This window comes from Cutibacterium equinum (genome assembly GCF_028021195.1).
In the GTDB taxonomy this organism is placed as follows: Bacteria; Actinomycetota; Actinomycetes; order Propionibacteriales; family Propionibacteriaceae; genus Cutibacterium; species Cutibacterium equinum.
On sequence record NZ_CP115668.1, the window covers coordinates 401,042 to 457,197 of the forward strand.

The window sequence follows — 56,156 nt, forward strand, 5'->3', positions numbered from 1 at the left end:
AGACCCTGCACCAGAAACTGGAGCAGGCCATCACCGAGTTCCTGCACCCCGATGACCCCGAGAACTGGGACACCATCTTGTACTCGTCCTGCTTCGACGCCAACGGTGGCCTCTTCGAGGTGCTGCTCGGACCTGACGACGCCATCATTTCCGACGAGCTCAACCATGCCTCGATCATCGACGGCGTTCGGCTGTGCAAGGCCCAGCGATTCCGCTACTACAACCAGGACATGGCCGACCTGGAAGCCCAGCTCAAGGACGCCCAGGCCAAGGGCTGCAAACACATCATGGTCGCCACCGACGGCGTCTTCTCCATGGACGGATTCGTCGCCCCGTTGCCGCAGATCTGTGATCTTGCCGAGAAGTATGGTGCGATGGTCATGGTCGATGACTCCCACGCCGTCGGATTCGTGGGCAAGACCGGAGCGGGAACTCCCGAGCACTGGGGAGTGCGCGACCGCATCGACGTCGTGACCGGCACCCTTGGTAAGGCACTGGGCGGAGCCTCGGGTGGCTACACCTGCTCCCATCGTGAAGTCGTCGAGATGTTGCGTCAGAACTCGCGTCCGTACCTGTTCTCCAACTCGCTGGCCCCCTCGATTGCCGGCGCAGCCCTGGCGACCCTCGAACTGCTCAAGTCGAGCTCGGACCTGCTGGATCGCCTCCGTGACAACACCGCCTACTTCCGCGCAGAGATGACCAAACGGGGATTCGACATCCCGGAGTCGGAGCACCCGATCTGCCCGGTCATGATCGGTGACGCCGTCAAGGCCGCCAAGATGGCCGATGCGATGCTCGCCAAGGGTATCTACGTGCGCGCCTTCAGCTACCCCGTGGTGCCGCGCGGCAAGGCTCGCATCCGTACCCAGATGTCCGCCGGGCTGAGCCGGGAACAGCTCGACGAGGCCATCAAGGCTTTCGAGGAGGCTCGCGAGGAGATCGGGTGAGGACACTCCGGGGGAGGGGCTGGTGGTCAGGCCAGCCCCTTCGCGCCCAGCCAGTCCTTGGCAATGGTTGAGGCCGAGGCCTTCTCGCCGCCTTGAGCTCGCCGGTTCATGGCGATGAGATCGTCGGTGGTCAGGGCATGTGACACCTTGGCCAGCTGATCGCGATGCTTGTCGGCAACCTTCGTGGTCATGAGAGGGACGACATTCTGGGCCACGATGAGGTGCTTGGGGTCCTCCAGAACGACGAGGTTCTGCTCCTTGATCGCGGGAGTCGTCGTGTAGAGATCCACGAGGTCGACCGCCCCTGACGTCAACGCCTTGACGGTGAGCGGACCGGAGGAGTCCGACAGGGCGGTGAACGCGATCTTGGATGCCGGAACCCCGTACACCTTCGTCAACCCTTTGGGCCCGTAGGGACGTTCCTTGAGTTCAGGATTTCCGCCCACCTTGAGAGAGTCCAGCTTGGCCAGATCAGCCAGGGACGTGACGTCGTGGGCCTTGGAGAACTCGGAGGTGACGCACCACGAATCGGCGTCCTGGGCGGCTGACGGTTCACCCACCGACATGCCGGACGGCACGACCTTGCGCAAAGCGTCCATGACCGACGTCTCGTCAGTAGCCGTCGAGGACCCCCGGAAGAACTGCAGCAGGTTCCCGGAGTATTCCGGGACGAGGTCGACCGAGCCGTCCTTGAGCGCCTTGACGTAGACGTCGCGGGCACCGATCTGCATCTGGCGCTTAACGGTGACGCCGGCCTTCTCGAGGATCTGGGCGTAGAGCTCAGCGATGATCTCGGACTCGGTGAAATTCGCCGAACCGACCGTCACGCTCGACCCACCAGAGCCCGAGCCATTCGAGTCAAGAGGGTCATGGGAAGAACAGGCCGCCAGGCCTGTCAACATGGCGGCTCCGAGCAGCGTTCGGCGAGTCATCGTGGTCATGGGTACTCCCTTCGATGGGTGATCACTGTGGGGTGAGGGCCAGGGCATGTCGCAGACCCGGACCGGTGAGTAGGCGTGTTGTCAGAGCGAGTAGACCGTCGACGACGAGGGCCACCACGATGATGACGATGGACCCGGCGAGCATTTGCGGGTAATCGGAGACAGCCAGACCGTCAAGGATGAAACGCCCCAGGCCGCCCATGCCCAGGTATGAGCAGATGGTTGTCGTTGCGATCACCTGCAGGGTGGCTGACCTCAATCCGCCCAGCAGGAGGGGAGCAGCCAGCGGCAACTCGACGCGGAGCAACACCTGCATCTCCGTCATGCCGCAGGCTCGGGCTCCGTCGGTCACCTCCTCGTCGACGGCTTCAATCCCGGAGTAGGTGCCGGCCAACAGTGGCGGAATAGCCAGAATGGCCAGCACGATGGTGGCCGGGACGACCGGATGCGTGATGCCCATCGTCGTCGAGACGGCCAGCAGGGTGAGCAGCCCGAGGGAGGGCAGTGCGCGCAGAGCCCCCGAGCAGGCCACAGCGATGGTCCTTCCGCGGCCTGTGTGGCCAATCGCCAGACCAGAGGGGATCGCGATGACCGCGGCGAGGAGGATGGCCAGCAGGGTGTACCAGAGATGCTCGCCGATACGGACCCCGACGGCTCCGGGGCCGCTCCAGTGCGACGAGGTCGCCAACCACGTGAATGCAGCTGTGATCTGGTTCATGACATCTCATCCCCGCGACGCTGCCAGGGCGTCAGCAGGCCGCCGACGGCGACGATGACGAGATCGAAGATCAGCGCCAGGGCGAGGGTCCCGACGATCCCGACCCAGATCTCAGTCGGGAAGGAACGCTGGTAACCGTCGGTGAAGAAATAGCCCAGCGACGGGACGCCGATGAGGGCACCGACGCTGACCAGCGACAACGTGGATGCCGAGACCACCCGCAACCCTGCGGTGAGGGTGGGCGCCGCCAGCGGCAGGGCCACCCGCCAGAACACCTGGGCATTGGAGTGTCCCATGGCAACGGCATCACGACGGACCGCCCGGCCCACCGAGTCGAAGGCGTCGGTGGCTGTTCGTACCAGCAAAGCGATGCCATAGAGGCTGAGGGCGACGACGACATTGACCGGGTCGAGGATCTTCGTGCCGAGGATGAGCGGTAATAAGACCAACAGCGGCAGGGATGGCAGGGCATACAGAATCGAGGCGCCGGGTATCAAAATCCGCCGTGCAGTCGACGAGCGATGCGCCCACCATCCCAGCGGAACTGACAGCACGAGGCTCACCACCACGGGAATGATGCCCAGCACGGCATGGTGGCCCATCAAATACCAGATGTGGTCCCAGTTCTGGCTGACCCACCGGGTGTTCACGACATTTCCTCGGGCACCTTGATGCCGGTTTCGATGAGGCGACCCACGAGTCGACCTCCGGCGTCAACGACAGTGGGATACTCATCGTGCTGTTCGACATGGAGACTGCGACGATCACCGCCGATGAAGGAGGAGACGAAATCGTCGACGGGGTGAAGCAGGATCTCGTCGGGGCGGCCGCGCTGGGCGACCTGAGCGCCGTGTCTCAACACGAGGACCTCGTCGCCGAGCAGGAAGGCCTCATCGACGTCGTGGGTGACGAAGACGATCGTCTTGGCGAGATCGTGCTGAATCTGCAGAAGGCCCTGCTGCAACTCAGCACGCACCACCGGATCGACGGCGCCGAAAGGCTCGTCCATGAGGAGGATGTTGGGATTGGCGGCCAGGGCTCGGGCCACACCGACTCGTTGGCGCTGCCCACCCGACAACTGGGCGGGGTAGCGGCGTGCCAGCGAGGAATCCAGGCCGACCCTTTCCAGCAGGTCCAAGGCCTGAGACCGGGCGACACTCCGCGACGTTCCAGACAACAGCGGCACTGTGGCGATGTTGTCGACCACGGTGTGGTGGGGGAGCAATCCGCCCGATTGCATGACGTAGCCGATCTGACGACGTAGCTTGACCGGATCGAGGGTCGCGACGTCGGTGTCGTCGATGAGTATGCGTCCTTCGGACGGATCGACCATCCGGTTGACCATCCGCAACAAAGTGGTCTTGCCGCATCCCGACGACCCGAGCAGCACGACCAGGTGGTGAGACTGCACTTCCAGGTCGAAATCCTTGACGGCGACTGTGCCGTCGTCGAAACGCTTGCTGACGTGGTCGAAACGGATCATGCGGTCCTTCCCCGCCCGGCCGGTCGCGTGTGCTGTGGTGACGCCGGTAGGAAAACGACGTTACCGCCCGGACGAGGCCGGGGCTAGGGTGTTCTCCTCTCGGCAGACATCGCAGGTGCCGGGTTGTCACCGGCTCTGGGTATTGTCGACGGCGTGCCAGACGAGATGAGTACTGCCGCTGCGGGGGAGAAGGATTCCTTCGCCGTCGCCGCCACCGCCCTTGCGGTGGCCGAGGCCGACCTGGAAAAGGCCGTCGGCGACGACTCCGCCGAAGAGGAGGAGTGGTGGAAGGCCGACGGGATGCCGTGGAACCACAAGCCAGGCCGCTCCGACTACTGGTGCATGGGCTGGATCGGCTTCCTCGGCATCTTCTCGTTGGCCATGCTCCCGCTGCGCGGTTGGCTACTCGGACTTGACCCGCCGATCCTCATGGGGATCACCGGGTCCCGAACCGGTGCGGCCGCGACCGGGGCTCTGGCATCGGTCAATGAGGCCCCGCACTGGTTGTGGTGGCTGTTGCTGGGTTCGATCATGTCGATCAAACTCGACTGGGTGTATTGGTGGGCCGGCAAGTTGTGGGGCCGCGGGATGATCGGGGTCTGGGCCGGACGATCAGAGCGCTCTCGACGTCGTTACGAGCAGGCTGAGGAGTGGGCTCGCAAACTCGGCTGGCTGGGAGTTCTCGTTGCCTACGTCCCCATCCCGTTGCCCATCATGCCGGTGGTCTTCGTCCTGACGGGTGCCTCTGCGATGAAGGTGAAGTGGTTCGTCGCGCTGGACTTCGTCGCCGCGACCGTCTGGAACCTCGGTTACCTAGCCCTGGGCTGGGGAGTGGGTGACCCCATCGTCGACGCACTGAAGTATTACGCGAAGATTGCGAACTGGGTGGCCATTGCCCTGCTCGTCGTCATCCTCGCCCCGATCTTCCTCAAGACCAAGAAGAAGGCCCAGTGACCGAGGGGTCAGCTGAGGCTTCGAGAGCTGATCTTCACGGAGCCGACGCGCTGGACCGGGAGCAAACAGCACCGTCAGTTCAGGAAGAGCGCCCGCAGTCTTGAGGCCGTCAACCAGGTGCCCAGTACCGTCATTGCGACGAAGTAGATCGCGTGCGCACCCGTGACGGTCGTGACATGGCCCACTGACAACTGTCTCATCATTTCAACGCCATGCCACAAGGGCATGACCTCGATGATCCATTGCACGGCCTTTGGATACACGGTGATCGGATAGAAGGTGGCTGACAGCAGGAACATCGGCAGCATGATGAAGTTGATCAGGTCCATCTGTTGGAAGGTCTTGAGGAAGCTCGTCACCCCCATCCCGAAGGATGCGAACCCGAGGGCGATGAGGAGCGCCGATGGCACCATCAAGACGGCCCACCAGCTCGTCGCCAGGCCCATCGCGACCAGGAACACCATGAAGGAGAGCGCGTAGAGCATTCCACGCAGCAAAGCCATGAAGATCTCGCCCAGAGCCACGTCCAACGGCCCCAGGGAGGTCTGCAGCATCGTTTGGTAGAGCTTGGAGTAATTGACCTTGAAGAAGACTCCCCACGTGGAGTCGTAAACCGCCCCGTTCATCGCTGCAGTGGCCAGTAGGGCGGGAGCTATGTAGGCGGCGTAGGAGATGGGTTGCCCACCCGGGCCGGTGACCGAGCCCATCAGCTCGCCCATGCCGACCCCCATCGCCAGTAGGTAGAAGATCGGTTCCACGATCCCGGAGAAGACGATTCCGAAGCTCTGTTTACGGGTCATGATCAGGCCGCGAGCCACGACGGCTCGGATGTTGCCTGAGTAGAGTCCGGAGACCTTCATCAGCCCACCAACCTTCGGGTGTAGATCCGCCGTGACGCCATGAGGCCGCCGACTGACAGGATTGCCAAGAAGACGACGTGGACACACACCAGCCAGATCGGTTCGCCATGGGTGTAGCTGACGTCTCGGGCCAGTTCTGTCCCGTGCCAGATGGGGGATATCCATCCGATCCAGCGCAAGGACATCGGTAGGACGTCAAGAGGGAAGTAGGTGCCGGCGAACAGGGTCATCGGGAGGACGACGAACCTTTCGACTAACGAGAAACTGGCACCTTCGTCGTCACGGGTGGCAGAGAAGGCCTGGAGAGGCGCTCCCAGAGCGGATGCCGTCAGCACGGTGATGGGTACGCCGACCAGCGACCTCGCTGTGTGGGGGAAAGCGCCGAATGCAAGGCCGGCAGCCCAGAAGAACAGTGACTGCAACAGCATCCGGATCATCACTCCGATGTGCTGGCCGAGGGCAACCTGACCAGGGGTGACGGGGGTCGCCACCGGGCCGTGGTATAGCCGCTGCCAGGTGAACCCGTCCATGATGGGGTAGGTGAGTTCGCTCAGCACTCCGATGGCGACGGTCGTGACCATCAATGCCGGTGTCACGAAGTGCAGGTACGGCACCCCGCCGACAGTCTTGTGATTGGCGTCAACGAGGGAACCTAGTCCCAACCCCATCGCGAACAAGTAGAGCAGCGGAGTACCGATGGCCGACACGATGATCGACCAGACGTAGGACTTTGCTTGTGCGAAATACCAGCGGCACACGGGCCAGAATCCCCACCGTTGAGTGCGACGAGCCATCTCGTTGGGAGTGATGGGGGTGCCTCGGTTGACGAGAAGTGGTTCCTGGTGGGTGGTCGTCATTCGATGAGAGACCGTCCCGTGAGGGTGAGGAAGACATCTTCCAGACTGGTGCGTCGTACCAGGGATGTGCGTGGGTTGAGCCCCTCGTCGACGATCTGGGTCAGCGCCGCGTCACCGTCCTCGGCATAGACGAGGATCCGGTCGGGAAGGACCTCTTGCCTAACACCGATGTGGCTCAGCTGCTCGAGAATCTCGGTATTGCGCCCGGACCCGAACCTCACCTCGAGGACCTCGCGGGAGCAGTATTGGTTGATGAGGTCAGCAGGGGTCCCGTGGGCCATGATGCGCCCGTGATCGACGACAATGAGACGGTCGCACAGCTGCTCGGCCTCATCCATGAAGTGGGTCGTGACGACGAGAGTGACTCCCTCTTCCTTGAGCCGGAACAGGCGATCCCAGAGGATGTGTCGGGCCTGCGGATCCAACCCGGTGGTTGGTTCGTCGAGAAGAAGAACCGATGGTTCGTTGATCAATCCCCGCGCGATCGTCAGACGCCGTTTCATACCGCCTGACAAGGTCTTGACCTTGTTGTTCGCCTTTTCGGTCAATTCGACGAACTCCAGCAGGTCGACTGCCTTGCGCTTGAGCCAGGAGGTCTTCAACCCGAAGTAGCGTCCGTAGACGATGAGATTGTCAGTGACGGTGAGATCCTCGTCGAGGTTGTCCTGCTGGGCGACAACCCCGAGATGGGCTCGAACGTGGGGCCCTTCGGCCTGGGGATCGAGTCCCATGACCGTCAGCTTTCCGCTGGTGCGTCCGAGAGTTCCCCCGATCATCCGCATCGTGGTGGACTTTCCGGCGCCATTGGGGCCGAGCAGGCCGAAGGACTCCCCGCTGGCGACCTCGAAGTCGATGCCGTCGACGGCTGTGAAATCACCGTAAGTCTTGCGCAAGCCTTCGGCGACGATGACGGGTTGGGTCACAGGCTGCTCCTTATCGCTGGTTCTCGAGGGCGGCCCGGTAGCCAGCCTCAGCCTCATCATTGAAGGCCACGAGGTAGATCGTGTCCACCTTGGTGTCGGCTTGCCGACAGGTTTCCACGGCAATCCGGGTGGCCTCGTCCATGGGGTAGCCGTAGACCCCGGCAGAGATGGTCGGGAATGCGACGCTTCTGGCACCGATCTCGTCAGCCACCTGCAGGCTGGTGCGGTAGCAGGAGGCGAGCTGATCGGACTTGTCGATGGTCTTGGCCCAGACCGGTCCCACGGTGTGGATGACCCACCGTGCGGGCATGTTCCCGGCTGTGGTGGCCACCGAGTCTCCCGTGGGCAGGCCGTCCGGAAGGGTCGTCTCACGCAGCTTGCGGCAGGCCGTCGATAGTTCTGGGCCGGCGGCTCGATGAATGGCCCCGTCCACACCTCCGCCGCCAGCCAGTTGCCGATTCGCGGCATTGACGACGGCGTCGACGTCGAGGGTGGTGATATCAGAACGCACTATCCGGATCGTGGCCATGCCGCCAATTCTGCCGGACACTCGACGGTCCTGACCAGGGTCAGTGTCGGGGCAGGGAGGCGACGAGGCTTGTGAGATCCACATCGCGAGTGATGACGATTCCGTTGGTCAGGGAGAGGGAGTAGTCGCAGTCGCGGTGGGTGCCGCCAGACAGTGCCGACAGCATGACGCGCAGGGTGTCCCCGTGGCTGACCATGACGAGCGCCTCGGGGGGATTCCGGGCGAGCTCGTCCAGCAGATCGCGACAGCGCCGCCAGACATCGAGGAGGGACTCCCCGCCACCCCAGCCGATCTCTGCGATGTCGGCACCTTCAGGAACGGGCATCTCGTGCAGCTCGCTGGACAGTTTTCCTTCCATGTCACCCAGGTACTGTTCCCGCAACCGGGCGTCAGGCTTCGGGGTCGAGGCAATCTCCCGACCCACACGCTGAGCGGTTTGCATGGCCCGCGTCTGGTCCGAACTCAGCAAGAGGGTGTGACGAGGAACCAGCTCGGCGACCCTGCGTCCGGCCTCACTGGCCTGACGATGACCTCGCCTGGTCAGGGGGACGTCCATCGTCTGCCCCTGAATGCGGTGCTCCAGGTTCCAGGTGGACTGACCGTGGCGCACCAGGACGATTCGAGTCATTACGGCAGCCTAACGCCTATGACACATGTCATGGTGAAGTCATGACGCCGGACCATGGGCGCAGGCCCGCCTGATGGGATGTTATGAAGGTATGAACGAGACAGCGGTGGTCGTTGAGGACCTCGTCAAGACCTTCCCCACCGGGGGAGAGCCTCTGAGGGCAGTCGACCACATCAATTTCACGATTCAGCAAGGTGAGGTTGTCGCCTTCCTCGGTCCCAACGGTGCTGGAAAGACGACGACCATCGACATGCTGCTGGGAATCACCGCCCCGACCTCCGGTCGCGTCGAGTTGATGGGACTAGACGCCGAGAAGGGGGCCCGCTCCGGCCGGGTCTCGGCGGTACAACAGACCCGTGGTTTGCTCGACGACTTCACTGTGCACGAGACGATGCGGGTCGTCGGTTCGACCTTCAAGCTCCCGCGCTCCCGAATCGACGAGCAGATGCGAGTCTGGGGGCTGGAGGATTACGCCTCCCGGAAAGTGAGGAAGTGTTCCGGCGGTCAGCAACAGCGATTGCGCTTCGCCCTGGCGATGCTGCCCGATCCGGATCTTCTGTTGCTCGATGAGCCCACAATGGGTCTCGACGTGGACGGAAGGCGTCACTTCTGGTCACAGATGCACCAGGCCGCCGACGAGGGGCGCACCATCATCTTCGCCACCCACTACCTCGGTGAGGCCGAGGAGTTTGCTGACCGGGTCATCCTCATCAATCACGGCAAGATCATCGCTGACGGGCCGATCGCCGAGGTCCGTGCCTCGGTTTCGGGGTCTACGGTCACTGCTGTGTGGCCCGGCGTCGACGCTGCCATCCTCGACCGTCTGCCTCACGTCAATCACTACGACGTCAAGTCCGACACCATCGCCTTCACCACCGACGAATCCGACGACCTGGTGCGCCATTTGCTCAACCACACCGAGGCCCACGACGTGCTGGTTGCTCGCACCACCTTGGAGGACGCATTTCTCTCGCTTACCAGTGAGAGCAACGACCAGACAGAGGATGCATCATGAATGCCACCTACGCCCTTCTCGACATTCGCCGAATGGTTCGCACCCCGGCGATCGTCATCTTTGCTTTTGTCATGCCGGTTGCGATGTATGTGCTCTTCGGTGCGATCCAGAACTATGGGAACCTCCCGGTGCCCCACGGAAACGTCAAGGCCACGGTGATGGCATCGTTGGCCCTCTATGGCGCAGCCACCGCTGCCTCAGGTCTGGGGGCCTCGTCGGCTCTGGAACAAGACGCCGGGTGGGGACGTCAGTTGGCGACCACGCCGATGACCCAAGGGAAGTATCTCCTGACTAAGGTCGTCGCGATCCAGATCGTCGCTGCCGTTCCGGTAGCCCTTGTGCTGCTCGTCGGTGCCCTGTCGGGGGCGCGTATCGACGGTATCGGCTGGCTGTGGACCTTCCTGCTGGCATGGGTGTGCTGCATTCCCTACACCGTCTTCGGTCTGGCAATTGCCATGTTCATCCGCAACGAGAACGCCGCAACTCTGGTGTCCTTCTTCGTGCTGGCGTTCGCCTTTCTCGGCAACGTCTTTATGCCCCTGGGCGGGTTCATGCTTAAGCTTTCCCGCTTCACTCCGCTGTGGGGGGTCAATCTGCTGCCACGTTGGCCGATCATGGGAGGATACGAGATGACGATCCATGAGCCGGTCGAGGTCAACCTCTCCTATGCCATCATGAGCGCAGTGGTGTGGGCTGGTGTCTTCGCCGTGCTGGCATGGCTGGCCTCCCGGCGTCACCAGGACCGCTGAGAGACCTCAGGTAAGAGGAGAAACAGTCCGAATGCGCAAACGGTCCAGACGCTCGCTGTCGAAACGGGGCGCGCGCAGGACTCAGACCCTGTACGCCGGGATCTGGACGGTCTTCCTCGTCTATCCGATCGAGCACATCGCTGGCAACCCCGAGCTCGTGACCTCCCAGCGGGTTCTCGGGTTGGTGTCCATCGGGCTGTTCGTGCTCATCTACCTGGTCGGATTCTGGTTGGGCATCGACACCTTGGACACTTGGTTCTCGCGGCGCTGGATGCCGCGGTGGCCCTGGGCGTTTCTTGCCGTGTTGTGCGTGCTCAATGCGGGGGTGGCAGTCGTCGATCCGACAGCGGCCATGGAAATGTTCGCCTATCCGCTGGCCTTCACCCTCTTCCTGATGCCGGCATCGGCAGTCCTGACGGTTCTCGTGCTCGAGGTCGCCGCAATCCTGGTCGCCCGGATCGTCAACGACCAGCAACAGGGGTGGCTCATGGCAGTGCCGTCGATGGCCATGATTCTGGCGGCTGGATTCATCAGTCGGGTGTGGGACAACAACCGGCTCGAGCAGGACAAGCAGCACAAGATCGAGGCCACCTATGCCGAGCGGGAGAGGATCGCCTCGGACGTCCACGACCTGCTCGGCCAGAGCCTCACGGTGATGTCGATGAAGGCTGAACTCATCGGCAGGCTCATCGACATCGACCCTGAGGCTGCCAAGGACCAGGCCGAGGACTTGCACACGCTGAGTCGGGAGGCCTTGGGGCAGGTTCGAGGCTTGGTCAGTGACCTCAACGAGGCAGATCTGGACTCTCAGCTCGCCACCGCCGCGACGGCCCTGGCGACAGCCGATATCTCTCTGAGGATCCGTGACGAGCGGACTGGCGAGTCTGAGCACGATGCTGTGCGAGGATGGGTGCTGCGGGAGGCCGTCACCAATGTCGTCCGCCATTCGCAGGCCAAGCACTGTTGGATCGAGCTGTCCGACGATGTGATGTGTATCACCGATGATGGCATCGGGGTCGGTGACGCCAAGGAAGGTTCCGGTCGGGCCGGAATGAGACGTCGGGTTGAGAGTATCGGTGGACGGCTGGACATCGGGCCGGGGGACAATGGCCGGGGTACCAAGGTGGTGGTGTCATGACAACCTGTGATGAGCCGATCAAGCTCGTTCTCGCCGACGATCAGACCTTGGTGCTCGGTGCCCTCGTCGCCCTGCTCTCCCTGGAACCCGACATCGAGGTGGTCGGGCAGTGCAGTCGCGGAGATGAGGTCGTATCGACGGTCGAGGAGCTTTGTCCCGACGTGCTGCTCCTCGACATCGAGATGCCCGGTATGGATGGCATCGAGGTGGCCGGCCGTTTGGCTGAGGCTGACGTCAAGATTCTCATCGTCACCACGTTCCGACGCCCGGGATATCTGCGACGGGCCATGGATGCCGGGGTGGCCGGATTCCTCGTCAAGGACACCCCCGCTTCTGAATTGGCCCAGGCGGTGCGCAAGGTGCATCAAGGCGGTCGCGTCATCGATCCCGCCTTGGCTGCGGAATCTCTGCTCGACGGATACAACCCGTTGACGCAAAGGGAGCAGATGGTACTGCGGGAGGCGGAGTCGGGAGAGCCGATCGCCGTCATCGCCAAGAGGCTTTCCCTGTCCGCCGGGACGGTGCGCAACCACGTCTCCTCAGCGATCGCCAAGACCAACAGCGTCAACCGAGCCCAGGCAGTTGCCGAAGCCAGAAGACGCGGCTGGTTGTGAAGGGCCGTGTCCTCGCTAGGGTGTGGGCATGCTGAGTCATCGTGACCGTCGTCGTGGCCTCGGGCTGGCTGCCCGCGCAGTAGGACTGGCAGTCGGCGTCGCTGCCGATCGACTGTTCGGGGATCCGCAGGATCACCACCCGGTGGCTGTCTTCGGCAATGCCGCTGCTGGCCTGGAGAAGCGCGACTGGGCCGATTCGGTGGCCCGCGGTGGGGTGCACGTTGCTGCCTGCCTCGTACCGCTGGCCGTGCTGGGAGCTGGCGTCGAGAAGGCCACCGCGAAGCACCCAGTGATGCGCATGATCGCCACGGCTGCGACGACCTGGGCGGTGGTGGGATCGACATCTCTGGCTCGTGAAGGCCACACCATGGCCGATCGCTTGCGCAATGGCGACCTGTCTGGGGCCAGGCGGCAGCTGTCCCACCTGTGTTCCCGGGACGCCGATCAGCTCGACGAGCCAGAGTTGGCCCGGGCGACCGTGGAATCCATGGCGGAGAACACCGCAGACGCCGCCGTCGCCTCGCTGTGGTGGGGAGCGGTGGCAGGAGTGCCAGGAATGCTTGTCCATCGGGGCGCGAACACCCTCGACGCCATGATCGGCCACCACAACGAGCGTTACGAGAACTTCGGGAAGGTGGCTGCTCACCTCGACGACCTTCTTGATCTGCCCGCGTCCCGGCTGACCGGTCTGTTCTGCTGCCTGCTGGCTCCCACAGTCGGAGGGGATCGGCGTTGCGCCTTTGAGGTCATGATGCGTGATCATGCCCATCACCCCAGCCCCAACGGGGGATGGTGCGAGTCGGCCTGGGCCGGTGCCCTCGGGGTGCAGTTGGGCGGACGCAATGTCTACTACGGAAACCGTCACGAGGATCGCCCCCTGCTGGGAGACGGCCCTCGGCCTGACGGTGCCAAGGTTGCTGACGCCGCCAACCTCGTCACCAAGGTCACCGATGTGGCGACAGCAGTCGCCTGCCTTGGCGTCGCGACCCTGGCTCACCTCAAGTTCTACGGGGGCATCCTGCCGCGCCGTTGTGACTCGTCGAGGAAGGAGAAGTGATGGGTGGAATCCTTGTTGCCGGAACCTCTTCTGACGCAGGCAAGTCCCTGGTCGTCACGGCTTTGTGTCGGGCAGCGCGGCGTCGCGGGATCGACGTCGTGCCCTACAAGGCCCAGAACATGAGCAACAACTCGATGGTGTGCTCCGACGGATCTGAGATTGGGCGCGCCCAGTTCCTGCAGGCCACTGCAGCCAAGGTGATTCCCGAGTCGGCGATGAATCCGGTGCTGCTCAAACCCGGTACCGACCGCCGTTCCTTCATCGTCTTGCGCGGCAAGCCGGCAGGGGTGCTTGAAGCAGGCCAGTACGCCACCGGGCGGCGTCACCTGGCCGAGGCTGCCTGGGCCGCCTACGACGAGCTCGCGGCCGCCCACGACATGGTCCTGTGCGAGGGGGCCGGGTCTCCCGCTGAGATCAACCTGCGTGCTGGTGATTACACGAACATGGGTCTGGCAAGGCAGAAGAACCTGCCGGTGGTGCTGGTCGGCGACATCGACCGAGGCGGGGTGCTTGCCAGCCTCTTCGGCACCTGGGCTCTCCTCGACGACGAGGACCGGGGCCTACTGGCCGGATACATCATCAACAAGTTCCGGGGTGACGAGTCGGTACTGGCTCCCGGCCTTGCCGAGATCACCCGGCGCACCGGGATGCCAAGCTTCGGGGTACTGCCCTGGGTTCCGGGGGTGTGGCTCGACGGTGAGGATGCCCTCGAGGTGGGGCGTTGGCGTCATGACGGCGATTCGGACTGCCCGGAGGACCTGCGGGTTGCCGTCGTCCGGTTGCCGAGGATTTCCAACGCCACCGACGTTGACGCGATGGCCGCAGAGGCCGGGGTCGACGTCCAGGTGACGACGAACCCGAACACCTGTGAGCGTGCTGATGTCCTCGTCCTGCCTGGGTCCCGTTCCACGGTACGTGACCTTGAGTGGCTGAGATCGACCGGAATCGCGGATGTTGTCGTCCGCCGCGCTAGCCAGGGGCGTACCGTGCTGGGGATCTGTGGCGGTTACCAGATGTTGACCCGTCTCATCATCGACCCGGACGGCCAGGAATCGCAGACCGAGCGTACCGAGGGTTTGGGGCTGTTGCCGGTCGAGGTGACCTTCGGGGCGCGGAAGACCTTAGCCACCCCGAGCGGGTCGTGGCGGGGAATCGACGTCGGCGGTTACGAGATTCATCACGGCCGCATGGACGTCGACCTGTCGGCGGGGGAGCCCTTCCTCGACGGAGTCCGGGTCGGAAGTGTCTGGGGGACGATGTGGCATGGCGCTTTCGAGTGTGACGAGTTCCGACGCGCCTGGCTTGCTGAGGCCGCCGATCGTGCCGGATCGGCATGGCGACCCGTTGAAGGCGCCATCGGCTACGGGCAGCGCCGTGAGCAAATGATCGACGTCCTGGCTGATGCTGTCGAGGAGCATCTGGATCTCGACCGTCTGTTCCGCCTGGCCGATGGGTGCTGACCCTGATCCTGTCGTGGTGGGATGCCACGATGTGGGAGGATCGATGCAACGACCGATCTCGAGGAAGCCGGTGTGAGTCCGGCGCGGTCCCGCCACTGTGACCATCGCCGCGGCGATGGCAGCCAGACACTCGAACGGGTCGTTGCGCACGTCGTCGGGCGAGGACACCTGAGGAGGCCGTCATGACCCATGCCCCTGTACACCCTGACCACAAGTCGGGACGAACCCTCATCGGGGTGGGAGTGGGGCCGGGTGACCCAGAATTGGTCACCCTGAAAACTGTGCGCATCTTGCGCGAGGCCGACGCCATCCTCGTGCCCTACACCGAGGCCACCACCGACGGCCCAGGTCGTGCCGAGACCATCATCACCGCCGTCGTCCCCGAGATCGCCGAGCGCATCAAGCGGATCCCGTTCTCCATGAGAGAGCGCTCCGGTGTCGGCGAGCAGCGCAAGGCGTCCTGGCAGGTCTCCGCGGACGCTGCGATCGCTGCCTTCGACGAAGGAGCCCGTACTGTCGCCTTGGCCACCGTCGGCGATCCGACGGTGTTCTCCACCTTCACCTACCTGCGTGCCAACGTTGAACAGCGTCTTCCCGACGTCACCGTCGAGCTGAGCCCCGGCATCACCGCCATGCAGGCCTTGTCGGCGGCGTCGGGGCGTCCGCTGGTGGAGGGCAAGGAGATTCTGGCCCTCGTCCCGGCCACCGTCGGTATGGAGAAACTCGGTCAGGTTCTCGATCTGGTCGACTCGGTCGCGGTTTACAAGGGAGGACGCAAACTTCCCGAGGTCGTCGAGCAGTTGCGCAAGCGGGATCGTCAGGCTGTCATCGGTACCGACGTCACCCTGGAGTCCGAGCAGATCATGACCCTCGACGAGGTTACTGACGCCCAGACTTTGCCCTATTTCTCCACCGTCCTCACCACCCCAGAGCGCACCACCACGGGAGGAAAACTGTGAGCCAACCTCAGGCTGCTCGCCCCACCCAGCACGTTTCCGAGAAGGCCCTGGAGGATCTGGACCACAACGCCATCGAGCCGCCCCCGGTGCCCCGGCGTGACATCCCCGAGGGCGCAGGAAAAGTCGTGTTCGTCGGTGCCGGTCCGGGAGCCCCCGATCTGGTGAGCGTGCGCGGAGCTCGCGTCATCGAGACCGCGGACATCATCATCTGGGCTTCCAGCCTCGTTCACCCCGACATGGTCGCCCGTCACAAGGAGGGAGCCGAACTCATCGACTCCGCCTCCATCCCACTGGAGGATCTGGAACCTCTTTACACCCGTGCCCGTGACGAGGGTCTGGTGGTGGCGAGGGTCCACACCGGCGACCCGTCCATCTACGGGGCCACTGCCGAGCAGCGCGACCTGTGTCGTCGGATCGGCATCGAGTTCGAGACCATTCCCGGCATTTCTGCCTTCTCGGCGGCCGCCGCCAGAATGGACGTCGAGATCACCGTCCCGGAGGTGTCCCAGTCCCTCATCCTCACCAGGCTGGAGGGAGGTCGTACGCCCATGCCCGACGGGGAAACCGTCGCCTCCTTCGCTCGCCACGGCGCGACGATGGCGATCTATCTGTCGGCCGCCCGTCACAAGGCTCTGCAGGAGGCCCTGCTGGAGGGTGGCTATCTGCCTGAGACTCCCTGCATTATTGGTTACGCGGTGAGCTGGCCCGAGGAGATGATGTTCCGCTGCGACCTGGCCCACCTGTCGGAGACGATGCGCAACCACAAGCTGTGGAAGCACGCCGTCGTCCTCGTCGGGCCGGCTCTGGCGGAGGGGCCGATCAAGACTCGCAGCCATCTCTACCACCCCGGTTTCCGGCACGAATACCGCGCAGCTGAGGCTCAGGCCCACGCTGATCTCAAGGCCCATGGCACTCGCGGTGTCTATGACCAGAACCCCACGAACTCCGACACGAAGGGCAATTCATGATTCGCGTCCACGGATATCTCGGCACCATCTCCGACACCTTGCGTGCCGACGTCGCCGATGCTGACCTCGTCGTTGGGGGTCAGCGTCACCTCGATGCCCTCGACGTTGCCGAGGACAAGCGTCAGAAGCTCGGTCTCATTGGCCCGGCTGTCGAGAGGATTCAGTCCTTACCCGAGGAAGCCAAGGTCGTCGTCATCGCTTCTGGCGACCCGCTGTTTTTCGGCGTGGTGCGTCGCATCCGCCAGGCCGGTCTGGCGGTCGAGGTCGTCACGGCCCCGACCTCCTTGCAGGCTGCCTTCGCCGCCGTCGCCCTGCCCTGGGACGACGCCCAACTCGTCTCGGCCCACTCCAAGGACATCGAGACCGCCATTCGACTTGCCAAGATCCACCCCAAGGTGGGCGTGCTGACGGCCCCGAACCGCGGTCTGGCAGAACTGGTCGACGGGCTCGCCGGTCGCGGTAAGACCTTCGTTCTTGCCGAGAAGATCGGGGAGGAGGACCAGCGGGTGCGCATCCTCGACGAGGACGCCTCGCGGGCCGTCATTGCCGACGAGGACATCCTCAGCCCCAACGTCGTGCTGGTCCTTGAGCACCACCCCGACTCCCCGGAGGCTTTGGGGGTCAACCCGGAACTGGCCGGTGACGTCAACGTCAATGGTCCCGATGATCCCCAGCCCGGCTCCCGCACCAACCCGGACGGCTCGGACCGCGACCCGATCATCGGACAGGTCATCAATTCCGACGCCGCTGCTGCCCATGCCGAGGCCATCGATCAGGCCCTCAAACGTGAGACCAAGAAGTACGTCGGACCCTCGCGCACCGGGCTGGCTGCGGCGTGGGGCGAGTGCGACCTCATCATCTCCCACCTGGCCTTGGGCGCCACGACACGGATCATTGCCCCGCTGCTGGAGTCCAAGAAGACCGACCCAGGGGTGGTTGTCGTCGACGAGGCTGGGCGTTTCGCCATTCCGTTGGTCGGTGGCCACGTCGGTGGGGCCAATGAACTGTCGCGCACCATCGCTGAGGCTCTCGGTGGTACCGCTGTCGTCTCCACGGCCACCGACTCCCTTGGTGTTCCGGCCCTTGACCAGCTCGGCTGGGCCTACGAGGGGGACGTTGCTGGTGTGACCGGCTCGATCATTGCGGGGCGCCCGGTGTTGGTCATCCGCGAGCAGCCCTGGCCGCTGCCCCCGCTTCCCGAGAATGTCACCGGGGACGCGCAGTCCCCGGCCGCTCGGATCATCGTCTCCGAGCGGGTCGTCGAACGTGTCCTCGCCGATCACGGCGACGACGTGCCCACCGTTGTCCTGCATCCGAACTGCCTGGTCGTCGGGATGGGATGCAACAAGGGCACCGAGGTCGAGCCGCTGCGAGAGCTTCTTGAGAAGACCCTTGCTGACAACGGCCTGACTCTCGGATCGGTCACCCGTCTGGTCTCCCACGAGGTCAAGGCCGGTGAACTTGGCCTGGTGAAGCTGGCCAACCAACTCGGTGTCGAGTACCGCACCGAGTCGGCCGAGGCGCTGGCTGCCCAGGAAGTCCCGACTCCCTCCGATGTCGTGGCTCGCGAGGTCGGCACCCCGAGCGTGTCCGAGGCCGCGGTGCTGTGTCAGGGAGCCGAACTGCTGGTCCACAAGACCAAGACCTCGGAGGCCACCTGTGCTGTGGGTCGTATCCCTGCCCGTGGTCATCTCTCGGTCGTCGGCCTTGGGCCGGGCTCGCGAGATCTTCTGGCCCCGCGTGCCGTCGAGGCCATCCGCAATGCCACCTTCGTCGCCGGATACGCCCCCTACGTTCGTCAGATCCGCGATCTGGTGCGTCCGGGGGCCACGATCCTGGCCACCAAGATGGGCACTGAGGAGGAGCGCACCCAGGCTGCCATCGACGCCGCCCGTGATGGCCGTAACGTGGCTTTCGTGTGCGGAGGCGACCCGGCTATCTATGCGATGGCCTCTCCGACCCTGGAGATGGGAACCGACGGCATCGACGTCGAGATCGTTCCCGGCATCACTGCCGAGCTCGCCATCTCGGCGATCCTGGGCGCCCCGCTGGGCCATGATCACGCCACGATCAGCCTGTCGGACCTGCACACCGACTGGGATCTCATCCTCAAGAGGGTGAGGGCGGCCGCCGAGGGAGACCTCGTCACCACCTTCTACAACCCGCGTTCGCGCACCCGTACCCACCAGCTCCCCGACGCTCTGGCGATCATGGCCGAGCACCGTCCGCCATCCACCCCGGTGGCGATCGTCTCTCACGCCGAACGCCGGCAACAGGAGGTGATCATGTCCACCCTCGAGGAGTTCAAGCCTGAGTGGGTCGGCATGACGACCCTTGTCGTCGTGGGTTCGACGACGACCAAGTATGTGAGCTCCGGGGACGGGCGACGACTCATGGTCACCCCGCGTGACTACCACTGGATGGACGGTCGCGTCTCCGGGGAGGTTCGCAAGAACTACACGCACAAGGACCTGCCCAAGGCCGACGAGGAAACCTACCTCTCCAAACCCCCGGTCCATTCGACCCGCATGCCGGGGTCCGGCAAGAACATCGAGACGAAGGAGTCATCATGACCGATCCACTCGCCAGCGGGACCCCGCTGGTCATCGCCGCCCATGGCACCCGTGACGAATCCGGCGTGGCCGAATGTCGCGCCCTGGCCGAGCGTATCGCCGGCAAGCTACCCGGTATCCCGGTCGAGCTGGGGTTCGTCGAGCTTGCCGAGCCCGGCATCCCGGAGGCCGTCCGTGCCGCCGTCGCCCAAGCTCCACAGGTACCTGAGGGTGCTGACGGTGACGATGAGCCAGCTGCCGTCGTCGTCCCGTTGATGTTCAACACGGGTGGTCACGTCCGTGACGACATTCCAGAGGCCATCGACGAGGGCCGTGGGGACGCCCGAGTCATGTACTCCGCCCCGCTGCTGCCCGACGTGCGGATGCGCTCAGCCCTCAACCGGCGTCTCGCTGAGACCCTTGCGGGCGGTGAGGGACGCGAGGAATGGCGATCCCGCGACACCGCAGTGGTGCTGGTGGGACGCGGAGCCCTCGTCCCCGACGCCAACGCATCCCACTACACCCTGACGAGGATGTTCTGGGAGGAGAACGACCTCGATCGAGTCGAGCCTGCCTTCATCCAGGTGACCCGTCCGTCGGTCCCCGAGGCCCTCTCCGCCTTGGCTGCCCAGGGCGCCGACCAGATCGTCGTCCAGGGCAACTTCCTCTTCCCCGGTCTGCTGCACGTGTGGATGACCGAGCAGGTTGAGGCCTGGCAGGACAGCCACCCCGGAGTCGAGATCCGCATCGCCCCGGTCATCGGTGACTGTGACGAGGTCGCCGATGTCGTCGTCGATCGCTATCGTGAACCCCTCGACGAGGTTGGGCTGGGAGAGGGAGCCCCGGTCTACATGACGGGTCTGCGTCTACAGGGCCGCAAGGTGCTGGTTGTCGGTGCCGGGCATGTCGCCGAGCGTCGCGTCGTGAGGCTGCTCGAGGCCGGGGCCGAGGTCCACGTCGTCGCTCCGAACTCCGGCATCCAGCTCACCCGGATGTCGCGCAAGGGTTTGGTGCACCTGGAGCGTCGTGCCTTCAAGGTCGACGACCTCGACGGCGCATGGTTCGTCCAGGCTCTCACCAATGATCCCGAGGTCAACGCTGTGGTGGCCGAGGAGGCTGACAAGCGCGGCATCTTCTGTGTGCGCGGTGACAAAGGACGGAAGGGTTCGGCCTTCACCCCGGCCACACAGAGGGCTGGCGGCATGACGGTCAGCGTCGTCGGCGACCGCACCCCGCGTCGCTCGGCCAAGCTGCGAGACGAGGTACTGCGGGCCCTGCAGGGCTGACTCATGACGAGGACGATTTCCCGACGATGACGATTTGGGGCTTTCCCGCCTATCATCGTCGGGTGATCTCCCACGACCTGCATGCCCTGGGCTTCGATGCCCCCGACCTCGATGTCCTCGTCAATTCCGCGGCCGAGGCTGGAGCCGTCGGAGTGGAGGACGTCGGTGGGTTTGACCTGCTGGCCGCTTACACCGATCCGTCCGGAGCGCGGCTGGCCCTCATGAAGCAGAAGGGTCACGACGAGATCGAGACGATGGCCTCCCTCGTCGCCCCGACGACTCACCCTGCCGATCTGGTGCGGTTCAGCCCGACGGTGGCACTGGTTGACGTCTATTCCCCCGCCAGCCTGGCGTCCATGCTCACCGGGGAGTCGGTGCTCAAGTTGCCGGCCACGAACCGCAAACACCTGGCGCGTTTCCTGGCCAATGTGGACGACCCGGTTGAGGTGCCGTTGTGCCCCGAACCTGGTGACGACACCCCGCGTTTCGTCGAGCACCTGCGGGTGGGAGCTGTCGCCAACCAGATGCTGCGGGTCTTCGAGTCCGAGGAGGAGTACGGTCGCTCCCACGAGGGGTCCCTGGGTGGTTCCGGGGATTTGCAATTCGCGGCCGGAACCCTGCTCAGCCCGTGGCTCATGGAGATCAACGCCGGCCGTGCCACTCGGGGGCAGGCCAGTGCCGTCGCCGAGATGACGATGGTGTGCAAGCGGGTCGAGAAACGCACCAATGCGCTCACCGGTGTCGACTGGTATCGGATCGTCGGTGACACCTCGATTCCGATGACCCTGGCCGCCCCGACGAACCTGCCGCGGGTTCCCCATGAGGGATCGGTCATCTCCGGTCAGGTCGTCCCGGTGGTGTCCTTGGGCACATGGGAGGGTGACGCCCTCTGGGGGTGAGGTCCTGCCGGGGCCGATGACCTGCTGTGCCCGGCGGCTGTCAGGGGACGGTGGCCGTCAGCGTCCGACGACCGTCAGCGGTGAGTGTTCGTCAGCTCGTCGGTGGAGGCAATGGCGTTGACGGCTGCCACTGCGATTGCCGAGCCGCCGCGTCGTCCCAGCAAGGTGAGGTACTCCAGGCCCAGCGTGGAATCGACGAGGGCCTGTTTGGACTCGGCTGCGCCGACGAATCCAACGGGGATGCCGACGACAGCAGCCGGACGAGCCCCGGTCTCCTCGCACACCTCGAGCACGCGGAACAAGGCAGTGGGGGCGTTGCCGATGGCGACGATGGCCCCGTCGAGTTTGCCTTCCTCAGCCCACAGATCCACTGCCGCGCAGGTCTTCGTCATGTTCTTGGCCTTGGCGATGTTGGCCAGGCGGGGATCCTTGATGTAACAGATCGTCTCGTTGTCGCGGGGGAGACGGGATCGGATGATTCCGGTGGCCGTCATGGAGGAATCACACAGAATCGGTGCCCCCGCGTGCAGGGCCTGACGAGCCGCCGTCACCACGCCGGGGGTGAAGGCGATGTCGTCAGCGATCGCAGGGTCGGCGGCAGCGTGGATCATCCGAACGACGACTCCCTCGACGTCGGCTGGGAAGCGATCCAGATTCGCCTCGGAGCGAATGATGCGGAAGGACTCGCGGTAAATGTCGGATCCGTTATTGACATACTCGTGGGCCACAGCTGTGCTCCTGACGATGACTTGGGGTAATGACGACTCATCGGGATGCTAACACTACGCACGCCGCTGACAGAGCCCGTGACGATGGTTAGCCAAACCTTCGATGCAACCCCGAAACGGCTGTGTTTCACTGGCTGCTGGAAAACTCAACAACGCCCTGATGGCGTGGTTGAAGCCGGGAAATGCCGGCACGGACGCGCCACTGTGAACGACCCTTTGCGGATCGAAAGTCAGATCTACTACGCACATCAGGCCTTTCCAGGACGGGACGCGATTCCCGAGAAAGGAGATGACGCCTCATGCATATCGCTGAGGGGATTCTCTCGCCAGCCCAGTGCGCAGTGTGGTACGCAGCTGCTGCGCCATTCGTGATTCACGGCGGCTACCGAGTCGTCAAGGAGGTCAAGGAGCACCCGGAGAACAAGCTCCTGCTCGCCACTGCCGGCGCCTTCACCTTCGTTCTCTCCGCCATCAAGCTGCCCAGCGTTACCGGCTCGTCCTCCCACCCGACGGGAACTGGCGTCGGTGCAGCTCTGTTCAAACCACCAGTCATGGCCTTCCTGGGGATGATCGTGTTGATCTTCCAGGCCCTGCTGCTGGCTCACGGCGGCATGTCGACTCTGGGTGCCAACACGTTCTCGATGGCCATCGTCGGACCCTGGGCCGGCTACGGCTGTTACAAACTCACCAAGAAATGTCATGGCCCGGATGCTTTGGCCATTTTCCTGTGCATGGTCTTCTCCGATTTCGTCACCTATGTCGTGACCAGCTTCCAGCTCGCCTTTGCTTTCCCGGATCCGACCGGTGGTTTCTGGGGAGCCGTCGGCAAGTTCCTGACCATTTTCGCCTGGACCCAGATCCCGCTGGCTCTCGCTGAGGGGCTGCTCGGAATCCTGCTGTTCCGATTCCTTGCCAAGGTCGCCGCCCCGCAGCTCCAGCAGCTCGGTGTCCTCGCTGGCAGCCCGGAGGTGGCCCATGCCTGAGAACACCGTTACCAAGACCCGCCAGGACACTTCGCTGACCGGCAAGAGCCCATGGGTGACCCCGGTCATCATCGTCCTTCTGATTGCCCTGTTCGTCACCAGCATGATCCTCGGTGCCAAGAAGACCACCGATGACGGCGAGGGATTCGGGGGAACCGATGACGCTGCCGCCACCGCAGCCGAGGAGGCCGGCGCCGAGGAGTGGATCAAGCCAGTCTTCGAGCCGAACTCCGGTGAGGTCGAGTCTGGTCTGTTCGCCATGCAGGCAGCTCTGGGTGCCGGTGTTGCTGGCTACGCCCTGGGTCGTATGGCCGGAAGGAAGAAAGGCCGTGAGGAGGCCGAGAACGCCTCCGACCTGCACAGTGTCGACGACGTGCCCGAGGCCGCCGTCACCTCGTCGGAAGCCGCTGCCTCCGCCAAGTCATGACGATCACCTCTCTCGACGACGCCGCCTGGGACTCTCCCTGGCGGCGTCGTCCGGTCGGTGAGAAGGTCGCTTTGTCGACGGCCCTCCTCCTCACCTCTCTGTGCACCCCGCCAATGGAGGCCTCGTCGTGGGTGAGCCCGGTGGTGGGTTCTGGCATCTGGCCCGGGTCGCTGCTGGCTGGGATCGTCAGCCTGATCGTCATCCTTGGCCCGGCACGCATCCGGAGGAGAGTGCTGTGGCAAGCCATGGCTGCTCCGATCGTCTTCCTCGTCATCGGGGCGATTTCGGTCCTCATCAGCGTGGGTTCCAGCCCGGAGGGAACAGTCTGGTGGCACGCCGGGGTGTTCAGCATCGGTCCGGTCTCCACCGCCCAGGCGATGTCCTTGATGGAACACGGTATCTGCGGCACCCTCACCGTCATGGTGCTGGCCGTCACCACCCCCATGGTCGATCTGCTCACCTGGCTGCGGAAGTTCCACATTCCCGATCCGCTACTCGAGATCGCATCCCTGACCTACCGGCTCATCTTCGTGCTGCTCGACACCATGGTCAGCGCCAGTGAAGCTCAGCGTGCCCGCCTTGGTAACACCCCGGCAGGCAGATTCGGCGGGTTCAACCGGCGCATGAACAACACGGCTGCTTTGCTGGGTTCGGTGGGCATTCGCGCCTGGACACGGGCCAATCGCCTCAACGACGGCCTGGTCAATCGAGGATTTGAGTCTGCCTTGGTGACCCTGCCCGTCACACGCGTCGGATCGGCGCGGTTCAAGATCATTGTTGTTCTCGTCATCGCTGGCCTCTGGGCGATCAGTTGGACGACGACCGGAAGGATGCTCAGATGAGTGACGAGGTCCTGCTGTCGACCGAGCACCTGTACGCCACCCACCCTGGCCGGCCCATGGTGCTCACTGACGTCAACGTCTCCTTCCACGCCGGAGTTCGCGTGGCAATCCTGGGAGCGAACGGGTCAGGCAAGACGACGCTGATGCGCTGCCTGTCGGGCTCCCTCAAACCCATCAAGGGCAAGATCAAGAGGGGTGACACGGTGCTCGGGCACGGGCGCCGCCAGCTTCGTGAGCACCGCCGGGCGGTCCAGCTGGTCCTCCAGGACCCCGACGACCAGCTGTTCAGCGCTGACGTGAGTCAGGACGTCTCCTTCGGCCCGATGAACATGGGGCTAGACGTGGACGAGGTGCGCGAACGCGTCACTGAGGCCCTGCAACTGCTCGGGGCCAGCCATCTTGCCGAACGTGCCACACACCAGCTCTCCTACGGCGAGCGCAAGAGGATCGCCGTCGCCGGTGCCGTCGCCATGCGCCCGGATCTCCTTCTCCTTGACGAGCCCACAGCCGGACTCGACCCGGTCGGAGTCACCAGGATGCTGGCGGCCCTGGACCGGCTGCGAGACCACGGCACGACGGTGGCGATGGCCACCCACGACGTCGACCTGGCACTGGCTTGGGCTGACGAGGCCCTCATCGTCGTTGACGGGGGAGTACGGCAGGGGCCGATCGACGAATTGCTCGCAGACGTGCCCGTCGTGGAGAGGGCTCATCTGCACCTGCCGTGGACCCTCGAGTTGGCCCGGCGTCTTGGCATGGATGAACGTCCCCGGACGATGAACGAGGTCGTCGAGTTGTTGTCACACCGGTCTGCGAGCACTCCGCGCTGACGCCGTCACTCAGCGCGCTGCCAGGTCCACGCCACGACGGTGCGGGCGGGTTTCCAGCCTCGCAGCCGACCGATGCTGTCGGCGGTCTCGACGCTAAACCTCATGAGGTCACCGCCCAGATCCCGGTGCAAGGCTTCCACGAGCATCTCGGCCTCCATTGTCACCCCATGGACGACGAGTCGTCCCCCGATGGGCAGACGGGCCCGACACTGGTTGACGAGGGTCTCCGTCGCGCCGCCGCCGATGAAGATGGCGTCCGGGTCGGGCAGTCCCTCCGGGAGACCTCGGGTCAGGTCGGCGTCGATGACCTCGAACTGGCCCGGCAGCGTGAGCTCTGCGGCATTCGTGCGGGCATTGGCGGCCCGTTCTGCCTTGCGCTCCACCCCGACGGCTCGACAGGTCGGATCAGTGCGGCACCATTCCACCGCGATTGATCCGGCTCCGGTGCCCAGGTCCCACAGCAGTTGGTCCGGCATGGGGCGCAGGGCTGCCAGGGCGACGGCCCTCACCGGGTGTTTGGTGATGAGCCCGTCATGGGCGAAGTGCTTCTCGTCGAGGCCAGGCGTGCGTCCGAGGAGGGTGGCGTCAGGATCATGGGTCATGTGGGAAGCCTAGGTGGTGGTGGGGACACCAAGGGGTGTAGGGAGCACCCGAACCTTGACGACTGACCCGATGGCGCGGTGAGGGCTGCCACCCAGATGTGACAGAATCGACGCAGACTCGCAGGGAGGAATTCGGTGTGAATCCGAAGCGGTCCCGCCACTGTGAGCGCCTCAGCGCAAGCCAGGTCGATCCGGCGGGTCAGGTCACGGAAAAGCCGTGGCCTGACGGGCGCGGACCCGCAAGGAGGTCGTTCATGCCGCAGGCGCGCAGTGGTGCCACACCAGACGACGGGCTGTCCACCAGACAGCGACGGTTGCGGCCGATCTTGGCGGTCAATACCGGTGAGGGCAAAGGCAAGACCACAGCGGCCATGGGTACCGCCCTGCGCGCCTGGAACCAGGGATGGCGAGTCGGCGTGTTTCAGTTCGTGAAATCTGGACGGTGGCATGTCGGTGAGCAGGACGCCCTGCAGGCTCTCGGGAAACTGCACGAGGAGACCGGCGTTGGTGGGCCTGTGGTGTGGGAGGTCATGGGGACCGGATGGTCCTGGGCACGATCCTTCGACGCCGCAGAGAATCCTGAGGCTGCTGCTCGCGAGGGATGGCGGCACGTCTGCGAACTGCTGGCGAACCAGGCCATGGACTTCTACCTTCTTGACGAGTTCACCTATCCGCTCCACTGGGGATGGCTCGACGTCGAGGAGGTCGTCGACACCCTCGTCAATCGCCCTGGAACCCAGCACGTCGTCATCACGGGTCGTCACGCCCCGGCTGCGCTCGTCGAGGCCGCTGACCTCGTCACCGAGATGACCAAGATCACCCACCCCTTCGACGCCGGACAGCGCGGCCAGGCAGGAATCGAGTGGTGATGCATCTTCCCCGAATCCTCATTGCCGCCCCGGCCTCGGGAGGTGGCAAGACGACCGTGGCGACCGGTCTCATGGCAGCCCTGCGTGCCAGTGGCCGTACGGTGGCGCCGTTCAAGGTCGGCCCGGACTACATCGATCCGGGTTACCACTCGATGGCCAGCGGTCGTCCGGGTCGCAACCTGGACTCGGTGATGTGCGGTGAGGAGCTCATGGCTCCGCTGCTGGCCCACGGTTTCCTCACCCCCGACCCGGCCGACGTCGCGGTCATCGAGGGGGTGATGGGGCTGTTCGACGGCCAGCTCGGCACTGGGCGCGGGTCCAGCGCCGAGATCGCCACGACGACTCGGACCCCGGTGGTCGTCGTCGTCGACACCGCCCACGCCTCCCTCACCCACGCCGCGGTGGTGGCAGGTCTGGCGACCTTTGACCCGAGTGTCACCATCGCCGGTGCGATCCTCAACCGGGTCGCCTCGCCCCGCCACGGTGCCGAGATCGTCCGTGGCCTCGACCGTCTCGGCATCCCGGTGCTGGGACAGATTCCGCGCACCGAGTCGATCTTCGTGCCGTCACGCCACCTGGGCCTGGTCCCGGCGGGGGAGTGGGAGGATTCAGCTGCCAAGGTGGCGAGCCTGGGAGATCTCATCGCCGAGCACGTCGACCTTGACGCCGTCATGGAGTTGGCCAGGTCGGCCCCCGACCTCGACGCTGAGCCGTGGAATCCGAGAACCGCACTGGAATCAGCCGGTTGGCAAGCCCAGTCCTTCGACGAGCCCCCGATGGTCGGCATCTTCGCCGGGCGGGCCTTCACCTTCCGGTACCCCGAGACCACCGAGATGCTGCAGGCCGCCGGGTTCCGCGTCGTTGACGTCGACCCCCTCACAGATCGACGTCTCCCCGACGGGATCCGAGGGCTCTACCTGGGTGGTGGATTCCCGCAGATGCACGCCACGGATCTTGAGGACAACACCGAGCTGGCAGCAGATGTCCGCGCCCACGCTGCGGCCGGCATGCCGATCGTTGCGGAGTGCGCCGGGCTGCTGTACCTCTGCCGCCACCTCGATGGGCACGACATGTCCGGGGTGTTGCCGATGGATGCGGCCATGGCGAAGAGGTTGACGATGGGCTATCGCGTGGCCACCCGTGACTCCATCAGTGTCGTCGGCCATGAATTCCACCGCACCATGACGACCCCACTCGCTGACATCGACCCTGCCTGGCACATCGCCATGCCCGACGGCTCAGATCGCGCCGAGGGAGCTCTGGCGGACCCTGCCGGGCTGGGACGTCCCACCGTTCAGGCCTCGTATCTGCACCTGCACTGGGCAGGCCAGCCCTCCCAGGCGGTGTGGTTTGCCCGTGAGGTTGCCAGGCGCCACGAGGCCGCAGACGACCACGCGAGCGAGCCCGACTTGAATCACCACGGGGACAGCGACATCGCCGAGGGATTGGTCGATCTGGCCGTCAACGTGCGGGTTCCCGAGCCGCCGCAGTGGCTTCGTGAGGCCATCACTTCCACCGAGCACGACTGGGCGCGCTATCCGGACGCCACCCCGGCCCGCAACGCCCTGGCTGCCATGTACGACGTGAGGCCAGACAGCGTCCTGCCGACAGCCGGAGCCGCCGAGGCCTTTCCGCTCATCGCGACCACGCAGCCGCGTCACGCCGTCGTCGTCCATCCCCAATTCACCGAGCCCGAGGCTGCGTTGAGGGCGGCGGGGATTGACGTCGACCGGGTCATCCTCAAGGCATCCGACGGGTTCGCACTGGATCCGGGCCTTGTCCCCGAGGACGCCGATCTGGTCATCGTCGGGAATCCCACAAACCCCACGGGACGGCTGCATCCGGCCGCCGACCTGCTGGCCCTGCGTCGTCCTGGCCGGATCCTCGTCGTCGACGAGGCATTCATGGACGCCACCGACGAATCCCAGTCCCTCATCGGCAGTGACATGGACGACCTGCTGGTGCTGCGGTCCTTGACGAAGACCTATGGCCTGGCCGGCATCCGTGCCGGATACCTCGTCGGGGATCGGCGACTCGTCTCGCGGCTGGCAGCCCGTCAGACCCCGTGGTCGGTCTCGACGCCGGCCATCGCAGCCATGGTCGCCTGCACCGGACAGCAGGCCGCCCGTTTTCGCGACCAGTTGCGCGACGAGCTCCCGGCGGCCCGCGCTGATCTCGTCGGGCGCCTGCGGGAACTGGGCTTGCACGTCGTGGAGTCCGAGGCTCCCTTCGTCCTGGTCGACACCTCGTCGATCAGTGGCGATTCGGTACGCCAACCCCTGGCCGATCGTGGATTCGCCGTGCGACGCGGGGAGACCTTCCCCGGTCTGGGACCCACCTGGATCAGACTCGCCGTCCGCGACCCGGAAACCCACGCCGCGTTGTCTCAAGCCATCTGTGATCTGGTCGCACGTCCCCCCAAGGAGAACTGATGTCCTACTCGCCAGAACTTGTTCCCGGCACCGTCACCCTCGTCGGAGGTGGCCCCGGTGATCCCGGACTGCTGACCATCGCAGGACTGGAAGCGGTGCGCCAGGCCGACGTCATCCTCTACGACCGACTCGCCCCGGCCGACGTCATGGACGAGAACCCCGACGCCGAGAAGATCCCGGTGGGCAAGGTGCCGCGCGGGCCCTACGTCCCCCAGGAGCGCACCAACGAGCTGCTTGTCGAGCATGCCAAGGCCGGGCGCAAGGTGGTGCGCCTCAAGGGCGGCGATTCCTTCGTTTTCGGTCGTGGCGGCGAGGAGTGGCAGGCCTGTGCCGCCGCCGGGGTCCCGGTGCGCGTCATCCCCGGCGTCACCTCCTGCGTGGCCGGTCCCGAACTCATGGGAGTCCCACTGACCCACCGTCACATGGTTCAGGGGTTCACCGTCGTGTCGGGGCACGTCGCCCCCGGTGACACCCGTTCCGAGCTCGACTGGGCCCAGATCGCCAAGACCGGCACCACTCTGGTCATCCTCATGGGCGTGGCTCACATCGGTGACATCGCCGCGCGCCTCATGGATGGCGGATTGTCCGGTGACACCCCGGTCGCCGTCGTCGCGGACGCATCCCTGTTCACCCAGCGATCCTTGACGACGACCTTGGAGAAGGCTGCCGAGGACATGGCCGAGGCGGGGATCAAGCCGCCGGCCATCACCGTGGTCGGTGACGTCGCTGGACTCGACCTTGACCAGACCCGAGTCCACGAACCGTCAGATCACTGAGGTTTTTTGACGGTCGCGAGGTGGTCGTCAATCCACTGCACCGCCTCGTCGACCTCGCCCAGCTCGTCTCCCCAGCCGGGGGCCGGGCCGCGTGACACCATGACGACGTGGATGCCGGTTTCGGCTGCCAGGCGAAGCTTCGGGTCCAGGTCAGTGCCCCCGGAGTCCTTCGAGACGAGGGTCGCCGCCCCGCCGGAGAAGATCTCGCGCTCCCGGTCCATGGTGAAGGGGCCGCGCTCCTGCAGCACCGTCCAGCCTTCGGGAAGTTCCTCGTCGGGGGCGTCCACGCAGCGCACGATGACCCGGCGCGGGCCGAGTCGCAGGTAGTGGCTGACGGGTTGGCGTCCCACCGTCAGCAGGACGACGTCAGGCAGGTCCGCCAGGGCCCGTGCGGCGTCGTCGTGGTCGTCCACCCAGGTCCAGGTCGCTGCCTCGGGCTGGGTGCGCCAGCTGGGCGGGGCCAACCGGGCCAGCGGCACATTGAGATCGCGGCAGGCTTGGGCGGCGTGGCCGTGCATGGTCGCGGCGAAGGGATGGGAGGCGTCCACCATGACCTTGACCTCGTGGGCCGTGAGGAAGTCCTTGAGTCCCTCGATCCCCCCGAACCCGCCCAGTCTCGTCGGACCGGGAACCGGCCGTGGGGATTTGGTGCGTCCCGCCAGGGAGGTGCACAGGTCAACCCCGTCGTCGACCAGTCGAGTGGCCAGCTGCCGGGCCTTCGTCGTGCCGCCAAGAATGAGGACGTCCATGACTCCATCAAACCAGCCTGTGGGACAATGATCAGTGATCGCGGTGGAACACCGGTGAGAATCCGGGACGGTCCCGCCACTGTGACGCCGTCGAGGCGAAGTCAGACCAGAACCGCGTACACCTGCCTCGACCGGGGTAGGACGACTGTGACGCGCGTGCGTGGCGTCCAGGCTGCGAGGACACAGACCTGGAGGGACGCGGCGGCGTCCCCGACGATGGAGCATGATGGTCTGCCTGCCTGAATCCCTGTCCGCTGAGAGTCTGCTCTCCCGCACGGTACGCGGCATTCGAGGAGCTGACGCCACAGCACGTGAATCTGCTCGGGCTCGTCAGCAGGTGCTCACCAAGCCGGAGGGTTCGCTGGGGTTGTTGGAGGATCTGTCCATCCGTCTGGCGGGGATGTATGGACAGGTTCCGGTCCCGGTTCCGAGCCACCCGGTTGTCGGGCTGTTCGCTGGTGACCACGGGGTGTGGGCTCAGGGGGTCTCCCCTGATCCCCAGGAGATCACCACCCAGCAGATGGTCAACATGGCGGCTGGCGGGGCGGCGATCAGCGTGATGTCGAGGAACCTGGGTGCCCAGCTGTGGATTACTGACGTCGGTGCCCGCCATGAGGTTGACGCGCCCATTCGTCAGCGGTGTGTGCGCCGAGGCACGGACGACATCTCCCAAGGCCCGGCGATGAGTCTTGACGAGGCCCTCCGGGCCCTCGAAGTTGGTATCGAGACCGGTTTGGAAGCTGTCGAGCAGGGAGCAGACATCCTCGTCACTGGCGAGATGGGGATTGCCAATACGACGCCGGCGGCGGCCCTCATCAGCGTCTTCACGCGGCGTCCTCCTGCTGAGGTGACGGGAAGGGGTGCTGGGTCGGACGATCGTCGGCATCAGCACAAGATCGGTGTGGTCTCCCGTGCCATCCAGGTCAACCGCCCGGAGGCTGACCGCCCGGTCGAGGCGTTGGCGAAGGTGGGAGGTTTCGAGCATGCGGCCATGGCTGGTTTCATCCTTGCCGCGGCCTCCTCACGCATCCCCGTGCTCATTGACGGCGTGATCGCTTGTTCTGCCGCTCTGACGGCCACCGCAATCTGCCCGCAAACCCGCGACTTCATCATCATGAGTCACGCCGGTGCCGAGCCGGGAATCGCGGCGTCGACCTCCGCTTTGGACCTGCCCGCCTTGTTGGACCTCGGTATGAGGTTGGGGGAGGGGTCGGGAGCCATCCTGGCTCTGCCGATCGTGCAGGCCAGCGCCCACATCCTCAATGAGATGGCCACTTTCGAGGACGCTGACGTCACCGACATCAAGGTGACCGGGGAGACGGACATTCCCGACGCCATCGACGTAGATGCCACCGAAGAAGACGCCAGCGAAGGAAAGGTTCCTTGCCGGGCGCTCGTTCTGGGGGGTGCGAGGTCGGGGAAGTCGACCTTCGCTGAGTCGAGACTGCCTCGCGACTCCCGTGCCACCTATGTCGCGACCTCCCAGCGCAACCCCGACGACGCCGAGTGGGAGGAGCGGATTCGCCTGCACCAATCCCGGCGACCGGCGACCTGGCAGACCGTCGAAACCACAGATATCGCTGCAGTGTTGCTGGCCGACGACGACTCCCCGGTGCTGGTGGACTGCCTCGGGGTGTGGATCACCCGGATTCTCGACGAGGTGGGGGCCTGGAGTGCCGATCCTGGCGACCAGACCTGGCAGACGTCCGTGAGAAACCGCGTCGACGACCTGACCGACGCCATCCGCCGGACTCGTCGCGACGTCACCTTCGTCTCGAATGAGGTAGGGATGGGGGTCGTGCCCGACACCGCGGCCGGACGGCTCTTCCGAGACGAGTTGGGGCGACTCAATGCCGCTGTCGCGGATGCCTGTGACGAGGTGTGGATGTGCGTGGCCGGCATCCCGAAGAGGTGGGCATGAGCGAACAGCCACATCCTGACCTGAGCAAACTGGGTCCGCTGCGCGGGATAGTCGAGGCCCTGTCCCTCTTCACGATCTTGCCGGGGCCGTACCTGACCGACATCGACCGTCGGCTGGCTCGTCGAGCCATCACGGCTTTCCCGTGGTTGGGTCTGTGCCTGGGAGTGGTGGCCGGCGGGATCGTGGCTCTCGTGCTCGGGCTGGGTGCCGGGTCGTGGCTGGCTGGGGTGCTTGCGCTGTGCTGGCTGGCAGGAGCGACCGGAGGGTTCCATCTCGACGGGGTTGCCGATACTGCCGACGGTCTGGGGTCGCGTGCAGCGCCGGACAAGGCCCTTGAGATCATGAAGAGGTCTGATATCGGACCGATGGGCGTTATCAGCATCCTTCTGGTGCTGCTCGTTGATGCTGCCGCTGTGGTGAGCCTGGCCGGGACGACCGGTTCGGGAGCATGGTGGCGCGTGGCGGTGCTGGTTGCTCTAGGCCCGGCCATGGGACGAGCCGCCATTCTTTTCGCGACGATGGCCGGGGTGCCCTGCGCGCGCCCGGGAGGATTCGGATCCCTCGTCGCCGGGGTGACGACTCCCACATCAGCCTCGATCAATCTGACCGCGCTGGGGTGCGTGTGCGCCTTGGCCGGATGGGTCGCTGGAGGCTGGGTGTGGTGCCTGGTGGTTTTCGGTTGCGCCGCGGCGAGCCTGCTCACTGCGCGGGGATGGATTCATCATCTCGTGCGACGCTTGTCCGGCATGACCGGTGACACCTTCGGAAGTATCAATGAGGTGACGCAGATGACGTTCTGGGTTTTGACGGCGCTGATTGTGGCGGCGGTGTCATGATTGACGATCTTGGTGCCCAGGTGCCGGTGAGTGGGCCGGTGCGGCGAGTCGTGAGCTTGGTGCCCTCGATTACCGAGGCCATCGCGATGACATGTCCGGACGTCCTCGTGGGGTGTACTGATTACTGCATCCGTCCGGCCAATCTGGAACAGGTCGTGGGGCATGAGGTGGCCCGGGTCAGGGGCACGAAGAATCCACATCGCGCGGCTATCGTCGACCTACGCCCTGACCTCGTCGTCGCCAATCAGGAGGAGAACCGCGAATACGACGTCGCCTTGTTACGCGAGGCAGGGGTCCCTGTGTGGGTGACGCGGATCGACACGGTTTCCGAGGCTCTCACCAGCCTGACGAGGCTCTTCAGCGAAGGGTTTTGCGTCGAGAAACCGGAATGGCTGTGTGACGCCGCGGCGGAATGGGAGGAGCCGTGGAGTGGCGAGAGCCGAACCGCCATCGTCGCAGTGTGGCGGGACCCGTGGATCTGCGTAGGACAAGACACCTATATTGCCGATGTGTTGAGGAAGGTCGGGGTGACGTTGGTCAGCCTGCCGGGGGAGTCGCGCTACCCTCACGTCGACCTGGACGATCTCATCTCGGCCCGCCCGGACCGCGTCATTCTGCCTGACGAGCCCTACCAATTCGGGATCGACGATGTGTCGGCTTTCCCCGACCTCGACGTCCGTCTCGTCGACGGTCAGAGGCTGGCCTGGTACGGTCCGTCTATGGTCGGGGCCCGTCGCTACCTGTCCGAGGTGTTGTCCTGACGACACCGACGGCATCCGAAGCCAGCTAGGCCATCCTGACGACATGTGCCACAATGTCCCACGTCGCCAGGAGGCGGCAGGCCTCTGTAGCTCAGTTGGTAGAGCGCCGCTCTTGTAAAGCGATGGTCGCGGGTTCGAATCCTGTCAGAGGCTCCACCTGTCTCTCAGGCCATCACCTGCTCCCATTCATCGCGGCGGTCCAGCATTGTGCGGGCGGCGTCTTGGGCAGCCTTGATGGAATGGTTGGCTCCCCATCCGCACTGCACCTCGTTGGCGGCGGGGGTGGCGTCGAGCTCGAGGATGTCGCGCAGGGTCGTCTCGACGAGCTCGCAGATGGCCGGGACGTCCGGTTCGCCGACCATGATGAGGTAGAACCCGGTCTGGCATCCCATCGGCCCGAAGTCGATGACGGACTCCGAATGGTTACGCACGCACTCGGCGAAGGAGTGCTCGATGGAGTGGACCGCAGGCATCTCCAGATGATCCTTGTTGGGCTGGCAGAACCTCACGTCGTACTTGGTGAGGGTGTCGCCGGCAGGAAGGTGCTTGACGTCCGCCACGCGCACGAACGGTGCCGCCACCTTGGTGTGGTCCAGGTTGAAACTCTCGACGTTCATCTTGTGTGCCATGGGTCCATCCTCTCTCAACCGCCTGATTTCCACACGGGGAGTCATTGCGTGAGTCAGTATCACAGCCCAGCAGCGGCGAGGAATCCGTCGCAGTCCCCATCGACTTGCACTTGCTCTCCAGCGGGGATCCAGACAGCCTGGCCATGCACGATTTCCTCAGTGCCCTGCGAACTTGAGCACACCGCATAGCCACCGGTGATGAGCAGGATACGCGCCAAGTCACTGGCCGGCAGGATGGTGGGGCGGGTGGCGTCGAGGTCGAGTTCCCACAGCCGGAACTGGTCATGGCTGCTGGGGAAGACCCGCAGACCGGGGTCGACGTCCTCGGCAGTCATGATGCGCGGTTCCTGGGTCTGGAAGTCGACAATCTCGATCAGAGAGTCGACGTCAATGTGTTTGTCAGTGAGCCCGCCGCGCACGACGTTGTTGGAATCGGCCATGATCTCGATTCCGGTCCCTGACAAGTAGGAATGCATGAGGCCGGGAGGAACGGCCAGCGCTTGCCCGGGCTTGAGGTGGACGCGGTTGAGTATGAGTGCGGCAAGGATTGATGGATCTCCGGGGAAATACTCGTCAAGCTCCACGGCAGTGCGCGCGAACTCACCCAGTGCGGTGTCCTCGCCAACATGGTTGACGGCCCCTGACACCACTTCGACGACGATCTGACGACGCATGTCGTCGCCGGCGAGGCAGTCGAGGAAGGTCTCAGCCAGAGCCGCCGGACCGGAACGCTCCGTCAGGGATCCCAACACGGGGTCGATCGGGGTACGAACGTCGAGACCATCGAAGAGTTGACGGGTCTCGTGCGGGTCCCGGAATCCACACAGTCCTTCGAAGTCACTCATGGCGACCAGGATTTCGGGCTTGGGCCAGTCATCGACGAAGGTGCGCTGGGGGTCGTTGACGTCAATACCAGCCTCGTTCTCGCGGATGAACCCACTCCTGGCCATGTGGGCGTCAGGATGGGCCTGGAGGCTCAGGGGGTGGCGAGCCGCGAGGATCTTGAGGAGGAAGGGCAGCTTCGTGCCGAAGACGTCACGACTGCGTTGACCCAGCTCGTCGGGGTGAGCGTCGAGGTAGTCGTTGAGAGGAGTGCCGTCAAGGGTTGATGGCGAGGAGTCGTGGGCCCCAAGCCAGTATTCGGCCCAGGGTTCGCCGTCGGGTTCTTGCCCCAAGATGTCGGGGATCGCGTCATAGGAGCCCCAGGAGTACGTCCGGACCGTACCGGTCAGGCGTTTCATAGTGTGCCTCTCGTCAATGGTGTCGCATCGTTGACGACGCCGCGTGTGTCATCCGAGCAACTGTGCGCTGCGAGACCGGCGCTGCTGACTGCGGACTCGTTGCAGCCGTCCGACCAGGGACGGCGCATAACGTGCGGCCGACTCATCGTCGATGAGTTCGTTGAGTCGCAAGTGGTAGCGGGGGGACGACATGCCGAGCTTCTCGCGTATGACGGTCTCCTTGTCAAGGCTTGGATTCCCGGCCTGCCAAGATTCCTCGAGGTCCAGGATCGCGCGATCCGATGCACTGAGTTCGTTGAACGCCACGTCGTCGGGAGTGGAGGAATCTGACACGATTCCAGTTTAGGGTCCGGCGCGCGATCGTCGAGCAGCAACGCGGCGCAACCTGCCTGACGCCAACCCTGGGGCAGCGCAATCAGCCACTTTCTGTTCATCAACCCTTTGCACTCGCGGGGTGCGAGTGCTAAACATGTCATTGGCACTCGGCAAGCGAGAGTGCTACCGCCCGAATCGGTGTTGCGAGCGCCGGTGCGAGTGGTTGTCCCGGTGATGAGATCACCAGATCGTCCGTCGCGGGCATCACGGGGAAACACAACGCGGGGTCGCTCCCGCCACACCATCTGACGTCCACGGGCTGCCAAGCCCACCGGAGCGGAGGAATCCCCCAAACATGGCAAAGCTCATCGAATTCAACATCGAGGCCCGCCGCGGTCTTGAGGCGGGTATGAACACCCTCGCCGACGCGGTCAAGGTCACTCTCGGCCCCAAGGGCCGCAACGTCGTCCTGGAGAAGTCCTGGGGCGCCCCGACGATCACCAATGACGGTGTCTCCATCGCCAAGGAGATCGAGCTCGACGATCCCTACGAGAAGATCGGCGCTGAGCTCGTCAAGGAGGTCGCCAAGAAGACTGACGACGTCGCTGGCGACGGAACCACCACGGCCACCGTCCTGGCCCAGGCCATGGTCCGTGAGGGCCTGCGCAATGTCACTGCTGGCGCCAACCCGATGGGCCTGAAGAAGGGCATCGAGACCGCCGTCGAGGCCATCAGCGCTCGTCTGTCCGAGATGGCCATCGACATCGAGACCAAGGACCAGATCGCCTCCACCGCCTCCATCTCGGCTGCCGATCCCACCGTCGGTGAGATCATCGCCGAGGCCATGGACAAGGTCGGCAAGGAAGGCGTCATCACTGTCGAGGAGTCCAACACCTTCGGCCTGGAGCTTGAGCTCACCGAGGGCATGCGCTTCGACAAGGGCTACATCTCGCCCTACTTCGTCACTGACACCGAGCGCATGGAGGCTGTCCTCGAGGATCCCTACATCCTCATCGTCAACTCCAAGATCTCCTCGCTGAAGGACCTCCTGCCGGTCCTCGAGAAGGTCATGCAGTCCGGCAAGCCGCTCTTCGTCATTGCCGAGGACGTTGAGGGAGAGGCCCTGGCTGGCCTCATCGTCAACAAGATCCGTGGCACCTTCAAGTCCGTCGCCGTCAAGGCCCCGGGCTTCGGTGACCGTCGTAAGGCCATGCTCAACGACATCGCCATCCTCACCGGCGGCCAGGTCATCTCCGAGGAGGTCGGTCTGTCCCTCGACGCCGTCACCCTCGACCTGCTGGGCCACGCCCGCCAGGTTGTCGTCACCAAGGACGAGGCCACCATCGTCGACGGTGCCGGGGACTCCGAGCAGATCGCCGGACGCGTGAGCCAGATCCGCAAGGAGATCGAGAACTCCGACTCCGACTACGACCGCGAGAAGCTGCAGGAGCGCCTCGCCAAGCTCGCCGGCGGCGTCGCCGTCATCAAGGTGGGTGCTGCCACCGAGGTCGAGCTCAAGGAGCGCAAGCACCGCATCGAGGACGCCGTGCGCAACGCCAAGGCAGCTGTCGAGGAGGGCATCATCCCCGGTGGTGGTGTCGCCCCCATCCAGGCTTCCAAGGCCGCCACGATCGAGGGGCTGGAGGGCGACGAGCTCACCGGCGCACAGATCGTTCTGGCTGCTTGCTCCGCCCCGCTCAAGCAGATCGCTGTCAACGCGGGTCTTGAGGGTGGAGTCGTGGCTGAGAAGGTCGCTGGTCTGCCTGCAGGACAGGGCCTCAACGCTGCCACGGGCGAGTACGTCGACATGGTCGACGCCGGCATCATCGATCCGGCCAAGGTGACTCGTTCTGCCCTGCAGAACGCAGCCTCCATTGCGGCTTTGTTCCTCACCACCGAGGCTGTCATCGCTGACAAGCCCGAGCCTGTCAAGGCTCCTGCTGGCGGCGGCGACATGGACGGCATGGGTGGCATGGGCGGAATGATGTGATCCAGCTCATCTGATCCACGATGGGGCGGCTCCGTTTTGGAGCCGCCCCATCGTGTTGATGTTCGTGAATTGGTATCTGGAGGGGTGATACGCGCGGACCATTCGGCGGGACGGTGATGACTCGCGTACGAGATGGACGGTGGAGACGGAAACTGGTGTTCTCGTCAGACCAGGCTGGTGATGTCACCGGTGCCGATGTATGTGATCTAGAGGAGTGACAAACTCCTTGCCCAGGAGTACTGGCGCCAATCGTCACCACGAGCCGGCGTGGGGCCATGCATCCGCAAGACCCGACCGCAGCAAACGCCACGGTCGGGTCACATGTCGATCAGGCAATTTCGAGGGGATCAGATGGCTGGGGTGACGATGTCACGCACCAATGCGTCGAGATCGGCATCGGCCTGGAGGAACTGGCGCAGAGTTTTGCGAGTGGCTCCGAAACTGTCGAATTCCTGGATGGTCAATCCATCCGGATCGTAGGCGCGCATGAACTCCGGGATTGCCTTGAGGGCAGTGAGGTGCTCTGCGGCGACGGGTTCGTCCATGCGTGGGACGGTCTGGTAGCCGGAGTCGTTGATGCGTTTCTGCCACTTGAATGGCGGTGAGACTACGAGGTCACCACCAATGAGTTCCGACCACTGGAGGACGTTCCGGAAGGCTGCGCACAGCACTCGGGAGTGGAAGCCGCGCTCGACGAAGATGTGGTAAGCGCGCTTGATTGCGGCGATGCCGGCCCACTCCAAGTGACCAGGATCGATGAACAGCCTGTCACGCTCGGCCACGATCTTGAGCCAGTCGTCAAGGCGACCGGCCATGATCGTCACCACGGGTCCCATTTCGTCAATGGGTTTGCCCTCGGCTACACGACGCTGGAGCCCTCGTTCGATGGCTTCGGCGGACCTTACTGCCTGGGCCACGGTGAAGGACACCGTCACGTTGACCGAAACGCCGCGGTAGGTGGCCTCCTCGATGGCCTCGATGCCCACTGAGGTGCAGGGAATCTTTACGATGATGTTTGGGGCCAGGTTGCTGAACTCCTCAGCTTGGTCTGCCAGAGCCTTGGCATCGCGGTGCAGTCGCGGATCGGTTTGGATGGAGAGGCGGCCGTTTCGGCCCTTGTGCTCGACGAAGATCGGTTCAAGAAGCTTTGCTGCCTCAACCGACATGTCTTTGATGGCCTGCCACCCGATCTGGGATTCTCCCCACGTGGGATTGCTCTCGGCGATAGCGCGAATGCGGTCTTCCCAGATGTCTGGGTGTTTCTTGATCGTCGTGTAACCGATGACCGGGTTGCATGTGGCACCAACACCGCCGAACGCGATGGACTGACGAAGTTCGTCCAGATCGGCCGAGTCGTTCCACAGCGCCGTCGGGGTCGTGCGGCAAGCGTCGAGGAGTGGACCTGGGGTGTACTCGATGTTCATGACAACTCCTGTGCGAGGTCTTTACCGGCGCAGCGTCGTCGCCGGTATGACCTCTAGCCAACACCTCACTATTTGTCCTGTCAAATACGCTCGCCGTGGAGTCAGGCGTACACCGTGTTTTCGTAGGCGTAGATGGAGGCGCGGTATACGTGCTGTCCGAACTCGATGACACGGTTGGACTCGTCGCATGCTGTGCGTTGCATCGTGAGTAGGGCGGCGCCGGGCGGTTCATTGAGTAGACGTGCTTCGTCGGGGAGGGCCAGGCGTGCGCTGAATCGCTGATGGCCGACCGCGATGATGATGTCCCTACTGCGCAAGTAGTCATAGAAGCCAGTGGTCGTGAGCTCCTCTGCACTGGGTGCGAGGTCTAGCGGCACCCAGTTCGTCAGGATCGCCAGTGGTTCGTCTTGGGACATCCGTAGTCGGCGGAAATGAGCTACTTCGGAGTTGGCGGGCAGACCAAGGGCGGCGGCGACAGCTGGCGGGGCTACCTCCACTTTCCAGTCGAGCACGCTGGTGCGTGGCCGCTGTCCAGATGCCTGCAAATCGTCGTACAGGCTTGTGAGGTTCATGGAACGATGTACCCGGGTAGGCGTTACCTGGGTGCCAACTCCGCGTCGACGGATGACGAGTCCACGCTGGGTGAGGGTCTCGAAGGCGCGACGCGCGGTGGGACGCGACACATGCAGACGTGCCGCCATCGAGATCTCGTCCTCGATGCGTGTGCCGGGCGCAAGCTCTCCGGATTCGATGAGCTGTGCCAGTGGCTCGGCGATTTGGGTGTGGAGCGGTTCTGGGCGCGACCGGTCGATGGTGATGTCAGCGATGTAGGGGTCGTTGTCCACTGCCGTTCCTCGTCTGTGTGCGATTACTGACGCACAGTCTATTTGGTGGCCAGTGCGGCGGGTGGGCTGATGGAGTGGGTTGCCTCGAGGCGAGCGCGGGTTGCGGGTGCGTCTCTCGTGGCTGGCAACTGACAGCCTCGTCAATTGTATTGACAAATTCTTCCCGGTTGGTAGCATTCGAAGGGTCAAGCATCCTCGATGAAGTGGAGTTGTCATGGTTTCCAACCGCCGTCGTGACCTTGATGTACTCACGTTGGGACGAATCGGTGTAGACATCTATCCGCTGCAATATGGCGTGGGGTTGGAAGACGTCACGTCATTCGGGAAGTTTCTTGGTGGCAGCCCCACCAATGTGGCCGTTGCCGCTGCCAGGCTCCGGCACTCTGCCGCAGTTGTCACCGCAGTCGGTGACGATCCCTTCGGGCGGTTCTGCCGTCGTGAGATGGCCAGACTGGGTGTGTACGACGACTATGTGCTCGTCAACTCCGAGTTGCCCACTCCGGTGACATTTTGCGAGATCTTTCCCCCTGATGATTTCCCGCTGTACTTTTACCGGTATCCCACGGCTCCAGACCTGAAGATCACCCCCGATGACGTACCAGAAGATGCCGTGAGGAACGCCAAGATACTGTGGCTGTCGGTGACTGGCCTGTGTCAACAACCCTCATACGATGCACATCGTCGAGCTCTCGAAGTGCGCAGCAGGGCTGAGTATACCGTTCTCGATCTCGATTACCGGCCGATGTTCTGGGGCTCTGTTGAGAAGGCACGCGAGGCCATCTCAGCGGTATTGCCTCACGTGACGGTGGCGATCGGAAACCGCGAGGAGTGTGAGGTGGCCGTTGGTGAGACGGACCCCGACAGAGCCGCCCTTGCGCTACTTGATGCGGGAGTCGAGCTTGCCGTTGTGAAGCAGGGGCCCAAAGGTACGTTGGCCAGGACTCGTGAGGAACGTGTCGAAGTCGCTCCCACTCCCATCAATGTCACCAATGGCCTCGGAGCCGGGGACTCGTTCGGCGGCAGCCTCTGCCACGGACTCCTCGAGGGATGGAGCCTTGCTGAGACGATTCAGGCGGCCTCCGCAGCAGGCGCCCTCGTTGCGACACGGTTGGAATGCTCCACCGCGATGCCGTCAGAGCCTGAACTGTTCGCGATGATGGCGAAGCATCCAGACGTTGCTGTCAAAGAGGAGCGCATACCATGACGAACACACCGCTCATCGACACATTGCTGGACCGGCGACTCACCGATCCGGTGAGGTTCGCCGACTGCGTCAGGCAACGCCGTCCAGCGACGTGGCGTCGCGCTGAACCCCTCATGGTCGTCGCGGCCGATCATCCCGCCCGCGGGGCACTCGCAGCCGGAGGACGCGACGATGCCATGGCTGACCGGGAACAACTCCTCGAGCGCTGTGTGACCGCACTGGGGCGGCCCGGGGTCAATGGGTTCCTGGGAACTGCAGACATGGTTGCTGACCTCGCCAATCTCGGTGCTCTGGATGGCAAGGTCGTGTTTGGTTCGATGAACAGAGGAGGGTTCGCGGGCGCATCCTTCGAACTCGATGACCGGATGACGGGCTATGACCTGCAAGGAATTCTCGACGAGGATCTGGCTGGCGGCAAGATGCTGTTGAGGTTTGACTTGTCCGATCCTGGAACGGCCACCACGACGCAGGCCTGCGCCGAGGTTGTCACGTCTTTGGCCAGGGCACGACGGATTGCCATGGTGGAACCGTTCATCTCGCATCGCGCTGGTGATGGCAGAGTTGTCAATGACCTGTCCGCCGACGCGGTCGTCAAATCGGTGGCCATGGCCTCAGCTCTGGGAGCCGACACCTCGTGGACCTGGCTTAAATTGCCTGCGGTTGACGATATGGAACGGGTGGCACGAGCGACCTCGTTGCCCATTCTCCTCCTGGGAGGAGAGGTGAGTGCAGACCCTGACGAGACTCGGCGTCGCTGGGCCAGGGCTCTTGGTCCACGAAACGTTCGCGGGCTCGTCTTGGGGCGGTCCGTCCTCTATCCACCGGACTCAGACGTGGCAGCTGCCATTGACAACGCTGTTCAATTGTTGGGAGCACAAGCATGACGGAATTGGTTCTTCGAGCTGGAAGCACTGCTTCAGGCTGTCGCGACGTCGTCGTCGACCCTGGGCGGGCTGGCTGGACATACTCCGGCCTGACTATTGCCACACTGGCGAAAGGCGAGACCCTTGAGTTCGACACAGAGGGTCATGAGTACCTCGTCCTGCCGTTGGAGGGATCATTCACTGTGCAGAGCGAGGGATTTCGAGCTGACCTCGCTGGACGCGCCACCATTTGGGGCCAAGTCACCGACTATGCCTTCGTGCCTCGCCGTAGCGTGATTACTGTCACTGCCGTCAGCGGCGGACGGGTAGCCCTACCGAACGCCCTTGCCAGTGAAGACCTCGAGCCCCGATATTGTCCATCGGAGGAGGTGCGTGTCGAACTGCGCGGAGCGGGAAACTGCTCCCGTCAGGTCGTGAACTACGCGATTGCCAACCCCTTGCACACCTCCCGACTACTGGCATGCGAAGTTCTCACCCCCGGCGGCAACTGGTCGTCGTACCCGCCGCACAAGCACGACGAGGAATCAGAGTCCGAGCATGAGCTCGAGGAGATTTACTACTTCGAGATTCGTGGTGACGAGCACGGTCCAGGCATGGCTTTCCATGGGACCTACGGAACTGCGGATCGGCCGATCCATGTCGCGGAGATGGTGGCCAGTGGAGATGTGGCGCTGGTCCCGCACGGTTGGCACGGTCCGTGTGCAGCCGCTCCCGGGTATGACCTCTACTACCTCAACGTCATGGCAGGGCCCGGTGCCGCTGAGTGGAAATCGGTTGACGATCCGCACTACGGCTGGATTCGCCAGACATGGCAAGACCAAGACATCGACCCCCGTCTGCCGTTGGCAGTGGACGACTCAAAGGAGTGATCATGACTGAGCAGACTGTGAGGCTCAGCGTCGGGCAGGCCATCGTACGCTATCTGACCCATCAGTACACCGAGAGAGACGGGGTTGAGCGTCGCTTCATTCCTGGAATCTTCGGGATTTTCGGCCATGGCAATGTCACCGGTCTGGGCCAGGCGCTGTTGCAGAACGAGGTAGCTCCTGACGATGAGGAAGGTCGCCTCGAATATTGGATGGGCCGGAACGAGCAGGGTATGGTCCATGCCTGTGCCGCGTATGCACGAGCCACCAACCGGTTGCAGGCGCTGGCTGCCACGGCGTCTGTCGGCCCGGGCTCACTGAACATGGTTACTGGCGCGGCCCTGGCCACCACGAACCGGGTCCCGGTGTTGCTCTTCCCGTCCGATATTTTCGCCAATCGGGCGCCGGACCCCGTCCTCCAACAGCTGGAAGACCCGACAAACCCCGATGTGTCGTGTAATGACGCCTTCCGCGCCGTCTCAAAGTTCTGGGATCGGGTGAATCGTCCAGAACAGCTCATGGTTTCGCTACCTCGTGCGATGCGCGTTCTCACCGACCCCGTGGACACCGGCGCTGCCGTCGTCTGTCTGCCAGAGGACGTGCAGACGGAGGTTTACGACTGGCCAGTGTCATTCTTTGCCAAGAAGGTGTGGCATGTTGACCGCCGTCGACCCGATCACGGTGCCCTGGCGCGTGCAGCGGAGGCCATCCGCGCCGCGCGTCGTCCACTCATCATCTCCGGCGGGGGCACGATCTACTCAGAAGCCAGCCAGCAATTGCGGGACCTCGCATCTGCTACCGGTATCCCAGTTGCTGACACTCAGGCCGGCAAGGGTGCCATCAATTGGGATCATCCCTGTGCCGTCGGTGGTGTTGGTGCAACTGGCTCCGATTCAGCAAATGCGCTGGCGGCTCGCGCTGACGTCATCATCGGCATCGGCACTCGGTACTCCGATTTCACAACCGCCTCGCAGACGGCTTTCAAGAATCCAGACGTGACATTCGTCAACGTCAATGTGGGATCCTTCGATGCTGCCAAGCAAGGTGCGCAGATGGTGGTGGCCGATGCGCGTGAGGCGCTCACGGAGTTGTCAGAGGCTCTTGACGGCTATCGCGTTCCTCAGGAATGGAGTGACTACGCCAGTACACAGGCCAAGGCTTGGGCAGAGGTGACCGACCGTTGCTACCACCTGGGCCACGGTCCGCTCCCGGCACAGACCGAGGTGTTCGGGGCGCTCAACGAGCTCATGGGCGACGATGATGTGGTCGTCAATGCTGCTGGGTCGATGCCTGGTGACTTGCAATGCTTGTGGCGTGCGAGCACTCCCGTGCAATACCACGTCGAGTACGCGTTCTCATGCATGGGCTACGAAATCCCGGCATCACTGGGCGTGAAGATGGCATTGCCAGATTCTGAGGTCGTTGCGATCGTCGGTGATGGGACCTATCAGATGCTGCCAATGGAGTTGGCAACGATTGTCCAGGAGGGCGCGAAGGTCATCATCGTGTTGCTTCAGAACTACGGGTTTGCCTCCATCGGGGCGCTCTCGGAGTCTCACGGATCCCAACGGTTCGGGACGAAATTCCGCCAGCATGATGACGGTCAGGGGCATGTGATGGGAGACGACACCTTGCTGCCCCTTGATATTGCTGCCAATGCCCGGTCGTGGGGAATTGACGTCCTGGAGGTTCACACCATCGAGGAGTTCAAGGAGGCCTACCGCGAAGCGGAGGCGTCTGATCGAGCCACGATGATCCACATCGAGACTGACCTGTATGGTCCTAATCCGCCTGCATCGGGATGGTGGGACGTACCGGTCACGTCGCAGTCGCGCTTGGAGTCGACGCAGAAAGCCTATGCCGAGTACACCGAACACGTTGCCGCACAACGTAGGTTCTTCTGAAGCAGCCCGTGCTAGGTGACCGGGCGGTGGTCCGATGAGTTTAAAGGATCACGAGGGATTCCAGCCGAGCTGGAATCCCTCGTGAGTCCGTTGTCGATGTTGTGTCGCCGTCCGCACCACGTGATCATGATGACGACGAGCTGAATGTGCTCAGGCGTTGCCGAAGAGATGCACCATGCTCAGTACGATCGTCAAGGCGACGGTCACGAGACCAGAGATGATGGTGAGGAATGGGGCGTCACTGATGATGCCCGCGATGGCCAGGGCGAAGAGAACCAGTGCTGCCGGAACAACGCGAAGCAGGCTGGCTGCCTGGCTGCGCATGATCGACCGCATGCCGGTGGGGGTGCGCGGAATGATTCCAGAGTTAACGTAGCTGACAGACATAGGTGGTGTCTTAACTCCCTCTCGGGTGCCGAGACATGACCTTACGGCCGTGCTCGGCACGACCGTGTGCTGACTCGAGGTTCCTCGAGCGGTTGAGAACTGACTCAACGTGAAGAATGTTAGCACAATTGCCTGTGGCTCTGCCATGACCTCGGGGCTGACGCGGCTTGTACGTCCCAACAACTACGTTTGTTAGTACAAATGACGGCGTGTGGGCTACCATGAGACGCGTGGGGCTCGAGTAGGTTGGCCCCGCTGTTCATCGACAACGAAGGAGTTCTCGAGCATGAAGACCATCAGGCATTGGGTCGGCGGTGAGTACTACGAGGGATCCCCACTGGGCGTGATTCCGGTTGAGAACCCCGCAACTGGTGAGGTTACGGCGGAGCTGTTGCAGGCGTCCAAGGAAGACTTGGATCACACCGTTGAGGTGGCGCGTGATGCGCAGAAGGAGTGGGCGAGCTACTCGTTGTCCAAACGGGTGGCGATCATGTTCAAGATGCGCCAGCTCGTGCTCGACCATCAGGACGAGATGGCGCGGCTCATCGTCGAGGAGCACGGCAAGAATTACTCTGACGCGATTGGCGAAATCCAGCGTGGCCGGGAGACCCTTGACTTCGCGACGGCGATCAACGTCGCGCTCAAGGGCGAATACTCTCATGACGTGTCCACCGGGGTCGACATCCACACCACCCGTCAGCCGGTTGGTGTCGTCGCCGGAATCTGCCCGTTCAACTTCCCGGCCATGGTCCCGATGTGGATGCACCCGTTGGCCATTGCCACTGGGAATGCCTTTATCCTCAAGCCGGCATCCCCCACGCCGTCTGCTTCGCTTCTCACTGCGGAGTTGTACAAGGAAGCCGGACTTCCCGACGGTGTGTTCAATGTGCTTTCGGGTGATCGCCGCAGCGTTCAGGACATCTTGGTTCACCCAGGCATCGACGCGATTTCCTTCGTTGGCTCGACGCCGGTCGCCCACATCGTCCAGGACACTGGCGTAAGTCACGGCAAGCGAGTTCAGGCTCTCGGTGGTGCGAACAACCACGCCATCGTCATGCCCGACAGTGATCTTGACTTCGCTGCCCAACACATCTGCGCATCTGCCTTCGGGGCTGCCGGCGAGCGTTGCATGGCTCTTCCCGTGGTTGTCGCTGTCGGTGGTTGTGGCCCGGAGCTGGCCGAGAAGGTCAAGAAACATGCCGAGGCCATCAAGGTTGGTGAGGGCATGGGCGAGGGAGTCGAGATGGGGCCCGTCATCTCCGCCAAGGCCAAGGACCGTATCGTCGGCCTCATTGATGACGCGCAGGAGCGAGGCTCAACGGTTATTCTTGACGGCCGCGGCCTTGTCGTTCCCGGTTACGAGAACGGGCACTTCCTGGGACCGACGATTCTTGACGACGTCCCCCTGGATGCTCCGGTCTACACCGAGGAGGTTTTCGGCCCTGTCCTTGCCATTGTCCACGCCGACACCTACGACGAGGCGCTGAAGATCGTCAACGCTCAGCCTTTCGGTAACGGCTCTGCGATCTTTACCAATGATGGTGGTGTGGCCCGCCGCTTTACCCTCGACGTGGAAGCGGGCATGGTGGGTGTCAATGTGCCGATCCCAACTCCCGTCGCGTTCTACTCGTTCGGTGGTTGGAAGGAATCGTTGCTGGGCGATACCCACATCCATGGCCCGGAAGGCGTCACCTTCTACACCCGTGCCAAGGCCATTACTGAGCGTTGGCCAACTGAGAAGACCTACGCAGCGACGATGTCATTCCAGCGCGAGGAATGACCCTGCGTGTCTGACTGAGGCGGTCGGGTGTGGATCCTCGACCGCCTCAACATTTCTGGGCTGGTGAGATCATCGACATGGGGCGGCCGGAGGCTTTGGATCGTACCTTGCATTGCTGGCAAGGGGTGCTCTCAGTGGTGCTGGGATGGTTAAGTCAATCCATCTGGCATGAAAATGGATGGCGTAGACGCTGGACTCCAGCTCTCGATCTGCTATCCTTTTGACAGGACAAACACACGAAGCTGTGTGAGGGTCTGTCGGCTACGGGAGCCGACGAAGATTCGTGAAGGTCGTGATCGATATGGGTCGAACCATCGGTGTGGGTGTGGTTTCTCTGGGATGGATGGGGAGACTTCATACCCGCGCATATAAGGCGCTTGCTGAAAAATTTCCAGAGATTCCAGCGGATATTCGATTGGTATCGTGCTGTGATCTGGTTGAGGAAAATCGAAAACTGGCTGTAGAAAGGTTGGGATTCTATACTGCAGTTGAGGATTATCGTGACCTTATCTGTAATCCTGATGTAGACGTTGTTTCTATATGTGCTCCAAATTTCTTGCACCGTGATATTTCTCTTGCTGCGGCTGAGGCGGGAAAACCGTTCTGGATTGAAAAACCGATGGGGATCAATGCTGAACAGTCTCGTGAAATAGCGGAGGCGGCGGAGGCTCGTGGTCTCGTCACCTCAGTTGGGTTTAACTACCGGCACACTCCTGCCATTGAGTTCGCGCGTCAGCTGATCTCTGATGGACGCTTGGGTGTGGTGACTAATGTCCGAGTGTGGCTCCTTGCGGACTATGCGTCTGATCCACACGGTCCGCTGACGTGGCGGTATGACCCGGAGCGCGCTGGTGCCGGCGTAGTGCTCGATCTGATGGGTCACGGAGAAGATCTTGTTCAGTATCTGTTGAAGAGACGATTTACCGAAGTTTCGGCTGCGTCTGAGACGTTCATCCGCCAGCGGCCTAAGCCACTAAAAGGGGGTATCGGGCATGCAGGTTGGATTGTCTCTGACGAGCTCGGGTTGGTAGAAAATGAGGATTACTGCGCCGTCCTGGCGCGTATAGAAAATGGTGTTATGTGCACCTTGGAGTCCAGTCGGGTCAGTGTCGGGCCACGTGCAGAATACATCGTCGAGATCTATGGAACTGATGGATCTATAAGATGGAACTTTGAGGATCTCAACCATTTGCAAGTATGTCTAGGAAGGAATAATGGCGCCTTGCAGGGGTATATCAACTGCATGGCTGGACCTGAGTTTCCGGAGTTTGCGCGGTTTCAACCAGGAGCCGGAACATCTATGGGATTCGACGATATGAAGGTCGTTGAAGCCGCGAAGTTCGTTCAAGGGGTTTTGGACGGACAGCAATATGGTCCATCCGTCGCCGACGGCTGGGCCTCGGCAGAGATCAACGACGCGATCGTTGCCTCCTGTGGGGACCGTACTTGGCATGATGTCATGCCGGTATCGGGGAGAACCACATTCGATAAGTGACCGCGCCATCGCGTGTCTTTGAACAGGCCCGGCAGCATACAGGCCGCAGGTGGAGAATTTACCACCGAGTGGGTTGAGGCTGCCCCTGAATGAAAGGGTGACATGAGTACACCTTCACACATTAAAGAAGACATCAGCCGAATGGTTGATGAGACTCCTCCGTCCGGCAAGCACCGGGGCATCGGTGCTCTTGCTGCCGTGGCAACCTTGGGATCCTTGCTTTTTGGATATGACACAGGTGTTATTTCCGGAGCGCTTCCCTATCTGTATATGCCTCACCTGGCTGGTGGGCTCGGCCTAACTCCGGTTCAGGAGGGTGCAATCGGCGGCACGCTCCTCATTGGGGCCGCAATTGGTGCCGTGACTGGTGGCATCATGTCTGATCGGTGGGGACGTCGTCACAATATTACGATCCTCGCGATGATCTTCTTGCTGGGGGCACTGGGGACAACATTCTCCCCGAATGTCGTCGTGATGTACATGTTCCGCTTTGTGCTTGGGTTCGCCGTCGGTGCCGCATCGGCCACGGTCCCGGTGTATCTCGCCGAAAACGCCCCCAAACGCATTCGAGGGTCAATTGTTGCCATTGATCAGCTCATGATCGTCACTGGTCAGCTCTTGGCATTCTCCATGAACGCCATCATCAACGCTGCCCATGGTGGGCCACAGCTGGTCATCAAGGCCAACAACAACCCCGACAGCCTCGGCATCACGAAGGGCACCTATTCGTGGGATCAAATCCTGGCTTTACAGGCATCGAAGGGTGGCCCCCTGGAGGCGGATCAATACCGCACATTTGTAGAGAATCTCGTCATTCAGTCCGGCAACGGCGCGGCTTGGCGTTGGATGTTGGTGCTGTGTTCAATTCCAGCCATTGCGTTGTGGATTGGTATCCGCTTGATGCCTGAGTCGGCTCGTTGGTACTTGGCAAAAGGCCGAGTGGCCGACGCTATTGGGGCGCTCAAGCGGGTTCGTGACCCGGAGAAGGATGGCCCCCTGGACGCTGAGGTTGAGGAGATGCTCATCTCGCAGCAACGCGAGTTGGAGAATAAGTACCAGGGCAATGCGTTTGCCCACGTGTGGCGAACACCGTGGCTTCGCAAACTCATGCTAGTGGGAATATTCCTGGCCATCGTCAACCAGACCACGGGTGTTAATACCGTCATGTATTACGCGCCGAAGGTGCTGGAATATGCGGGTATGACAACCTCGGCATCGATCACCGCGCAGGTGGCCAATGGCATCATGTCCGTCATCGGTTCACTTGCCGGTCTGTGGCTGATCCTCAAGTTCAGTCGACGCAGTTTGCTCATCTTTGACGTTTCTGCTGTAGGTGTCACTCTGCTTGTTATCGCCGCAACCTTCCAGTTCACGATCTCCCCACATATTGTCAATAAGACCACGCCGCCGACTTGGGCGCCATACCTGATTCTTGGTCTCATGGCGGTGTTTATGCTCATCGTGCAATCGACTAATGGTACGGTGGTCTGGACGATGCTTGGTGAGATGTTCCCGTCGAATGTTCGCGGTATCATGAACGGTACGGCTATCTTCTTCATGTGGGTGGTCAATGCTCTTATAACGTTTACCTTCCCGTCCATGATGGCCAACTTGGGAGGTGGGCTCACGTACACTATTTACGGCATTATGAACATCGTCATTGCCGTGATTCTGTTCAAGATCATGCCGGAAACTCAGAACAAGTCTTTGGAACAAATCGAGACGTACATGGAAGAGCGCTATTCCTGAGCCTCTTTCCGGGGTGCTGAGTGGGGTGTGTGGCTCGTACGGTCATGCACCCCACTTGGCTATACCGTGAGCGGGGTCGTCGTCGCACTGTCGCTATGGACTGTGGGCGACGGAATGACTTCATTGTTGAGGTGGCGACGGCCCCGGAGCTCGTTGTGTGCGATCTTGTGCGACTTGCGAGCGTCTGATGTAATGACATTGAATGTATGGACAAAGGAGTAAAGGTTATGGATTCCTTGCCAACAACGATGCGTGCCGCCGTCCTACGAAAGCCCGGTGAGCCGCTCGTCATCGAAACCCTCAACGTTCCCAGGCCACGTCATGGCGAGGTCCTCCTCAAGGTCATCGCCTGCGGCCTGTGTCACTCCGACTTGCACGTCCTGGGCGGGGCGATCAGCTTTCCTGTCCCGGCGGTTCTCGGCCATGAGGTCAGTGGCGTCATCGTTGAACTTGGTGATGGTCTGGATCATTCCGGCCTCGAAATTGGACAGCGGGTCTCGGGCGGATTTCTCATGCCTTGCGGTGAGTGTGAAGCTTGTCGTCAGGGGCGAGACGACCTGTGCGGGCCGTTCTTCGAGATGAACCGGCTGAAGGGGACTCTCTACGATGGACAAACGCGACTGTTTTCTCCGGACGGCGAACCGGTTGCGATGTACTCGATGGGTGCTCTCGCACAGTACTGCGTCGTCCCTGCGACGGCTGTTGTGCCGCTGCCAGCAGGGCTTGATCCGCTCAACTCCGCCATCCTTGGGTGCGCGGCGATGACCGCCTATGGAGCGGTCCGTCGCGGCGCAGACTTGAGGTATGGCGAGTCTGTGGCAGTTGTTGCCACAGGGGGAGTGGGGTCGAATATCTTGCAAGTTGCCAGCGCGATGGGGGCTGATCCCATCATCGCCATTGATGTCAAGGACGAGAAACTGGCGGAAGCCAGGAGCCTTGGCGCCACCCATACCGTCAACTCTGTCAAGGAAGACGCCAGGCGGAGAGTCCTCGAGATCACGGGCGGGCGAGGTGTCCAGATTGCCTTCGAGGCATTGGGCATACCTGCCACGTGGACGACGGCTCTGGATGTCCTGGCTGATGGTGGACGCATGGTTCCTGTGGGGCTGGGAGCGGGAGTGCAGACTGCCGGTGTGGAGATCAACAGGACGGTCCGGCGTGGCCAGTCGATCTTGGGATCCTACGGTGCGCGCACGCGAGTCGACTTGCCTGCCGTCGTTGCCATGGCTGCTCGCGGCATCATTGATGTCGACAAGGTTGTCAACAAGGTGTTCAGTCTCGATGAGGTCAACGAGGGCTACGCCATGCTTCGAGATGGTGCGATGGTCGGTCGTGGCGTGATCGACATGTCCTTGTGACGGCCGATATTGGGTCCGGGGCCGAGTGCGGCCCCGGACCCTTTGCCGCTATCGGTGAGGCTGGTCCATCAACGGGGCTTGGCCCGTCCTCTGGCGAGAACGGGCCAAGCGCCATGATGCAACCGATTTGAGGCGACGTTGCAGGGTATGTGTTGGTTTATCGTCCCAGTGACGCCAAGGCCTCGTAGGACTTCTTCGCGTTGATGATGGGGCCGCTGCCCGCCGGTGGCTCCTCGTTGATCATGATGTCCTGCTCCAGGACGTAGTAGCCGTCAAATCCGGCCTCGTCGAGGAGTTTCACGATGGCGGCGAAATCGATGTCTCCCTCTCCGATGGGCGCGAACATCCCTGAGCGGATGCCTTCTGACCAGGTGATCTCGCCTGGTAGAAGCTTGTCAGTCATGTCCTTGTGAACGTCCTTGGCGTGGATGATGTCGACACGGTTGGCATACTCGCGCACCAACTCGACGACGTCCGTACCACCGCACGCCAGGTGGCCTGTGTCCAGGCACAGCCCAATCGAGGAGTTGTCGAGCACTCGAATCACTTCGTCACGGTTCTGGACCATCGTTCCCCAATGGGGGTGCAGGCAGGCCGTGACGTTGCGACTGGCGCAGACTTCTCGGATACGGTCAAGGTTGGTGAACAGAGTGTTCCAACCTGCCTCGTCGAGGACTGGGCGGTTGTCGTATCCCTCGCGTCCGGAGTCCGCGGCGAGGATCAGATAGTCACCTCCAGCGGCTTCGAAAGCGTCAAGCTCTTTGTTCACCATGGGAATCGGATCGAAGTCTGGATCGTGCATGACGGACAGGAAGAACGCGCCCACGGGCTTGAGGCCGTACTTTTTCACCTCCGCGGCGCGGGCTTCGGCCTCAATAGGCAGCCAACCTTGGGGGCCAAACTCGGTAGCTGTGAGGCCAATCTGCTTCATCTCAGTCAGGACGCGCTCTGGAGTCATCTGGTAACCCCAGTTCGGAACCTCGCACACGCCCCAGCTGATGGGCGCTCCGGCAATCTTCATCGATGTGCTCCTCGTGTCTCGCGGGCCTGAGCTCCTATGCTTCAGGCTCCTTGTCGTAGTATATGTCCTGTCAATAGAGAGGGCAATAGTTGCCCAAGTTCGGAGAATCTCCGGCAAGGACGCTACTTTGTGCTAACATAATGGAAACTCGCCGTCACCGGTGGGTGCTCAGCTTTGTCGAACACGGGAGTTCACAGCATGATCAACATTGCCATCATCGGAGCCGGACGCATCGGCCACGTACACGCTCGAGCTATTGGGGCCCGTGACGATGTCACGTTGGCGCTCATCTGTGATCCATTCGAACAGAATGCGCGTGCTCTCGCCGAAAAATACGGTGTGAGGTACTGCTTGGATCCAGATGACGTTTTCGACGATCCCACTATCGACGCCGTCGTCATTGGATCTCCAACGCAGTTTCACGTTGACCACATACTCAAGGCGGTCAACAGCGGTAAACGAGTGATGTGTGAGAAGCCGATTGCACTTGACATCGAGTCCGCCAAGAGGTGCATTGACGAGCTCGGTGATCGCGCTGATCAGGTGATGATGGGCTTCAACCGTCGCTTTGATCCTACTTTCAGTGCCTTGAAGAGGCGTCTCGATGATGGCGAGATTGGTGCTCTGCAACAATTCATCGTCGTATCCCGAGACCCAGCGGCTCCGCCCGCTTCCTACATTGCGGGTTCTGGCGGCATCTTCAAGGACATGACGATCCACGACTTCGACATGGTGAGACACTTCCTCGGCGACATCGCTGAGGTCAATGCCGTGGGCACCAATGTCTGTCCAGAGATTGCGGAGCAGGGAGATCTCGATCAGGTGATCGTCACTCTGAAGTCTCGTGACGGCAAGCTCGCCACGATCGTCAACTCGCGGACGTGCGCGTTTGGATATGACCAGCGCATTGAGGCTTTCGGCGCTGCCGGCATGCTCAGTGCCGACAACCTGACCGCGACCGCAGTGCGCAAGGCCACCAGCACCCAAACTGAGGCGAAGACCGCGGTTTTGGACTTCTTCCTCGAGCGTTACGAGGATGCCTACCGTATTGAGTTGGAGACGTTCCTGGACTCAATCGCCGTCGGCGGTGTGGTCTCTCCGTCGGTACGTGATGGCTACGAGGCCTTGGTCCTGGCCGATGCGGCATCGCGTAGCGCCAAGGAGCATCGCGTCGTCACGCTCTGACGCCTATCGGTACAATCCCTGGGTGAGCATTGACGACCAACATTCTGCGGATCCAGTGCCGTCAACAGAGGGCACCGGATCCGCGGGAGTGCCGTCAACACAGGGCGCAGACGCCCCGAAGGCATCTCGTGCTCGCGAGCGTCCCGTCGATGAGTTTCTGGCCGGAGCTGGAACTCTTCACCCATTGCTGTCCCTGCTGGCCGCAATGGCCATCTTCGGGGTGGGACAAGGTGTTTTCGCGTTTGTGCTCACGGCGTTGGTGGGGGGCCATCCCGATGCCCAGACCTCGACGATCCTGCTTCTGGCGTCATTCGCGGGGGTCTGGTTGGTGCTGTGGTTGTGGATGAGGTTCGTCGAGCAGCGGCCGATGGCGTGCCTGGGTTTGCGCGGGCCCGCTCGCGACGTCGGGATCGGCGTGGCGATCGCGGTTGCGATCTTGGCGGTTGACGTTGTCGTCATGACGGGCCTCGGTCAGGTTCGGATGGCGTGGGCCCGTCCCGATGCCACGGCAGCGGTGCTCACCGTCGCCTCGCTCGCGTTGTTCTTGGTCCAGGGATGTGCCGAGGAGGTCGTGCTGCGTGGCTACCTCATGCAGTCGCTGGCAGCGAGGTGGGGGATTCCTGCCGGTCTGGCCATCCAAGCTGTCGTCTTTGCTGCCCTCCATGGCGCAAACCCAGGGATGACGTGGATCGCACTGGTCAACGTTGCGGGATATGGCCTCATGTTGGGTCTATTGGTGATCTGGCGAGGAAATCTGATCGCCGCGATGGGGTTTCACACTGTCTGGAACTGGTTGCAGGGAGTGGTGTTGGGATTCGACGTCTCCGGACTGGGATTCAGATACACCCTGATGACTGTTGATCCCACGGACGGATCCCGCTCCTGGATCACCGGAGGAACCTTCGGGGCAGAGGGATCCATCATCAGCACCCTCGCCCTCGTCATCCTCGTGACCGGCCTGATCGTGACGATTCGACGAGACTGGCGCAAGAATTAGAACATGGCATTGCTCGAGGTCATCTGTCTGCACGAGAACGACGCCAAGCGGGCAGCACAGGGAGGGGCCGATCGCATCGAATTGGTCGGCACCATGGACGACGACGGTCTTGCGCCCAGCCCGGAATTGCTGGCACGCACTCTCAGCGTCGTCGACATCCCGGTGCGTCCCATGATGCGCCTGGACAGTGGATTTCGTGCCGGTCCGCGCAGGCGTGACGAAATGGTCCACCTGCTGAGCACCTATCGCGATCTTGGCGCTGACGGTCCGGTGCTGGGATTTCTCGACGAAGCCACCGGGGTCGACATCGAGACCGTCACCGAGCTCACCGAGGGCTGGTCAGGCTGGACCTTTCACCGAGCCATCGACAACAGCCTGGAGCCCGACAAGGCATGGGTGCAACTGCTGACTCTGCCGAGGCTGGATCAGGTCCTCACTGCCGGATCACCGCGAGGCATCGAGCACGGTCTCGACGACCTCATCTCCCGAGCCGAGGCCAACCCTCGAGTGGCCGAGCTCATCATGGCCGGCGGTGGCCTGCGTCCCGAGCACGTCCCGTGGCTGTATCGGGCCGGTGTGCGTGCCTTCC

At 63.0% G+C, this 56,156-nt stretch carries 54 protein-coding genes, 1 tRNA gene and 3 riboswitches (2 of these 58 running past the window's edge); of the genes, 36 read left to right on the forward strand and 19 right to left on the reverse strand.

The genetic code is table 11. The features are described from left to right. Positions 1–947, forward strand: the 3' portion of a protein-coding gene (locus O6R08_RS01780; protein ID WP_271419161.1) for a glycine C-acetyltransferase. It extends 244 nt beyond the left edge of the window; only the last 947 of its 1,191 coding nucleotides appear in the window; the start codon falls outside the window, past its left edge; it ends in the stop codon at positions 945–947. A 26-nt stretch (positions 948–973) separates the two neighbouring features. Here the strand turns inward: O6R08_RS01780 and O6R08_RS01785 are convergent, their stop codons facing one another. Genes O6R08_RS01785 through O6R08_RS01800 form a run of 4 tightly spaced genes read right to left on the reverse strand, consistent with a single transcriptional unit; the run spans position 974 to position 4,089 of the window. Next, on the reverse strand, positions 974–1,888 hold the full coding sequence (locus O6R08_RS01785) for an ABC transporter substrate-binding protein (protein WP_271418482.1): 915 nt from the start codon (positions 1,886–1,888) through the stop codon (positions 974–976). Between the two features lie 22 nt (positions 1,889–1,910). Beyond that, on the reverse strand, positions 1,911–2,606 hold the full coding sequence (locus tag O6R08_RS01790; protein ID WP_271418483.1) for an ABC transporter permease: 696 nt from the start codon (positions 2,604–2,606) through the stop codon (positions 1,911–1,913). Then, positions 2,603–3,256 carry an ABC transporter permease gene (locus tag O6R08_RS01795; protein ID WP_271418484.1) on the reverse strand — a complete coding sequence of 218 codons (654 nt, stop codon included), beginning with the start codon at positions 3,254–3,256 and terminating at the stop codon, positions 2,603–2,605. Before O6R08_RS01795 ends, O6R08_RS01790 begins: the two co-directional genes overlap by 4 nt. Next, a complete protein-coding gene (locus O6R08_RS01800; protein WP_271418485.1) occupies positions 3,253–4,089 on the reverse strand; it encodes an ABC transporter ATP-binding protein in 837 nt (278 codons plus the stop codon). Before O6R08_RS01800 ends, O6R08_RS01795 begins: the two co-directional genes overlap by 4 nt. 123 nt (positions 4,090–4,212) lie before the next feature. On the opposite strand from O6R08_RS01800, the gene O6R08_RS01805 reads away from it, so the two are divergent. Further along, positions 4,213–5,043: a DedA family protein gene (locus O6R08_RS01805; protein WP_271418486.1), complete on the forward strand. Its 831-nt coding sequence runs from the start codon at positions 4,213–4,215 to the stop codon at positions 5,041–5,043. A gap of 74 nt (positions 5,044–5,117) precedes the next feature. Here the strand turns inward: O6R08_RS01805 and O6R08_RS01810 are convergent, their stop codons facing one another. From O6R08_RS01810 to O6R08_RS01830, 5 genes are read right to left on the reverse strand one after another with little or no spacing between them, the layout of a single operon-like run. Further along, positions 5,118–5,903, reverse strand: a complete 786-nt coding sequence (locus tag O6R08_RS01810; RefSeq protein WP_271418487.1) for an ABC transporter permease — start codon at positions 5,901–5,903, stop codon at positions 5,118–5,120. Continuing rightward, entirely contained in the window at positions 5,903–6,760 is an 858-nt protein-coding gene (locus tag O6R08_RS01815; RefSeq protein ID WP_271418488.1) for an ABC transporter permease, read from the reverse strand. Before O6R08_RS01815 ends, O6R08_RS01810 begins: the two co-directional genes overlap by 1 nt. Then, positions 6,757–7,683 (reverse strand): ABC transporter ATP-binding protein, encoded by a 927-nt coding sequence (locus tag O6R08_RS01820; protein WP_271418489.1) that lies wholly within the window; start codon positions 7,681–7,683, stop codon positions 6,757–6,759. The genes O6R08_RS01815 and O6R08_RS01820 overlap by 4 nt, the downstream gene beginning before the upstream one ends. Positions 7,684–7,693: 10 nt before the next feature. After that, entirely contained in the window at positions 7,694–8,212 is a 519-nt protein-coding gene (locus tag O6R08_RS01825; RefSeq protein ID WP_271418490.1) for an O-acetyl-ADP-ribose deacetylase, read from the reverse strand. A gap of 40 nt (positions 8,213–8,252) precedes the next feature. Continuing rightward, positions 8,253–8,840 (reverse strand): histidine phosphatase family protein, encoded by a 588-nt coding sequence (locus O6R08_RS01830; protein ID WP_271418491.1) that lies wholly within the window; start codon positions 8,838–8,840, stop codon positions 8,253–8,255. 91 nt (positions 8,841–8,931) lie between these two features. Here O6R08_RS01830 and O6R08_RS01835 point away from each other — a divergent pair, with 91 nt between their 5' ends. The 11 genes from O6R08_RS01835 to O6R08_RS01885 all read left to right on the forward strand — a co-directional run bounded on the left by O6R08_RS01835 (position 8,932) and on the right by O6R08_RS01885 (position 21,537). Then, positions 8,932–9,855 (forward strand): ABC transporter ATP-binding protein, encoded by a 924-nt coding sequence (locus O6R08_RS01835; RefSeq protein WP_271418492.1) that lies wholly within the window; start codon positions 8,932–8,934, stop codon positions 9,853–9,855. Then, complete coding sequence (locus tag O6R08_RS01840; RefSeq protein ID WP_271418493.1) at positions 9,852–10,604, forward strand: ABC transporter permease; 753 nt, start codon at positions 9,852–9,854, stop codon at positions 10,602–10,604. Before O6R08_RS01835 ends, O6R08_RS01840 begins: the two co-directional genes overlap by 4 nt. Before the next feature lie 31 nt (positions 10,605–10,635). Further along, complete coding sequence (locus O6R08_RS01845) at positions 10,636–11,742, forward strand: histidine kinase (protein WP_271418494.1); 1,107 nt, start codon at positions 10,636–10,638, stop codon at positions 11,740–11,742. Further along, the gene (locus tag O6R08_RS01850; RefSeq protein ID WP_271418495.1) at positions 11,739–12,356 is read left to right on the forward strand and encodes a response regulator transcription factor; all 618 of its coding nucleotides are present in this window, start codon (positions 11,739–11,741) and stop codon (positions 12,354–12,356) included. The genes O6R08_RS01845 and O6R08_RS01850 overlap by 4 nt, the downstream gene beginning before the upstream one ends. A gap of 142 nt (positions 12,357–12,498) precedes the next feature. Further along, a complete protein-coding gene (gene cbiB, locus O6R08_RS01855) occupies positions 12,499–13,413 on the forward strand; it encodes an adenosylcobinamide-phosphate synthase CbiB (protein ID WP_271419162.1) in 915 nt (304 codons plus the stop codon). After that, entirely contained in the window at positions 13,413–14,873 is a 1,461-nt protein-coding gene (locus tag O6R08_RS01860) for a cobyric acid synthase (protein WP_271418496.1), read from the forward strand. Before cbiB ends, O6R08_RS01860 begins: the two co-directional genes overlap by 1 nt. A gap of 60 nt (positions 14,874–14,933) precedes the next feature. Then, positions 14,934–15,005, forward strand: a riboswitch (cobalamin riboswitch). 50 nt (positions 15,006–15,055) lie between these two features. Beyond that, the gene (gene cobI, locus O6R08_RS01865; protein WP_271418497.1) at positions 15,056–15,832 is read left to right on the forward strand and encodes a precorrin-2 C(20)-methyltransferase; all 777 of its coding nucleotides are present in this window, start codon (positions 15,056–15,058) and stop codon (positions 15,830–15,832) included. After that, on the forward strand, positions 15,829–16,800 hold the full coding sequence (gene cobM / locus O6R08_RS01870) for a precorrin-4 C(11)-methyltransferase (RefSeq protein ID WP_271418498.1): 972 nt from the start codon (positions 15,829–15,831) through the stop codon (positions 16,798–16,800). The genes cobI and cobM overlap by 4 nt, the downstream gene beginning before the upstream one ends. After that, the gene (gene cobJ, locus O6R08_RS01875) at positions 16,797–19,373 is read left to right on the forward strand and encodes a precorrin-3B C(17)-methyltransferase (RefSeq protein WP_271418499.1); all 2,577 of its coding nucleotides are present in this window, start codon (positions 16,797–16,799) and stop codon (positions 19,371–19,373) included. Before cobM ends, cobJ begins: the two co-directional genes overlap by 4 nt. Further along, positions 19,370–20,638, forward strand: coding sequence for a CbiX/SirB N-terminal domain-containing protein (locus tag O6R08_RS01880; RefSeq protein ID WP_271418500.1), 1,269 nt, complete (start codon positions 19,370–19,372; stop codon positions 20,636–20,638). The genes cobJ and O6R08_RS01880 overlap by 4 nt, the downstream gene beginning before the upstream one ends. Positions 20,639–20,700: 62 nt before the next feature. Further along, on the forward strand, positions 20,701–21,537 hold the full coding sequence (locus O6R08_RS01885; RefSeq protein ID WP_271418501.1) for a VOC family protein: 837 nt from the start codon (positions 20,701–20,703) through the stop codon (positions 21,535–21,537). Between the two features lie 74 nt (positions 21,538–21,611). On the opposite strand, the gene O6R08_RS01890 is transcribed toward O6R08_RS01885, so the two are convergent. Then, positions 21,612–22,265 carry a precorrin-8X methylmutase gene (locus tag O6R08_RS01890; protein WP_271418502.1) on the reverse strand — a complete coding sequence of 218 codons (654 nt, stop codon included), beginning with the start codon at positions 22,263–22,265 and terminating at the stop codon, positions 21,612–21,614. A 299-nt stretch (positions 22,266–22,564) separates the two neighbouring features. Here O6R08_RS01890 and O6R08_RS01895 point away from each other — a divergent pair, with 299 nt between their 5' ends. The 4 genes from O6R08_RS01895 to O6R08_RS01910 are packed head-to-tail and all read left to right on the forward strand — an operon-like array spanning position 22,565 to position 25,347. Next, a complete protein-coding gene (locus O6R08_RS01895; RefSeq protein WP_271418503.1) occupies positions 22,565–23,248 on the forward strand; it encodes an energy-coupling factor ABC transporter permease in 684 nt (227 codons plus the stop codon). Next, positions 23,241–23,675 carry an energy-coupling factor ABC transporter substrate-binding protein gene (locus tag O6R08_RS01900; RefSeq protein WP_271418504.1) on the forward strand — a complete coding sequence of 145 codons (435 nt, stop codon included), beginning with the start codon at positions 23,241–23,243 and terminating at the stop codon, positions 23,673–23,675. The genes O6R08_RS01895 and O6R08_RS01900 overlap by 8 nt, the downstream gene beginning before the upstream one ends. After that, positions 23,672–24,517: a cobalt ECF transporter T component CbiQ gene (gene cbiQ, locus O6R08_RS01905; protein ID WP_271418505.1), complete on the forward strand. Its 846-nt coding sequence runs from the start codon at positions 23,672–23,674 to the stop codon at positions 24,515–24,517. Before O6R08_RS01900 ends, cbiQ begins: the two co-directional genes overlap by 4 nt. Then, positions 24,514–25,347 (forward strand): energy-coupling factor ABC transporter ATP-binding protein, encoded by an 834-nt coding sequence (locus tag O6R08_RS01910; RefSeq protein WP_271418506.1) that lies wholly within the window; start codon positions 24,514–24,516, stop codon positions 25,345–25,347. The genes cbiQ and O6R08_RS01910 overlap by 4 nt, the downstream gene beginning before the upstream one ends. A 5-nt stretch (positions 25,348–25,352) precedes the next feature. On the opposite strand, the gene cbiT is transcribed toward O6R08_RS01910, so the two are convergent. Beyond that, positions 25,353–25,949, reverse strand: coding sequence for a precorrin-6Y C5,15-methyltransferase (decarboxylating) subunit CbiT (gene cbiT / locus O6R08_RS01915; RefSeq protein WP_271418507.1), 597 nt, complete (start codon positions 25,947–25,949; stop codon positions 25,353–25,355). Positions 25,950–26,049: 100 nt separating this feature from the next. Then, positions 26,050–26,173: riboswitch (adenosylcobalamin (AdoCbl) riboswitch) on the forward strand. A 30-nt stretch (positions 26,174–26,203) separates the two neighbouring features. Here cbiT and cobO point away from each other — a divergent pair. The 3 genes from cobO to cobA are packed head-to-tail and all read left to right on the forward strand — an operon-like array spanning position 26,204 to position 30,026. Beyond that, complete coding sequence (gene cobO, locus O6R08_RS01920; RefSeq protein ID WP_271418508.1) at positions 26,204–26,818, forward strand: cob(I)yrinic acid a,c-diamide adenosyltransferase; 615 nt, start codon at positions 26,204–26,206, stop codon at positions 26,816–26,818. Beyond that, on the forward strand, positions 26,818–29,250 hold the full coding sequence (locus O6R08_RS01925; RefSeq protein ID WP_271418509.1) for a cobyrinate a,c-diamide synthase: 2,433 nt from the start codon (positions 26,818–26,820) through the stop codon (positions 29,248–29,250). The genes cobO and O6R08_RS01925 overlap by 1 nt, the downstream gene beginning before the upstream one ends. Continuing rightward, positions 29,250–30,026 carry a uroporphyrinogen-III C-methyltransferase gene (gene cobA / locus O6R08_RS01930; RefSeq protein WP_271418510.1) on the forward strand — a complete coding sequence of 259 codons (777 nt, stop codon included), beginning with the start codon at positions 29,250–29,252 and terminating at the stop codon, positions 30,024–30,026. Before O6R08_RS01925 ends, cobA begins: the two co-directional genes overlap by 1 nt. Here cobA and O6R08_RS01935 read toward each other — a convergent pair. Then, positions 30,020–30,775 carry a cobalt-precorrin-6A reductase gene (locus O6R08_RS01935; protein WP_271418511.1) on the reverse strand — a complete coding sequence of 252 codons (756 nt, stop codon included), beginning with the start codon at positions 30,773–30,775 and terminating at the stop codon, positions 30,020–30,022. The genes cobA and O6R08_RS01935 overlap by 7 nt on opposite strands. A 26-nt stretch (positions 30,776–30,801) precedes the next feature. Continuing rightward, a riboswitch (adenosylcobalamin (AdoCbl) riboswitch) is annotated at positions 30,802–30,919 on the forward strand. Positions 30,920–30,998: 79 nt separating this feature from the next. Here O6R08_RS01935 and cobT point away from each other — a divergent pair. The 4 genes from cobT (at position 30,999) to O6R08_RS01955 (ending at position 34,449) form a co-directional block, all read left to right on the forward strand. Continuing rightward, positions 30,999–32,696, forward strand: a complete 1,698-nt coding sequence (gene cobT, locus O6R08_RS01940) for a nicotinate-nucleotide--dimethylbenzimidazole phosphoribosyltransferase (protein ID WP_271418512.1) — start codon at positions 30,999–31,001, stop codon at positions 32,694–32,696. Beyond that, positions 32,693–33,532, forward strand: coding sequence for an adenosylcobinamide-GDP ribazoletransferase (locus O6R08_RS01945; RefSeq protein ID WP_271418513.1), 840 nt, complete (start codon positions 32,693–32,695; stop codon positions 33,530–33,532). Before cobT ends, O6R08_RS01945 begins: the two co-directional genes overlap by 4 nt. Further along, a complete protein-coding gene (locus O6R08_RS01950; RefSeq protein ID WP_271418514.1) occupies positions 33,529–34,293 on the forward strand; it encodes a helical backbone metal receptor in 765 nt (254 codons plus the stop codon). The genes O6R08_RS01945 and O6R08_RS01950 overlap by 4 nt, the downstream gene beginning before the upstream one ends. Before the next feature lie 80 nt (positions 34,294–34,373). Next, positions 34,374–34,449, forward strand: a tRNA-Thr gene (locus O6R08_RS01955). An 8-nt stretch (positions 34,450–34,457) separates the two neighbouring features. Here O6R08_RS01955 and O6R08_RS01960 read toward each other — a convergent pair. From O6R08_RS01960 to O6R08_RS01970, 3 genes are read right to left on the reverse strand one after another with little or no spacing between them, the layout of a single operon-like run. Next, positions 34,458–34,940: an S-ribosylhomocysteine lyase gene (locus O6R08_RS01960; protein WP_271419163.1), complete on the reverse strand. Its 483-nt coding sequence runs from the start codon at positions 34,938–34,940 to the stop codon at positions 34,458–34,460. 41 nt (positions 34,941–34,981) lie between these two features. Then, positions 34,982–36,163 (reverse strand): mannose-6-phosphate isomerase, class I, encoded by a 1,182-nt coding sequence (gene manA / locus O6R08_RS01965; RefSeq protein ID WP_271418515.1) that lies wholly within the window; start codon positions 36,161–36,163, stop codon positions 34,982–34,984. 48 nt (positions 36,164–36,211) lie between these two features. After that, on the reverse strand, positions 36,212–36,496 hold the full coding sequence (locus O6R08_RS01970) for a DUF3263 domain-containing protein (RefSeq protein ID WP_271418516.1): 285 nt from the start codon (positions 36,494–36,496) through the stop codon (positions 36,212–36,214). Positions 36,497–36,833: 337 nt separating this feature from the next. On the opposite strand from O6R08_RS01970, the gene groL reads away from it, so the two are divergent. Beyond that, positions 36,834–38,468 carry a chaperonin GroEL gene (gene groL, locus O6R08_RS01975; protein WP_271418517.1) on the forward strand — a complete coding sequence of 545 codons (1,635 nt, stop codon included), beginning with the start codon at positions 36,834–36,836 and terminating at the stop codon, positions 38,466–38,468. Between the two features lie 347 nt (positions 38,469–38,815). Here groL and O6R08_RS01980 read toward each other — a convergent pair whose 3' ends face one another. Together O6R08_RS01980 and O6R08_RS01985 are read right to left on the reverse strand one after the other, a co-directional pair. Continuing rightward, positions 38,816–39,892 carry a transaldolase family protein gene (locus O6R08_RS01980; protein WP_271418518.1) on the reverse strand — a complete coding sequence of 359 codons (1,077 nt, stop codon included), beginning with the start codon at positions 39,890–39,892 and terminating at the stop codon, positions 38,816–38,818. A 101-nt stretch (positions 39,893–39,993) separates the two neighbouring features. Continuing rightward, entirely contained in the window at positions 39,994–40,737 is a 744-nt protein-coding gene (locus O6R08_RS01985; RefSeq protein WP_271418519.1) for a GntR family transcriptional regulator, read from the reverse strand. Positions 40,738–40,951: 214 nt separating this feature from the next. Between O6R08_RS01985 and iolC the strand changes: the two genes are divergently transcribed. From iolC to iolD, 4 genes are read left to right on the forward strand one after another with little or no spacing between them, the layout of a single operon-like run. Next, positions 40,952–41,941, forward strand: coding sequence for a 5-dehydro-2-deoxygluconokinase (iolC, locus tag O6R08_RS01990; protein WP_271418520.1), 990 nt, complete (start codon positions 40,952–40,954; stop codon positions 41,939–41,941). Further along, positions 41,938–42,825: a Cgl0159 family (beta/alpha)8-fold protein gene (locus O6R08_RS01995; RefSeq protein WP_271418521.1), complete on the forward strand. Its 888-nt coding sequence runs from the start codon at positions 41,938–41,940 to the stop codon at positions 42,823–42,825. Before iolC ends, O6R08_RS01995 begins: the two co-directional genes overlap by 4 nt. Further along, the gene (iolB, locus tag O6R08_RS02000; RefSeq protein ID WP_271418522.1) at positions 42,822–43,694 is read left to right on the forward strand and encodes a 5-deoxy-glucuronate isomerase; all 873 of its coding nucleotides are present in this window, start codon (positions 42,822–42,824) and stop codon (positions 43,692–43,694) included. Before O6R08_RS01995 ends, iolB begins: the two co-directional genes overlap by 4 nt. A gap of 2 nt (positions 43,695–43,696) precedes the next feature. Next, positions 43,697–45,595: a 3D-(3,5/4)-trihydroxycyclohexane-1,2-dione acylhydrolase (decyclizing) gene (gene iolD, locus O6R08_RS02005; protein WP_271418523.1), complete on the forward strand. Its 1,899-nt coding sequence runs from the start codon at positions 43,697–43,699 to the stop codon at positions 45,593–45,595. Between the two features lie 150 nt (positions 45,596–45,745). On the opposite strand, the gene O6R08_RS02010 is transcribed toward iolD, so the two are convergent. Beyond that, positions 45,746–45,982, reverse strand: a complete 237-nt coding sequence (locus O6R08_RS02010; RefSeq protein WP_271418524.1) for a hypothetical protein — start codon at positions 45,980–45,982, stop codon at positions 45,746–45,748. A gap of 286 nt (positions 45,983–46,268) precedes the next feature. On the opposite strand from O6R08_RS02010, the gene O6R08_RS02015 reads away from it, so the two are divergent. The 4 genes from O6R08_RS02015 to O6R08_RS02030 all read left to right on the forward strand — a co-directional run bounded on the left by O6R08_RS02015 (position 46,269) and on the right by O6R08_RS02030 (position 52,364). Beyond that, positions 46,269–47,762, forward strand: a complete 1,494-nt coding sequence (locus O6R08_RS02015; protein ID WP_271418525.1) for a CoA-acylating methylmalonate-semialdehyde dehydrogenase — start codon at positions 46,269–46,271, stop codon at positions 47,760–47,762. 301 nt (positions 47,763–48,063) lie between these two features. Continuing rightward, a complete protein-coding gene (locus O6R08_RS02020) occupies positions 48,064–49,257 on the forward strand; it encodes a Gfo/Idh/MocA family protein (RefSeq protein WP_408640144.1) in 1,194 nt (397 codons plus the stop codon). A gap of 141 nt (positions 49,258–49,398) precedes the next feature. Then, positions 49,399–51,006: an MFS transporter gene (locus O6R08_RS02025; RefSeq protein ID WP_271419164.1), complete on the forward strand. Its 1,608-nt coding sequence runs from the start codon at positions 49,399–49,401 to the stop codon at positions 51,004–51,006. A 227-nt stretch (positions 51,007–51,233) separates the two neighbouring features. Next, complete coding sequence (locus O6R08_RS02030) at positions 51,234–52,364, forward strand: zinc-binding dehydrogenase (RefSeq protein ID WP_271418527.1); 1,131 nt, start codon at positions 51,234–51,236, stop codon at positions 52,362–52,364. A gap of 157 nt (positions 52,365–52,521) precedes the next feature. On the opposite strand, the gene O6R08_RS02035 is transcribed toward O6R08_RS02030, so the two are convergent. Beyond that, complete coding sequence (locus O6R08_RS02035; protein ID WP_271418528.1) at positions 52,522–53,385, reverse strand: sugar phosphate isomerase/epimerase family protein; 864 nt, start codon at positions 53,383–53,385, stop codon at positions 52,522–52,524. A 198-nt stretch (positions 53,386–53,583) separates the two neighbouring features. Here O6R08_RS02035 and iolG point away from each other — a divergent pair, with 198 nt between their 5' ends. The 3 genes from iolG to O6R08_RS02050 form a co-directional block, all read left to right on the forward strand. Continuing rightward, positions 53,584–54,570 (forward strand): inositol 2-dehydrogenase, encoded by a 987-nt coding sequence (gene iolG / locus O6R08_RS02040; protein WP_271418529.1) that lies wholly within the window; start codon positions 53,584–53,586, stop codon positions 54,568–54,570. A 205-nt stretch (positions 54,571–54,775) separates the two neighbouring features. Further along, a complete protein-coding gene (locus O6R08_RS02045) occupies positions 54,776–55,567 on the forward strand; it encodes a CPBP family intramembrane glutamic endopeptidase (RefSeq protein WP_271419165.1) in 792 nt (263 codons plus the stop codon). Between the two features lie 3 nt (positions 55,568–55,570). Continuing rightward, positions 55,571–56,156: the 5' portion of a copper homeostasis protein CutC gene (locus O6R08_RS02050; protein ID WP_271418530.1), read on the forward strand. Its footprint extends 101 nt past the window's final position; 586 of the gene's 687 nt are visible here — the first part of the coding sequence; its start codon is at positions 55,571–55,573; the stop codon falls past the right edge of the window.

What these genes read in the sequence shown, in the direction of transcription:
- O6R08_RS01925 (WP_271418509.1), top strand. Translation starts at nt 26,818, where the DNA reads ATGCATCTTCCCCGAATCCTCATTGCCGCCCCGGCCTCGGGAGGTGGC.
- cobI (WP_271418497.1), top strand. Translation starts at nt 15,056, where the DNA reads ATGACCCATGCCCCTGTACACCCTGACCACAAGTCGGGACGAACCCTC.
- manA (WP_271418515.1), bottom strand. Translation starts at nt 36,163, where the DNA reads ATGAAACGCCTGACCGGTACGGTCCGGACGTACTCCTGGGGCTCCTAT.
- O6R08_RS01980 (WP_271418518.1), bottom strand. Translation starts at nt 39,892, where the DNA reads ATGAACATCGAGTACACCCCAGGTCCACTCCTCGACGCTTGCCGCACG.
- O6R08_RS01790 (WP_271418483.1), bottom strand. Translation starts at nt 2,606, where the DNA reads ATGAACCAGATCACAGCTGCATTCACGTGGTTGGCGACCTCGTCGCAC.
- O6R08_RS01810 (WP_271418487.1), bottom strand. Translation starts at nt 5,903, where the DNA reads ATGAAGGTCTCCGGACTCTACTCAGGCAACATCCGAGCCGTCGTGGCT.
- O6R08_RS01815 (WP_271418488.1), bottom strand. Translation starts at nt 6,760, where the DNA reads ATGACGACCACCCACCAGGAACCACTTCTCGTCAACCGAGGCACCCCC.
- O6R08_RS01860 (WP_271418496.1), top strand. Translation starts at nt 13,413, where the DNA reads ATGGGTGGAATCCTTGTTGCCGGAACCTCTTCTGACGCAGGCAAGTCC.
- O6R08_RS02045 (WP_271419165.1), top strand. Translation starts at nt 54,776, where the DNA reads ATGGCCATCTTCGGGGTGGGACAAGGTGTTTTCGCGTTTGTGCTCACG.
- O6R08_RS01945 (WP_271418513.1), top strand. Translation starts at nt 32,693, where the DNA reads ATGAGCGAACAGCCACATCCTGACCTGAGCAAACTGGGTCCGCTGCGC.
- O6R08_RS01825 (WP_271418490.1), bottom strand. Translation starts at nt 8,212, where the DNA reads ATGGCCACGATCCGGATAGTGCGTTCTGATATCACCACCCTCGACGTC.
- O6R08_RS02025 (WP_271419164.1), top strand. Translation starts at nt 49,399, where the DNA reads ATGGTTGATGAGACTCCTCCGTCCGGCAAGCACCGGGGCATCGGTGCT.
- O6R08_RS01835 (WP_271418492.1), top strand. Translation starts at nt 8,932, where the DNA reads ATGAACGAGACAGCGGTGGTCGTTGAGGACCTCGTCAAGACCTTCCCC.
- iolD (WP_271418523.1), top strand. Translation starts at nt 43,697, where the DNA reads ATGACTGAGCAGACTGTGAGGCTCAGCGTCGGGCAGGCCATCGTACGC.
- O6R08_RS02015 (WP_271418525.1), top strand. Translation starts at nt 46,269, where the DNA reads ATGAAGACCATCAGGCATTGGGTCGGCGGTGAGTACTACGAGGGATCC.
- cobA (WP_271418510.1), top strand. Translation starts at nt 29,250, where the DNA reads ATGTCCTACTCGCCAGAACTTGTTCCCGGCACCGTCACCCTCGTCGGA.
- cobO (WP_271418508.1), top strand. Translation starts at nt 26,204, where the DNA reads ATGCCGCAGGCGCGCAGTGGTGCCACACCAGACGACGGGCTGTCCACC.
- O6R08_RS02035 (WP_271418528.1), bottom strand. Translation starts at nt 53,385, where the DNA reads ATGAAGATTGCCGGAGCGCCCATCAGCTGGGGCGTGTGCGAGGTTCCG.
- cbiT (WP_271418507.1), bottom strand. Translation starts at nt 25,949, where the DNA reads ATGACCCATGATCCTGACGCCACCCTCCTCGGACGCACGCCTGGCCTC.
- O6R08_RS01895 (WP_271418503.1), top strand. Translation starts at nt 22,565, where the DNA reads ATGCATATCGCTGAGGGGATTCTCTCGCCAGCCCAGTGCGCAGTGTGG.
- cbiQ (WP_271418505.1), top strand. Translation starts at nt 23,672, where the DNA reads ATGACGATCACCTCTCTCGACGACGCCGCCTGGGACTCTCCCTGGCGG.
- iolB (WP_271418522.1), top strand. Translation starts at nt 42,822, where the DNA reads ATGACGGAATTGGTTCTTCGAGCTGGAAGCACTGCTTCAGGCTGTCGC.
- O6R08_RS01995 (WP_271418521.1), top strand. Translation starts at nt 41,938, where the DNA reads ATGACGAACACACCGCTCATCGACACATTGCTGGACCGGCGACTCACC.
- O6R08_RS01880 (WP_271418500.1), top strand. Translation starts at nt 19,370, where the DNA reads ATGACCGATCCACTCGCCAGCGGGACCCCGCTGGTCATCGCCGCCCAT.
- groL (WP_271418517.1), top strand. Translation starts at nt 36,834, where the DNA reads ATGGCAAAGCTCATCGAATTCAACATCGAGGCCCGCCGCGGTCTTGAG.
- O6R08_RS02020 (WP_408640144.1), top strand. Translation starts at nt 48,064, where the DNA reads ATGGGTCGAACCATCGGTGTGGGTGTGGTTTCTCTGGGATGGATGGGG.
- O6R08_RS01850 (WP_271418495.1), top strand. Translation starts at nt 11,739, where the DNA reads ATGACAACCTGTGATGAGCCGATCAAGCTCGTTCTCGCCGACGATCAG.
- O6R08_RS01935 (WP_271418511.1), bottom strand. Translation starts at nt 30,775, where the DNA reads ATGGACGTCCTCATTCTTGGCGGCACGACGAAGGCCCGGCAGCTGGCC.
- O6R08_RS01910 (WP_271418506.1), top strand. Translation starts at nt 24,514, where the DNA reads ATGAGTGACGAGGTCCTGCTGTCGACCGAGCACCTGTACGCCACCCAC.
- O6R08_RS01830 (WP_271418491.1), bottom strand. Translation starts at nt 8,840, where the DNA reads ATGACTCGAATCGTCCTGGTGCGCCACGGTCAGTCCACCTGGAACCTG.
- O6R08_RS02030 (WP_271418527.1), top strand. Translation starts at nt 51,234, where the DNA reads ATGGATTCCTTGCCAACAACGATGCGTGCCGCCGTCCTACGAAAGCCC.
- cobJ (WP_271418499.1), top strand. Translation starts at nt 16,797, where the DNA reads ATGATTCGCGTCCACGGATATCTCGGCACCATCTCCGACACCTTGCGT.
- O6R08_RS01900 (WP_271418504.1), top strand. Translation starts at nt 23,241, where the DNA reads ATGCCTGAGAACACCGTTACCAAGACCCGCCAGGACACTTCGCTGACC.
- iolG (WP_271418529.1), top strand. Translation starts at nt 53,584, where the DNA reads ATGATCAACATTGCCATCATCGGAGCCGGACGCATCGGCCACGTACAC.
- iolC (WP_271418520.1), top strand. Translation starts at nt 40,952, where the DNA reads ATGGTTTCCAACCGCCGTCGTGACCTTGATGTACTCACGTTGGGACGA.
- O6R08_RS01785 (WP_271418482.1), bottom strand. Translation starts at nt 1,888, where the DNA reads ATGACCACGATGACTCGCCGAACGCTGCTCGGAGCCGCCATGTTGACA.
- O6R08_RS01800 (WP_271418485.1), bottom strand. Translation starts at nt 4,089, where the DNA reads ATGATCCGTTTCGACCACGTCAGCAAGCGTTTCGACGACGGCACAGTC.
- O6R08_RS01840 (WP_271418493.1), top strand. Translation starts at nt 9,852, where the DNA reads ATGAATGCCACCTACGCCCTTCTCGACATTCGCCGAATGGTTCGCACC.
- O6R08_RS01950 (WP_271418514.1), top strand. Translation starts at nt 33,529, where the DNA reads ATGATTGACGATCTTGGTGCCCAGGTGCCGGTGAGTGGGCCGGTGCGG.
- O6R08_RS02010 (WP_271418524.1), bottom strand. Translation starts at nt 45,982, where the DNA reads ATGTCTGTCAGCTACGTTAACTCTGGAATCATTCCGCGCACCCCCACC.
- O6R08_RS01845 (WP_271418494.1), top strand. Translation starts at nt 10,636, where the DNA reads ATGCGCAAACGGTCCAGACGCTCGCTGTCGAAACGGGGCGCGCGCAGG.
- cobT (WP_271418512.1), top strand. Translation starts at nt 30,999, where the DNA reads ATGATGGTCTGCCTGCCTGAATCCCTGTCCGCTGAGAGTCTGCTCTCC.